At 63.3% G+C, this 54,671-nt stretch carries 56 protein-coding genes, 4 tRNA genes, 2 pseudogenes and 1 riboswitch (2 of these 63 running past the window's edge); of the genes and pseudogenes, 32 read left to right on the forward strand and 30 right to left on the reverse strand.

The window, feature by feature from the left end; genetic code table 11:
• Nucleotides 1–776: the 3' portion of a lytic transglycosylase domain-containing protein gene (locus P0D87_RS15130; RefSeq protein ID WP_053858633.1), read on the forward strand. The gene continues 439 nt to the left of window position 1, outside the view; the window shows 776 of its 1,215 coding nt (coding positions 440–1,215); its start codon lies off the left edge, out of view; its stop codon occupies nucleotides 774–776.
• Nucleotides 777–949: 173 nt separating this feature from the next.
• Here the strand turns inward: P0D87_RS15130 and P0D87_RS15135 are convergent.
• From P0D87_RS15135 to P0D87_RS15180, 10 genes and pseudogenes are all read right to left on the reverse strand, one after another.
• Nucleotides 950–2,146, reverse strand: a pseudogene (locus P0D87_RS15135) (pyridoxal phosphate-dependent aminotransferase).
• Nucleotides 2,147–2,298: 152 nt separating this feature from the next.
• Complete coding sequence (nusB, locus tag P0D87_RS15140) at nucleotides 2,299–2,733, reverse strand: transcription antitermination factor NusB (RefSeq protein ID WP_006050160.1); 435 nt, start codon at nucleotides 2,731–2,733, stop codon at nucleotides 2,299–2,301.
• Nucleotides 2,730–3,236: a 6,7-dimethyl-8-ribityllumazine synthase gene (ribH, locus tag P0D87_RS15145; RefSeq protein ID WP_006050161.1), complete on the reverse strand. Its 507-nt coding sequence runs from the start codon at nucleotides 3,234–3,236 to the stop codon at nucleotides 2,730–2,732. The genes nusB and ribH overlap by 4 nt, the downstream gene beginning before the upstream one ends.
• Before the next feature lie 48 nt (nucleotides 3,237–3,284).
• Nucleotides 3,285–4,421: a bifunctional 3,4-dihydroxy-2-butanone-4-phosphate synthase/GTP cyclohydrolase II gene (ribBA, locus tag P0D87_RS15150; protein WP_006050162.1), complete on the reverse strand. Its 1,137-nt coding sequence runs from the start codon at nucleotides 4,419–4,421 to the stop codon at nucleotides 3,285–3,287.
• Between the two features lie 190 nt (nucleotides 4,422–4,611).
• Nucleotides 4,612–4,926, reverse strand: coding sequence for a CcdB family protein (locus P0D87_RS15155; protein ID WP_006050163.1), 315 nt, complete (start codon nucleotides 4,924–4,926; stop codon nucleotides 4,612–4,614).
• Nucleotides 4,926–5,162, reverse strand: a complete 237-nt coding sequence (locus P0D87_RS15160) for a type II toxin-antitoxin system CcdA family antitoxin (RefSeq protein ID WP_149029194.1) — start codon at nucleotides 5,160–5,162, stop codon at nucleotides 4,926–4,928. Before P0D87_RS15160 ends, P0D87_RS15155 begins: the two co-directional genes overlap by 1 nt.
• A gap of 287 nt (nucleotides 5,163–5,449) precedes the next feature.
• A complete protein-coding gene (locus P0D87_RS15165; RefSeq protein ID WP_006050165.1) occupies nucleotides 5,450–6,064 on the reverse strand; it encodes a riboflavin synthase in 615 nt (204 codons plus the stop codon).
• A gap of 15 nt (nucleotides 6,065–6,079) precedes the next feature.
• On the reverse strand, nucleotides 6,080–7,237 hold the full coding sequence (ribD, locus tag P0D87_RS15170; protein WP_029967988.1) for a bifunctional diaminohydroxyphosphoribosylaminopyrimidine deaminase/5-amino-6-(5-phosphoribosylamino)uracil reductase RibD: 1,158 nt from the start codon (nucleotides 7,235–7,237) through the stop codon (nucleotides 6,080–6,082).
• A gap of 58 nt (nucleotides 7,238–7,295) precedes the next feature.
• A complete protein-coding gene (gene hemL / locus P0D87_RS15175; protein WP_006050167.1) occupies nucleotides 7,296–8,579 on the reverse strand; it encodes a glutamate-1-semialdehyde 2,1-aminomutase in 1,284 nt (427 codons plus the stop codon).
• Between the two features lie 166 nt (nucleotides 8,580–8,745).
• Nucleotides 8,746–9,334: pseudogene (locus P0D87_RS15180) on the reverse strand (hypothetical protein).
• Nucleotides 9,335–9,584: 250 nt separating this feature from the next.
• Here P0D87_RS15180 and P0D87_RS15185 point away from each other — a divergent pair.
• Entirely contained in the window at nucleotides 9,585–10,805 is a 1,221-nt protein-coding gene (locus tag P0D87_RS15185) for a Bcr/CflA family multidrug efflux MFS transporter (RefSeq protein WP_053858630.1), read from the forward strand.
• Between the two features lie 162 nt (nucleotides 10,806–10,967).
• Nucleotides 10,968–11,198, forward strand: coding sequence for a hypothetical protein (locus tag P0D87_RS15190; protein WP_006050170.1), 231 nt, complete (start codon nucleotides 10,968–10,970; stop codon nucleotides 11,196–11,198).
• 24 nt (nucleotides 11,199–11,222) lie between these two features.
• Here the strand turns inward: P0D87_RS15190 and P0D87_RS15195 are convergent, their stop codons facing one another.
• The 7 genes from P0D87_RS15195 to rph all read right to left on the reverse strand — a co-directional run bounded on the left by P0D87_RS15195 (nucleotide 11,223) and on the right by rph (nucleotide 15,979).
• On the reverse strand, nucleotides 11,223–11,654 hold the full coding sequence (locus P0D87_RS15195) for a hypothetical protein (protein ID WP_053858629.1): 432 nt from the start codon (nucleotides 11,652–11,654) through the stop codon (nucleotides 11,223–11,225).
• Nucleotides 11,655–11,694: 40 nt separating this feature from the next.
• Nucleotides 11,695–12,063, reverse strand: a complete 369-nt coding sequence (locus tag P0D87_RS15200) for a hypothetical protein (protein WP_053858628.1) — start codon at nucleotides 12,061–12,063, stop codon at nucleotides 11,695–11,697.
• Between the two features lie 12 nt (nucleotides 12,064–12,075).
• Nucleotides 12,076–12,891, reverse strand: a complete 816-nt coding sequence (locus P0D87_RS15205) for a hypothetical protein (RefSeq protein WP_082367027.1) — start codon at nucleotides 12,889–12,891, stop codon at nucleotides 12,076–12,078.
• A gap of 336 nt (nucleotides 12,892–13,227) precedes the next feature.
• A tRNA-Ser gene (locus P0D87_RS15210) sits at nucleotides 13,228–13,317 on the reverse strand.
• A 55-nt stretch (nucleotides 13,318–13,372) separates the two neighbouring features.
• Nucleotides 13,373–14,602 (reverse strand): radical SAM family heme chaperone HemW, encoded by a 1,230-nt coding sequence (hemW, locus tag P0D87_RS15215; protein ID WP_006050172.1) that lies wholly within the window; start codon nucleotides 14,600–14,602, stop codon nucleotides 13,373–13,375.
• On the reverse strand, nucleotides 14,599–15,246 hold the full coding sequence (gene rdgB, locus P0D87_RS15220; protein ID WP_006050173.1) for an RdgB/HAM1 family non-canonical purine NTP pyrophosphatase: 648 nt from the start codon (nucleotides 15,244–15,246) through the stop codon (nucleotides 14,599–14,601). The genes hemW and rdgB overlap by 4 nt, the downstream gene beginning before the upstream one ends.
• The gene (gene rph / locus P0D87_RS15225) at nucleotides 15,239–15,979 is read right to left on the reverse strand and encodes a ribonuclease PH (RefSeq protein ID WP_006050174.1); all 741 of its coding nucleotides are present in this window, start codon (nucleotides 15,977–15,979) and stop codon (nucleotides 15,239–15,241) included. The genes rdgB and rph overlap by 8 nt, the downstream gene beginning before the upstream one ends.
• 220 nt (nucleotides 15,980–16,199) lie before the next feature.
• Between rph and P0D87_RS15230 the strand changes: the two genes are divergently transcribed.
• The 5 genes from P0D87_RS15230 (at nucleotide 16,200) to P0D87_RS15250 (ending at nucleotide 21,165) form a co-directional block, all read left to right on the forward strand.
• Complete coding sequence (locus tag P0D87_RS15230; protein WP_006050175.1) at nucleotides 16,200–17,123, forward strand: YicC/YloC family endoribonuclease; 924 nt, start codon at nucleotides 16,200–16,202, stop codon at nucleotides 17,121–17,123.
• 17 nt (nucleotides 17,124–17,140) lie between these two features.
• On the forward strand, nucleotides 17,141–17,824 hold the full coding sequence (gene gmk / locus P0D87_RS15235; RefSeq protein WP_006050176.1) for a guanylate kinase: 684 nt from the start codon (nucleotides 17,141–17,143) through the stop codon (nucleotides 17,822–17,824).
• Nucleotides 17,825–17,884: 60 nt separating this feature from the next.
• A complete protein-coding gene (gene rpoZ / locus P0D87_RS15240) occupies nucleotides 17,885–18,088 on the forward strand; it encodes a DNA-directed RNA polymerase subunit omega (protein WP_006025620.1) in 204 nt (67 codons plus the stop codon).
• Between the two features lie 129 nt (nucleotides 18,089–18,217).
• Entirely contained in the window at nucleotides 18,218–20,581 is a 2,364-nt protein-coding gene (locus P0D87_RS15245; protein WP_006050177.1) for a RelA/SpoT family protein, read from the forward strand.
• 92 nt (nucleotides 20,582–20,673) lie between these two features.
• Complete coding sequence (locus P0D87_RS15250) at nucleotides 20,674–21,165, forward strand: phage protein NinX family protein (RefSeq protein WP_006050178.1); 492 nt, start codon at nucleotides 20,674–20,676, stop codon at nucleotides 21,163–21,165.
• Nucleotides 21,166–21,297: 132 nt separating this feature from the next.
• Here the strand turns inward: P0D87_RS15250 and P0D87_RS15255 are convergent.
• Both P0D87_RS15255 and P0D87_RS15260 read right to left on the reverse strand, forming a co-directional pair.
• Nucleotides 21,298–21,374, reverse strand: a tRNA-Arg gene (locus tag P0D87_RS15255).
• Nucleotides 21,375–21,443: 69 nt separating this feature from the next.
• Nucleotides 21,444–21,520: transfer RNA gene (locus P0D87_RS15260), tRNA-Arg, on the reverse strand.
• A 120-nt stretch (nucleotides 21,521–21,640) separates the two neighbouring features.
• Here P0D87_RS15260 and greB point away from each other — a divergent pair.
• Entirely contained in the window at nucleotides 21,641–22,210 is a 570-nt protein-coding gene (greB, locus tag P0D87_RS15265; protein ID WP_029967984.1) for a transcription elongation factor GreB, read from the forward strand.
• A gap of 126 nt (nucleotides 22,211–22,336) precedes the next feature.
• On the opposite strand, the gene P0D87_RS15270 is transcribed toward greB, so the two are convergent.
• Both P0D87_RS15270 and P0D87_RS15275 read right to left on the reverse strand, forming a co-directional pair.
• Complete coding sequence (locus P0D87_RS15270) at nucleotides 22,337–23,482, reverse strand: porin (protein WP_006050180.1); 1,146 nt, start codon at nucleotides 23,480–23,482, stop codon at nucleotides 22,337–22,339.
• A gap of 538 nt (nucleotides 23,483–24,020) precedes the next feature.
• Nucleotides 24,021–24,284, reverse strand: a complete 264-nt coding sequence (locus tag P0D87_RS15275; protein WP_006050181.1) for a hypothetical protein — start codon at nucleotides 24,282–24,284, stop codon at nucleotides 24,021–24,023.
• A gap of 428 nt (nucleotides 24,285–24,712) precedes the next feature.
• On the opposite strand from P0D87_RS15275, the gene P0D87_RS15280 reads away from it, so the two are divergent.
• Both P0D87_RS15280 and P0D87_RS15285 read left to right on the forward strand, forming a co-directional pair.
• A complete protein-coding gene (locus P0D87_RS15280) occupies nucleotides 24,713–24,916 on the forward strand; it encodes a cold-shock protein (protein ID WP_006050182.1) in 204 nt (67 codons plus the stop codon).
• 191 nt (nucleotides 24,917–25,107) lie between these two features.
• A complete protein-coding gene (locus P0D87_RS15285; protein WP_029967980.1) occupies nucleotides 25,108–26,262 on the forward strand; it encodes an exonuclease domain-containing protein in 1,155 nt (384 codons plus the stop codon).
• A gap of 91 nt (nucleotides 26,263–26,353) precedes the next feature.
• On the opposite strand, the gene P0D87_RS15290 is transcribed toward P0D87_RS15285, so the two are convergent.
• Entirely contained in the window at nucleotides 26,354–26,950 is a 597-nt protein-coding gene (locus P0D87_RS15290) for a chorismate mutase (RefSeq protein ID WP_006050184.1), read from the reverse strand.
• 277 nt (nucleotides 26,951–27,227) lie between these two features.
• The gene (locus P0D87_RS15295; protein WP_006050185.1) at nucleotides 27,228–27,377 is read right to left on the reverse strand and encodes a hypothetical protein; all 150 of its coding nucleotides are present in this window, start codon (nucleotides 27,375–27,377) and stop codon (nucleotides 27,228–27,230) included.
• Between the two features lie 675 nt (nucleotides 27,378–28,052).
• Here P0D87_RS15295 and P0D87_RS15300 point away from each other — a divergent pair.
• Nucleotides 28,053–28,253: a hypothetical protein gene (locus tag P0D87_RS15300; protein ID WP_171800576.1), complete on the forward strand. Its 201-nt coding sequence runs from the start codon at nucleotides 28,053–28,055 to the stop codon at nucleotides 28,251–28,253.
• Nucleotides 28,254–28,378: 125 nt separating this feature from the next.
• Here the strand turns inward: P0D87_RS15300 and P0D87_RS15305 are convergent.
• The 5 genes from P0D87_RS15305 to pepN all read right to left on the reverse strand — a co-directional run bounded on the left by P0D87_RS15305 (nucleotide 28,379) and on the right by pepN (nucleotide 33,347).
• A tRNA-Thr gene (locus tag P0D87_RS15305) sits at nucleotides 28,379–28,454 on the reverse strand.
• 54 nt (nucleotides 28,455–28,508) lie between these two features.
• Complete coding sequence (locus tag P0D87_RS15310; protein ID WP_006050187.1) at nucleotides 28,509–29,525, reverse strand: class 1 fructose-bisphosphatase; 1,017 nt, start codon at nucleotides 29,523–29,525, stop codon at nucleotides 28,509–28,511.
• A gap of 165 nt (nucleotides 29,526–29,690) precedes the next feature.
• Entirely contained in the window at nucleotides 29,691–30,146 is a 456-nt protein-coding gene (locus tag P0D87_RS15315) for a HigA family addiction module antitoxin (RefSeq protein ID WP_053858626.1), read from the reverse strand.
• Nucleotides 30,147–30,162: 16 nt separating this feature from the next.
• The gene (locus P0D87_RS15320) at nucleotides 30,163–30,444 is read right to left on the reverse strand and encodes a type II toxin-antitoxin system RelE/ParE family toxin (RefSeq protein ID WP_053859082.1); all 282 of its coding nucleotides are present in this window, start codon (nucleotides 30,442–30,444) and stop codon (nucleotides 30,163–30,165) included.
• Nucleotides 30,445–30,641: 197 nt separating this feature from the next.
• The gene (pepN, locus tag P0D87_RS15325) at nucleotides 30,642–33,347 is read right to left on the reverse strand and encodes an aminopeptidase N (RefSeq protein WP_053858625.1); all 2,706 of its coding nucleotides are present in this window, start codon (nucleotides 33,345–33,347) and stop codon (nucleotides 30,642–30,644) included.
• 260 nt (nucleotides 33,348–33,607) lie between these two features.
• Here pepN and P0D87_RS15330 point away from each other — a divergent pair, with 260 nt between their 5' ends.
• Nucleotides 33,608–34,303, forward strand: a complete 696-nt coding sequence (locus P0D87_RS15330) for a DUF4136 domain-containing protein (RefSeq protein WP_053858624.1) — start codon at nucleotides 33,608–33,610, stop codon at nucleotides 34,301–34,303.
• Between the two features lie 76 nt (nucleotides 34,304–34,379).
• Here P0D87_RS15330 and P0D87_RS15335 read toward each other — a convergent pair whose 3' ends face one another.
• The gene (locus P0D87_RS15335; protein WP_006050192.1) at nucleotides 34,380–34,952 is read right to left on the reverse strand and encodes a TMEM165/GDT1 family protein; all 573 of its coding nucleotides are present in this window, start codon (nucleotides 34,950–34,952) and stop codon (nucleotides 34,380–34,382) included.
• A 10-nt stretch (nucleotides 34,953–34,962) separates the two neighbouring features.
• A riboswitch (yybP-ykoY riboswitch) is annotated at nucleotides 34,963–35,181 on the reverse strand.
• 522 nt (nucleotides 35,182–35,703) lie between these two features.
• Here P0D87_RS15335 and P0D87_RS15340 point away from each other — a divergent pair.
• The 18 genes from P0D87_RS15340 (at nucleotide 35,704) to P0D87_RS15425 (ending at nucleotide 52,846) form a co-directional block, all read left to right on the forward strand.
• Nucleotides 35,704–36,408, forward strand: coding sequence for a beta-ketoacyl synthase chain length factor (locus tag P0D87_RS15340; protein ID WP_053859081.1), 705 nt, complete (start codon nucleotides 35,704–35,706; stop codon nucleotides 36,406–36,408).
• Nucleotides 36,392–37,186 (forward strand): lysophospholipid acyltransferase family protein, encoded by a 795-nt coding sequence (locus P0D87_RS15345; protein ID WP_006050194.1) that lies wholly within the window; start codon nucleotides 36,392–36,394, stop codon nucleotides 37,184–37,186. The genes P0D87_RS15340 and P0D87_RS15345 overlap by 17 nt, the downstream gene beginning before the upstream one ends.
• Nucleotides 37,161–37,460, forward strand: a complete 300-nt coding sequence (locus P0D87_RS15350; RefSeq protein WP_006050195.1) for a phosphopantetheine-binding protein — start codon at nucleotides 37,161–37,163, stop codon at nucleotides 37,458–37,460. The genes P0D87_RS15345 and P0D87_RS15350 overlap by 26 nt, the downstream gene beginning before the upstream one ends.
• Nucleotides 37,457–37,714: an acyl carrier protein gene (locus tag P0D87_RS15355; protein WP_006050196.1), complete on the forward strand. Its 258-nt coding sequence runs from the start codon at nucleotides 37,457–37,459 to the stop codon at nucleotides 37,712–37,714. Before P0D87_RS15350 ends, P0D87_RS15355 begins: the two co-directional genes overlap by 4 nt.
• Nucleotides 37,714–38,376: a COG4648 family protein gene (locus P0D87_RS15360; RefSeq protein ID WP_053858623.1), complete on the forward strand. Its 663-nt coding sequence runs from the start codon at nucleotides 37,714–37,716 to the stop codon at nucleotides 38,374–38,376. The genes P0D87_RS15355 and P0D87_RS15360 overlap by 1 nt, the downstream gene beginning before the upstream one ends.
• Complete coding sequence (locus P0D87_RS15365) at nucleotides 38,376–40,082, forward strand: ApeI family dehydratase (RefSeq protein ID WP_053858622.1); 1,707 nt, start codon at nucleotides 38,376–38,378, stop codon at nucleotides 40,080–40,082. The genes P0D87_RS15360 and P0D87_RS15365 overlap by 1 nt, the downstream gene beginning before the upstream one ends.
• Nucleotides 40,082–41,806: a glycosyltransferase family 2 protein gene (locus tag P0D87_RS15370; protein ID WP_053858621.1), complete on the forward strand. Its 1,725-nt coding sequence runs from the start codon at nucleotides 40,082–40,084 to the stop codon at nucleotides 41,804–41,806. The genes P0D87_RS15365 and P0D87_RS15370 overlap by 1 nt, the downstream gene beginning before the upstream one ends.
• Nucleotides 41,793–43,406 (forward strand): HAL/PAL/TAL family ammonia-lyase, encoded by a 1,614-nt coding sequence (locus P0D87_RS15375; protein WP_053858620.1) that lies wholly within the window; start codon nucleotides 41,793–41,795, stop codon nucleotides 43,404–43,406. Before P0D87_RS15370 ends, P0D87_RS15375 begins: the two co-directional genes overlap by 14 nt.
• Entirely contained in the window at nucleotides 43,403–43,834 is a 432-nt protein-coding gene (locus tag P0D87_RS15380; protein WP_053858619.1) for an acyl-CoA thioesterase, read from the forward strand. Before P0D87_RS15375 ends, P0D87_RS15380 begins: the two co-directional genes overlap by 4 nt.
• On the forward strand, nucleotides 43,822–44,502 hold the full coding sequence (locus P0D87_RS15385) for an outer membrane lipoprotein carrier protein LolA (RefSeq protein ID WP_053858618.1): 681 nt from the start codon (nucleotides 43,822–43,824) through the stop codon (nucleotides 44,500–44,502). The genes P0D87_RS15380 and P0D87_RS15385 overlap by 13 nt, the downstream gene beginning before the upstream one ends.
• Nucleotides 44,502–46,967, forward strand: coding sequence for an MMPL family transporter (locus P0D87_RS15390; protein WP_053858617.1), 2,466 nt, complete (start codon nucleotides 44,502–44,504; stop codon nucleotides 46,965–46,967). The genes P0D87_RS15385 and P0D87_RS15390 overlap by 1 nt, the downstream gene beginning before the upstream one ends.
• Nucleotides 46,964–48,160, forward strand: coding sequence for a beta-ketoacyl-[acyl-carrier-protein] synthase family protein (locus P0D87_RS15395; RefSeq protein ID WP_053858616.1), 1,197 nt, complete (start codon nucleotides 46,964–46,966; stop codon nucleotides 48,158–48,160). Before P0D87_RS15390 ends, P0D87_RS15395 begins: the two co-directional genes overlap by 4 nt.
• A gap of 5 nt (nucleotides 48,161–48,165) precedes the next feature.
• Nucleotides 48,166–48,651: a hotdog family protein gene (locus P0D87_RS15400; protein WP_053859080.1), complete on the forward strand. Its 486-nt coding sequence runs from the start codon at nucleotides 48,166–48,168 to the stop codon at nucleotides 48,649–48,651.
• On the forward strand, nucleotides 48,648–49,373 hold the full coding sequence (locus P0D87_RS15405) for a 3-ketoacyl-ACP reductase FabG2 (RefSeq protein ID WP_006050206.1): 726 nt from the start codon (nucleotides 48,648–48,650) through the stop codon (nucleotides 49,371–49,373). Before P0D87_RS15400 ends, P0D87_RS15405 begins: the two co-directional genes overlap by 4 nt.
• The gene (locus P0D87_RS15410; protein WP_053858615.1) at nucleotides 49,373–50,599 is read left to right on the forward strand and encodes a beta-ketoacyl-ACP synthase; all 1,227 of its coding nucleotides are present in this window, start codon (nucleotides 49,373–49,375) and stop codon (nucleotides 50,597–50,599) included. The genes P0D87_RS15405 and P0D87_RS15410 overlap by 1 nt, the downstream gene beginning before the upstream one ends.
• Complete coding sequence (locus tag P0D87_RS15415; RefSeq protein WP_053858614.1) at nucleotides 50,596–51,849, forward strand: beta-ketoacyl-[acyl-carrier-protein] synthase family protein; 1,254 nt, start codon at nucleotides 50,596–50,598, stop codon at nucleotides 51,847–51,849. Before P0D87_RS15410 ends, P0D87_RS15415 begins: the two co-directional genes overlap by 4 nt.
• Nucleotides 51,850–51,904: 55 nt before the next feature.
• The gene (locus P0D87_RS15420) at nucleotides 51,905–52,330 is read left to right on the forward strand and encodes a hypothetical protein (protein ID WP_044021313.1); all 426 of its coding nucleotides are present in this window, start codon (nucleotides 51,905–51,907) and stop codon (nucleotides 52,328–52,330) included.
• A 72-nt stretch (nucleotides 52,331–52,402) separates the two neighbouring features.
• Nucleotides 52,403–52,846, forward strand: coding sequence for an excinuclease ABC subunit A (locus P0D87_RS15425; protein ID WP_029967946.1), 444 nt, complete (start codon nucleotides 52,403–52,405; stop codon nucleotides 52,844–52,846).
• Between the two features lie 43 nt (nucleotides 52,847–52,889).
• Here the strand turns inward: P0D87_RS15425 and P0D87_RS15430 are convergent, their stop codons facing one another.
• Complete coding sequence (locus P0D87_RS15430) at nucleotides 52,890–53,618, reverse strand: class I SAM-dependent methyltransferase (RefSeq protein ID WP_053858613.1); 729 nt, start codon at nucleotides 53,616–53,618, stop codon at nucleotides 52,890–52,892.
• 120 nt (nucleotides 53,619–53,738) lie between these two features.
• On the opposite strand from P0D87_RS15430, the gene P0D87_RS15435 reads away from it, so the two are divergent.
• On the forward strand, nucleotides 53,739–54,671 hold the 5' portion of the coding sequence (locus P0D87_RS15435; protein ID WP_053859079.1) for an NAD(P)/FAD-dependent oxidoreductase. The gene runs 300 nt beyond the window's last position; 933 of the gene's 1,233 nt are visible here — the first part of the coding sequence; it begins with the start codon at nucleotides 53,739–53,741; its stop codon lies beyond the right edge, outside the window.

Genomic DNA, 54,671 nt, shown 5'->3' on the forward strand with positions numbered 1-54,671 from the left:
ATCCGCGCACGATGCAAAGCGTCACCGCGCTCGCCCGGCTGATTCCGGCGCAACGTGTCTCCGCCGACGCCCGTGACGACCGCGTGCTCGTCTCGTCGCGTGAACAGGCGCTCGTCGCGTCGTACCTTGCCCGGCGCTACCGTGTCGCTCAGGAGCCCGTCAGCGAGCTCGTGAAGGCCGCCTTCGACACCGGCCGCGAAGTCGGTCTCGACCCGCTGCTGCTGCTGTCGGTGATGGCGATCGAATCCGGCTTTAATCCTTACGCCGAGAGCGGCGTGGGCGCGCAGGGCCTGATGCAGGTCATGTCCAAGGTTCATTCGGACAAGTTCCAGTATTTCGGCGGCGAGAGCGCGGCGCTCGAACCGGTCGCGAACATCAAGGTCGGCGCGCTGGTCCTGAAGGACTGCATCGCGCGCGGTGGCTCGTTGCCGGGCGGCCTGCGTCTCTATGTCGGCTCGACCTCGCCGGACGACGGCGGCTACGGCGCCAAGGTGATGGCCGAGCGCGGGCGTCTGCGCGATGTCGCGCGTGGCCGCAAGGTGCCGATCAATGCGCCGCAGGCTCCGGTAATAACGGCGTCGAACAATGCGTCGGCTTCTTCGGCGCCGGCTGCTGCGAATAGCAACAATGGCAAGCGCGTGCAGGTGACGCTCGAAGGAAGCCATCCTTTGAGCGCTGCTACGCCGCCGGGCAAGACGCCGGGTTCGTCGGAGCAGGACGATGCCAGCGTGAACGCGCCTAAGCATGTGGCTTCGAACGCGGAGTTGGGTGCGTGAGGAGTTGACGGCTTAAATGGCCCTAGGCGAAAGCTGAGGGCAGAAAAAAGGACACTTGCGAGTGTCCTTTTTTGCGTTTGGGGGGCTGGTTGCGGGGGGTGGCGGTTAGATGGCTGCTGCCACTGGCCTCGCAACTACGCGACCGACGCGCCAGCATCAGCCGCCACACCTCGCTACTTCCGCCCAAAAAGCCCCGCAAGGCGCTCGACCGCTTCCTCGAGCTTCGGATACGCGGTGGCATACGACAGCCGGATATATTGCTTCGGCGCATGCGTGCCGAAGTCCATGCCCGGCACCAGCACGACGCCCGCGTCGTGCAGCATCGCCTTGGTGAGCGCCGAACTGTCGCCGGCGGCAGGGTGATTGACGGTCCCGCAGTCGGCGTACACGTAGAACGCGCCGTCGGGCATGACCGGCACCGTGAAGCCGAGCGATTGCAAGGCCGGCGCGATGAAATCGCGGCGTCGCTTGAACTCGAGACGGCGCGCTTCGTAAGTCGCGATGGTTTGCGGTTCGAAGCACGCGAGCGCCGCGTGCTGCGCCAACGCCGACGCGCAGATGAAGAGGTTCTGCGCCAACTTCTCGAACGCGCTCACCATGCCCGGCGGGACCACGAGCCAGCCGAGGCGTCAGCCGGTCATGTTGAAGTACTTCGAGAAGCTGTTGACGGTGATCACATCCTCGCCGTATGACAGCGCGGAGATGGGCTTCGCGTCGTAGCTCAAGCCCTGGTAGATTTCGTCGACGATCGTGAAGCCGCCGCGCGAGCGCACCGCCTTGACAATGCGCTCGAGTTCGGCCGGTTCGATCGAAGTGCCGGTCGGATTGGACGGCGACGCGAGCAGCACGCCGCGCGTGCGCTCGTTCCACAGCCGTTCGACGTCGGCGGCGGTCAACTGGAAGCGTTCGGCAGGGCCGCTTGGCACCATCACCGGCTTGCCTTCGGCGGCGATCACGAAATGGCGGTTGCACGGGTAGCAGGGGTCGGGCATCAGCACTTCGTCGTCGCGGTCGACCAGGGCCGCGCACGCCAGCAGCAACGCCGCCGACGCGCCCGCGGTCACCACGATTCGCGCAGGATCGACGTTGACGCCGTAGACCTCCGCGTAGTGCGCCGAAATCGCTTCACGCAGTGTGTGCAGGCCGAGCGCGCTGGTGTATTGCGTGACGCCGCGGCGCAGCGCGTTCGCGGCTGCCTCGATGACCGGTTCCGGCGCGGTGAAGTCCGGTTCGCCGATCCCCATGTGAATGATGTCGCGCCCCTCGCGCTCGAGAAGCGCGGCCTCTTTGGCCAGCTCCATCACGTAGAAAGGCTGAATGGAGTCGACGCGTGCGGCGAGCCGCATAAGAGGTTCGGTCACGGAGTTCATTCGATTAAATCCAGTTCAAAAGCAGAAACCGGACGGCGCCTCGCGCGTTGACACATGCGCACGGCGGTGTCCTTACAGCGATTCGTTCCAATCCGGCCGATGCGCGGCTGCGGCAGCGGCGTTGCGCACCTAAGCCCGCCGCATTCCGACGCCTAGCGCTTGCGAGCCGCTTCGATCTCCGCCGCGCGCAGCTTGGCAGCCAGCTTGTCCAGCACGCCGTTCACGTACTTGTAGCCGTCCACGCCGCCAAACGTCTTGGCGAGCTCGACGGCTTCATTGATCACCACGCGATAAGGAATGTCGACGTGATTCTTCAGCTCGAATGCGGCGACCAGCAGCACCGCGCGTTCGACCGGCGACAACTGCTCGATCGGACGGTCGAGACACGGAGCGATGTCGGCCGACAGCGCCTCCGAATCGCGGATCACGCCGTGCAGAATCGCGTCCAGATGCTCATGATCCGCTTTGTCGAAGCCCTGCGCGCCGCGCAGTTGCGCGTCGATCTCACCGCCGGGCGAACCCGACAGCAGCCACTGATAAAGCCCCTGCGTGGCCAGTTCGCGGGAGCGTCGGCGTGCGCTCTTCATGCCTCTTCCTCTTCTTCGTCTTCTTCTTCGTCGTCGCCGCCCAACTGTTCGAGCGCGACCGCCAGATTCGCCATTTCGACGGCGACGCGCGCCGCGTCACGGCCCTTTTCGGTCATGCGGGCGACCGCTTGCTCGTCGTTTTCCGTGGTCAGCACGGCATTGGCCACGGGGATGCCGAAGTCGAGGCCGATGCGCGTGATGCCCGCGCCGCTTTCGTTCGACACCAGTTCGAAGTGATACGTCTCGCCGCGAATGACCGCGCCGAGCGCGATCAGCGCGTCGAATTGCGCGCTTTCGGCGAGCTTCTGAAGCGCGAGCGGGATTTCGAGCGCGCCAGGCACCGTGACGAGCAGCACGTCTTCGCCCGTCACGCCGAGGCGTTCCAGTTCCTCGATGCACGAGTCCGCGAGGCCGTTGCAGACCGGTTCGTTAAAACGCGCCTGGACGATGCCGATGCGCAGTCCGTCGCCGTCGAGGTTCGGTTGGTATTGTCCGATTTCCATGTGAATTCCGTAGTGTTTGAGTGGGCGCGAGGCGCGTGAATGGCCGGATCAGCCTTGTTGCGGAGTCTCTGCGATACCGCCGGGCATGGGTACGAAACCGGTGACTTCGAGACCGTACCCCGACATGCTGCCCAGCTTGCGCGGGTTCGACAGCACCTGCATCTTGCCGACGCCGAGCTCGCGCAAAATCTGCGCGCCGATGCCGTATGTCTTGAAGTCGACTGGCCGCCGCTTGAGCGCGTCTGCTTTTTCCTTCGAATCGAACGCCTTGAACACGTCAATCAAATGCTCTTTCGAGTCGCCGCAATTGAGCAGCACGATCACGCCGAGTTCGCGCGAGGCGATCTCTTTCATGGCTGCGTCGAGCGTCCAGGAATGCGTGGATTCGCCGACTTCGAGCAGATCGAGCACCGAAAGCGGCTCATGCACTCGCACAGGCGTGTTCTGCTCGGGCGTCGGCGTGCCGCGCACGAGCGCGATGTGCGGCTGGCCGCTCGGCTGGTCCAGATACATGACCGCGCGAAACGCGCCGTGCGCCGTCTGCATGGTGCGCTCGCAAATGCGTTCGACGATCGACTCCGTGCGACTGCGATAGTGAATCAGATCCGCGATCGTGCCGACTTTCAGGTTGTGCTGTTTTGCGAACTCCATCAGGTCGGGCAGGCGCGCCATCGTGCCGTCGTCGTTAATGACTTCGCAGATCACCGCGGCCGGCGTGAGACCGGCCAGCGCGGTCAGGTCGCAGCCAGCTTCCGTGTGGCCGGCGCGCACGAGCACGCCGCCCGGCTGGGCCATGATCGGGAACACGTGGCCCGGCTGCACGATGTGCTCGGCCTTCGCGTCCGGCGCGACGGCGGCGGCGATGGTGCGGGCGCGGTCGGCGGCCGAAATGCCCGTCGTGACGCCTTCCGCCGCCTCGATGCTCACGGTGAACGCGGTGCCGTACTGCGTGCCGTTGCGATACGTCATGAGCGGCAGATTGAGCGACTTGCAGCGTTCCTGCGTGAGCGTCAGACAGATCAGGCCGCGGCCGTAGCGGGCCATGAAATTGATCGCTTCCGGCGTGACGAATTCAGCGGCGAGCACGAGGTCGCCCTCGTTTTCGCGGTCTTCTTCGTCGACGAGGATCACCATACGGCCGGCTTTGAGTTCGGCGATGATCTCTGGAGTGGAGGCGAGCGTCATGGTGGCGAGTTTTTCGGGAAAGCGCGTATTTTACGCCACGCGCGGTCCCAAGTCGCCTCCGCCGGATGGCATAGGCCGTTTGGCCGACTGGCGATGCGGCGTCGACAGTTGTTATGCTCGGCGAAACGATGGAAGACCGTCCTGGGGACCCTCTTTAGCGAGGCATACGTAGGTGCCAACGCTGAAAGGTTCACCATCCGCCAAATAATCGGTCTAGCGCCGACATGATTTCGTCTTGCCGATGTACGAGCGAGCTAACTGGCTTGGTCAGCGCGCTCCGTGGGACTGCAGCGAGTGTCGGCGTATCGAGCATGCACTCAATACCCTCGATGATGAACACGGGGATCAGATCCGGCGGAAGCGGTACCGGGGCAATCCGGTCCAAGCGGCGTAGCGGGACGACCACGCGGGTCGCCAATCCAGACAGATGATTTCCCTGGACCTCGACGACATATGGCGTACCCAAGTGTCCACTCGGGTTTGAGAAGACGTCGAAGCGGGCCATCAGAACGTCCGGTACTGCGCAAGCGGGAGGCCGTCGCGCTCGACCATGTCGTTATAAGCCTGAATAAAGTCCGCAAATTTGATCGCCCACTGGCGGTCCTTTTCGGCCTGTACCGCCTGCCGGATGGCTCGCTCGCATGTCTGCGAAAAGTTGATGCCCAGTTCCTTGGCGTCCTTGTAGACGTCCTCGGGGAGGCTGATGTTGGTGGCTCGGCGCGGGCTGGTGTCCGTTGTCATGTGTCGCATGTCGGTCCCTCTCATGTGGGAGTTTATGCGCATTGTAGCCCACACGAACGTGTTGTGCTCCCGGTGCTCATGCCGACTTGGCCAAGGTCCGCCGCGTAGCAACCAGCAGCCCTTCTTTCATCGCGACTTTGCACTGCACCAAAGTTAGTGGCCGAGCGGGTGAACAAAGGCTGGCGACGAACTTTTGAGCCTCGTGGGGCTAGAAAGCCGTATGGCTGCGCGAAGCCAACGTCGTGCTCGCCGGCCGTGCTCATCGTGATCCATGACGCCACTGCCACTTACTTCGGCGCGTTCAACATCCGCTCCACATACCGCGCAATCAGATCGATTTCCAGATTCACCGGCGTACCTTCACGCAGATGCTTGAGCGCGGTGACTTCCACCGTGTGGGGAATGAGATTGATCGAGAACTCGCAGCCATCGTCGCGATCTTTAACCGAGTTGACGGTCAGGCTCACGCCGTTGACAGTGATAGAACCCTTGTACGCCAGATAGCGGCCGATCTCGCGCGGCGCCAGCACGCGCAGTTCGTGAGATTCGCCGACCGGCGCGAAGTGGGTGACCGTGCCCAGGCCGTCCACGTGACCGGAGACGATGTGGCCGCCCAGCCGGTCATGCGCGCGCAGCGCCTTTTCCAGGTTCACTTCGCCGACTTCGCCGAGACCCGCCGTGCAGTTCAGGCTTTCGCGCGACACGTCCACTTCGAACGAATGGTCGGTTTTCGCGACCACCGTCATGCACGCGCCCTGAATGGTGATGCTGTCGCCGAGCTGCACGTCGGCGAGGTCCAGGCCGCCGGCTTCCACGCTCAGACGCACGCCCGCGTCGCCGTTCGTGCCGAGCGGCTTGACTGACTCGATGCGGCCCACTGCCGCGACGATTCCTGTGAACATCGTACTAATCCTCGATCAAAACGAAACGGGTGGGGACGCGGCGTCGGTGTCGCTTGCCGTGGCGCCGGCGGGCACGAGGCGCGCGAGAATCCGCAGGTCCTCGCCGATCCGCTCGACGTTGTGAAACGCCAGCTTGACGCGGCCTTCCAGGGTTTCGGGCGCGCCCAGATTGAACATGCTCATGGAGTCGATGCCGAGCAGGCTCGGCGCGAGATACACGAGCAGTTCGTCGACGCAGCCTTCGCGCAGCAGCGAGCCGTTCAGCTTGTAGCCTGCCTCGACGTGCAGTTCGTTCACCTGGCGCTCGCCAAGCACTTTCAGCATGCCGGGCAGATCGACCTTGCCGGCTGCGTTGGCCATCTGGACGATCTCCGCGCCGCGCTCGCGCAGCGCCTCTGCGCGTTCGCGATGCCGTTCATCCAGGTTGCCGCAGAAAATCAGCGTCGGCGCGCCGGCGAGAATCTGCGCGTGCGGCGACACCTCCAGCTGACTGTCGATCAGCACGCGTTGCGGCTGGCGGGGCGTGTCGACGGCGCGCACCGTCATGCGCGGATCGTCTTCCCTGACCGTGCCGATGCCCGTCAGAATCGCCGACGCACGCGCACGCCACGCATGGCCGTCGGCACGCGCTGCTTCGCCGGTGATCCACTGGCTGACGCCGGAAGGCAAGCCGGTGCGGCCGTCGAGCGAGGCCGCCACTTTCATGCGCACCCACGGCCGGCCGCGCGTCATGCGCGACACGAAGCCGATGTTCAACTCATGCGCTTCGTTGGCGAGCAGGCCGCAGCGCACCTCGATGCCCGCATCGCGCAAAATCGCGAGGCCGCGTCCCGACACCTGCGGATTCGGGTCTTCCATCGCGGCGACCACGCGCGCGACCTGCGCTTCGATTAGCGCGTTCGCGCAAGGCGGCGTGCGGCCAAAATGGCTGCACGGCTCGAGCGTGACGTAAGCGGTCGCGCCGCGCAGATCGTGACCGCGCGAACGCGCGTCTTTCATCGCGCGGATTTCAGCGTGGTCCTGGCCGGCCGGCTGCGTGAATCCTTCGCCGATGACTTCGCCGTTCTTGACGATCACGCAACCCACGCGCGGATTCGGGTCGGTCGTGTACATGCCGCGCCTGGCCAGCGCGAGCGCACGTTCCATGTGGACGAAGTCGGTTTGCGAGAACATCGGTGCCTGGTTGAGTGCGGGTGACGGGGCGGTGGCGTGTGCGGTCAGTACGTTCAGCTCAGGCAGTCAGCGACGCAAATGCGCCACGCGCTGCTTCGATCGTGGCGTCGACGATAGCGTCGTCGTGAGCAATCGAAACGAAGCCCGCCTCATATGCGGACGGCGCGAAGTAGACGCCCGCGTCGAGCATCTTGTGGAAGAACGCGTTAAAGCGCGGCACGTCGCTCTTCGTGACTTCGGCGAAGCTCGTCGGAATGGACTCGGTGAAGTAAAGCCCGAACATGCCGCCGAGCGAATCCGCCGCGAACGGCACATTGGCTTCGCGCGCGACTTTCGTCAGACCTTGCGCGAGACGGGCAGTGCGCGCGGCGAGCGTGTCGTAGAAGCCCGGCGCCTGGATCAGTTGCAGCGTTTTCAGGCCCGCGGCCACCGCGATCGGATTGCCCGACAAGGTGCCCGCCTGATAGACGCCGCCGAGCGGCGCGAGGTGAGCCATGATGTCGCGCCGTCCGCCGAAGGCCGCCGCCGGCATGCCGCCGCCGATCACTTTGCCGAGGCACGTCAGGTCCGGCGTGATGCCGTAGACCTGTTGCGCACCGCCGAGCGCGACACGAAAGCCGCACATCACTTCGTCGAAAATCAGCACCGAGCCGTACTCTGTGCACAGGCGCCGCAATGCTTGCAGGAACTCGGGCGTCGCGCGCACGAGGTTCATGTTGCCCGCGACCGGCTCGACGATCACCGAGGCAATCTCGTTGCCGAACGCCTTGAACGCTTCTTCGAGCGCCGCGACGTTGTTGTATTCGAGAACCGTGGTGTGCTTCGCGATGTCCACCGGCACGCCCGCCGACGTCGGATTGCCGAACGTCAAAAGGCCCGAGCCGGCTTTCACGAGCAGGCTGTCCGCGTGGCCGTGATAGCAGCCTTCGAATTTGACGATGCGGCTGCGATTCGTGAAGCCGCGCGCGAGACGCAGTGCGCTCATGGTTGCCTCGGTGCCGCTCGACACCATGCGCACCTGTTCGATCGACGGCACGAGCTTGCAGATTTCCTCGGCGATTTCGATTTCCGATTCGGTGGGCGCGCCGAACGAGAAGCCATTGGCCAGCACGCGCTGCACGGCTTCGAGCACTTCCGGGTGAACATGACCCAGGATCATCGGGCCCCAGGAGCCGATGTAGTCGATATAACGCTGGCCGTCGGCGTCCCAGAAGTAAGGCCCTTGCGCGCGTTCGATGAAGCGCGGCGTGCCGCCGACGGAGCGGAATGCCCGGACCGGCGAATTCACGCCGCCGGGAATGGTGCGTTGCGCGCGCTCGAAAAGGGTTTGATTTTTGGACATGGCGATGACTGGATTGGGTTGCGCGGCGGCGCGGTTTGCTTGCGGGCGAGTCGCGCGGCGCCGGAGTAGGTGAGGAAATTGTACCGGAGTCGGTGTCTGAAGGCTTTGGGCGGCTGTGCGGACTTTGCGCGGCTTTTGCGCGCGGGCGCGGCGTTCAGGCGCACTCTCAGCGCTGCGACGGGCGCTTACGGGCCGGCGCCCTGGCAGGCTCGCTGGCAGGCGGCGCGTTGGCGCCGGCTAGCTTCGCGTGCGCAGCATGCGCCGTTACCTTGCTCGAACGCACTGGACCGGATGGCGCGTCGACTGCAGGCGGCTTGCGCTTTCCCGTGAGTTCGGCCCAACGCTTCTCGAGCGCGCCTTCGGCAATCGGTTTGATCACTGTGCCGGAACTTTGCGCGTCCCACGTCTGCACTGAGAATGGATGTACGCGCAACATGTCGCGAGGAATCACCACGTTCTGATGCGCATCCACAAGCCAGTCATACACGAAGTCGATGCATAAACGATAGCCGCGCTTCGTCGCGGAATCGGGGACCTCGTAGGGCGCGCGCGTCACGTAGCCCGAGCCGAAAATGCCCTTCGGTTCCATCGCGACGCGATGCAGAAACACGCGATCGCCAGGCAGGATGCCGCGGGCAAATCCGCAGCCCCAGACGTCGGCGACCGCGATGCCCGCGGCGACGCGTTTCGCCACGTCGGGCAACTCCGGCCACGGCCATTTTTTTGGGGCTCCAGATCAACAGAAAGGCAGTCATTTCAGCGTTGCAGATCAGTCACGTTTTGAAGGCGTCGAGGGAATTTCGTACGACGCTCAAGGGTTCACGCGGCAGCTTAACCGATCGGCGGCACGCTTGCCGCGAGGCTTCGTCGAGTGCGAGTTGCTGCTCGCGTCGCGTGCCAGGCGCGGCACACGCGGTAAGCGTCGCGTACAATTCATCCGGTCAATGCCGGTCTTTCGTATCACCGCGCCGCCTCGTTAAGGACGCGCGCTTCACCTGGATTCCCATGTCTCATGTCACCGGACGCCGGCCAGATGGCCGGCTGATTCTGTTGCTCGGCGCGCTTGCCGCCTGCGGACCGATTTCGATCGACATGTATCTGCCGAGCTTGCCCACCATCGCGCAGGCATTTGCGATCGGCACGAGCGCGGCGCAGACCACGCTCACCAGTTTCATGTTCGGCTTTTCGATCGGCATGCTGCTTTATGGGCCGCTCTCGGATACCTATGGCCGCCGGCCCGTGCTGCTCGGCGGCATCATCATGTATGCGCTCGCGAGCATTGCGTGCACGCTGTCGTTCTCGATCGGCGCGCTGGTCATCTTTCGCTTCGTGCAGGCGCTGGGGGCAGGCGCGGCCTCCGTGCTCGCTCGCGCCATTGCGCGCGATGCGTACGGTCCGACCGACGCGGCTCGCGTGTTGTCGATGCTTGCCATCGTCACGTCGATCGGTCCGTTGCTCGCGCCGCTGATTGGCGGGCAATTGCTGCTGCTTGGCGGCTGGCGCGTCGTGTTTGTCGCGTTGACGCTGTTCGGCACCGTCTGCGCGATAACCGCGTTCCTCAAGGTGCCGGAAACCTGGCCGCGCGAGAAGCGCGCGCACTCGGTGCTCTTCAAGTCGTTTGCCGCGTACGGTCGATTGTTGCGCGATCCCGTCGCGTGGGGGCACATGTTGTGCGGGGGCATGGCGTTCGCGTCGATGTTCGCGTACATCACGGCGACGCCGTTTGTGTACATCGAATATTTTCACGTGTCGGCGCAGCACTATGGCTTTTTGTTTGCGCTGAACATCGTCGGCATCATGTTCGGCAACTTCATGAATACGCGGCTCGTCGGCCAACTCGGGTCATTGCCGATCATTTCGTTTGCCGCGACCGTGAGTTGCATCGCGTCGCTGTTCGTCTGCCTCGTCTCGTTGACGGGCTGGGGCGGGTTGTGGTCGATCGTAGCGGGGCTCTTCTTCGTGGTCGGCGTGGTGGGTTTGCTGTCGGCCAATTGCACGACCGATCTGATGCATCGCTATCCGGCCAACGCGGGCGCGGCGGCCGCGGTGTTCGGCGCGATGCAACTGGCGCTCGGCGCGCTGTCGAGTCTCGCGGTCGGCCTCTGGACCGATGTCTCGCCGAAGGGCATGGGCATTGTGGTCGGCGTGGCGGGGACGCTGTGTTATGTCGGCCGCATTCTGGTCGTCAGATGGCATGGAACGAAGGCGCCCGTGGCTGTCGTTTGAATGCAGCGTCATGGTGACGGCGTGTTATTGACTTTGGCTGTGTGTCGGCGGGGCCGGCGTGCAGCGTGCATCTAGCGGAAAACACCAGGTGTTGCGCGCACGCGACCTTGCGTTTGAATTTGCATTGCTATGATGAGGTCACTGTTCCTCGGAGCGGCAATCATGGCGATCAGAGATTTGATGAACGGCGAGCGGCAACATGCGGCATTCGCCGAAGCGCAGAAGCTGGCCGACAGCGGCGCCTATCACGATTACACGGACATCGAATACGTATTGCGCTTTGATTATGGCTTGACCGATGTATCGACGCTGCTCGACAGTCAGTTGATGCATCGCGATCTCAACCGGCGTTGTGCGGACGCGCGGGAGAGGGTCGAGGCGGTGAGTGTTTGATGGGGGCTGCTCGTGGGCGAGCGATCATCGCTTGAGCGAAACGGACTCGCACAAGACAGCTAGTTCTGCACCGCATGATGGTTCAAGAACGAACAGCGCCCGTCGGCCGGCTCGGAAATCGCTGATGTACTCTTCGCCTTTGTCTTCAGATATGGCGGGGGCCTTCGAGTCATCGCGACTGTTGATCCACTGAACCCACGTGCGAACCTCAGCCGACGTAAAGGCATATCTCGGCGAAATGAGAAGCCGTGACGCAACGTTCTGTCCGGCGAAATCAACCATGCGTTGGCCTATCACGCCCGAAAACCTGAGCACCTCCACTTCTCCGCCAACCCGTCGAAAGCGAAGCTCGAGCGAGCGCGTCTCAGGATCGTGCTCGATGCCGAACAGCTCGGCATCGTGAAAGCTCGGGAAGTCTGTAACGATTCGAAGCTCGGTGTATCTACCTGTATTCATACACGCTCCTTTAAAGCTCAGGGTAACAAACCGTCCACCCTTATCCGGCGATAGGTTCGACCGTCAGCGAATCGAACTCAATGAGCAACTCTGCGCCAAGCGTCGCGGTGATCGATGCAATGTTTTTCCTGGGCTTGTTTTGCCCCCACGGATACGATTTATCCAACGCATCCAACGCTCGCTTGTATTCCTCGGTTTCGAAATCCGTTAATACAGCCATCGAGTAAATGATGTTCTGTATTAGAAAGTCGTTTACGAGGCACCGCGACGCCCCGCTGAGAATCACACGGGCGTGATCCTTCTTGTTGTCGAACATCAAACGTAGCTCTATCTCGGCGGTGTCCCGATCGGCGGACATTCCGAGCAAATACCAGTCATGGAACGACTCATACTTTTTGATTGCTTCCATTGCATACGTCCTTTACGGATTCCAGGGGCTGAACGGCACTACGTTGTCACCACCGTCTCTAGCACTGCCAGTCCAGTTGTGGGCATGAGGTCGTAGACCATTGTGGACATGGTCGAAATCGAGGTCGACGACGGGATTGCCATCGTTGCCAAACAGTCGCATTTGTCGGCTGCCTGGATTGGTGTACCACGTCCCGGGCTCGCCGTCGTTTGGGGTCTTTGCCAGATCAAATACATCACCGTCCGGCATATCGGGCTGATAATCGAACGGCTGCGCATCGCCAAGCGGCGTAGCGGTTCCCGTGAGATCGCTCGCGGCGTGGGCCAGTGACGAAGGGGCCGCATTCGCATAGCGGGCTGCAACCGCATTAGCCCGGTCCACCATGTCGTTATAGCGGTCAATGTAAGCCGTCGCGGCATCGTAGGACATTCCGCAATCGTTCATTAACGAGCTGCGGAAGCTTGGGAGCCACTGGGGCTTCGGTGGCGGATTGCCGCCCGCGCCGCCTGTGCGCGATTGCTCGGCAATCAGAACAACACTCTCGCCGCGAATCATGGACTGCAATGTCTCTATGACCTCGAGGTCAGCGCCATTCTTTGCCAGCCGCTCGTGCCAATGGAAATTCGTCCCGAGAAAAGCACGGACTCTTCGAACGAGCGCGGTGTCCTTTGCCCATATATCGGCGTATGCGCGTTGGGAGAACTTCTTGCCTTCTTCAACCGCCTGTTTCTGCTCGGTGGAAAGAAAGATGCGCCCGCTCGCGTAGGCGTCTTTGCTGTACATCACCCAGCGTTGAAACGAATTTGTCTTTAGTTCGGTTCCACCCATCGCCAGCCCCGTCGCTTATGACGGCGTAACGCTAGCAGATTGCCGGAGACCTATGTTTTTGGGATATTCGCCGCTTTTTTTGCGGAGGGATCGGTCTGTCGGCACGCGCGCATCGGCGACAAACCCGACCGTCGTGGATCGGCCTTCGCGCTTGCGATATGGCAACTTCGATTGTCGCAATGGGTTCTAGCGAAGGGCTATGGACGCTCGCAGATCAAACCGACGGGTTATTGCAGAGCTGATCGCGAAGCGCTGCCCAAGGACGGGCAAAATGATGGACCAGTAAAAGCGGACCCCAACTAGCCACTTCAAGTTGTACGGGGCTTATCAGAATCCTGGCGGAGGCGGTGAGATTCGAACTCACGGAAGGATCACTCCTTCGCCGGTTTTCAAGACCGGTGCCTTAAACCACTCGGCCACACCTCCAAGCCGCAAATTGTAACCTGAAAAAACCTCGCTGCGGCGCTCGAGCCATCCGCATTCACTGCGGATCTTTCAGAAACAACGCCTGTAGATCGTTCAGAAACGCTTGCCCAAGCGGCGTCGGCGCAATCTTCTCGTGATCGCGCGTGATCAGCTTGCGGCGCTCCGCTTCCTGCAAAGCCGGCTCGATCGACGTCATCGGCAAACCCGTGCGTTCGATAAACCGATGCACCGGAAAACCTTCCACCAGCCGCAGCGCATTCAGCATGAATTCGAACGGCAGATCGCGCGGTCCGACTTCATGTTCTTCCTGCACCGCCGCGCCGGCTTTGGCCTGCTCGATAAACGTAGCCGGATGCTTATAACGCGCCTGGCGCAGCACGCGATTCGGAAACGACAGCTTCGTATGCGCGCCGGCGCCAATGCCCAGATAGTCGCCGAAACGCCAGTAGTTCAGATTGTGCTTGCTCTGCCGATGCGGCTTCGCATACGCGGACACTTCGTAGCGCTCATATCCCGCAGCCGACGTGCGTTCCTGAATCCAGTCCTGCATATCGGCGGATGCATCGTCGTCGGGCAGGGCGGGCGGAAACTTTGCGAACAGCGTGTTCGGTTCGAGCGTCAAGTGATAAAGCGAAAGATGCGGCGGCGCGAACGACAACGCGGTATCGATATCGGCCTGGCACTCGGCAAGCGTCTGCTGCGGAAGCGCGAACATCAGATCGAGATTGAAGTTATCGAACGTGGACGCGGCCACCTCGACGGCACGACGCGCTTGCGTCGAATCGTGAATGCGGCCGAGCGCTTTCAGATGGGCCTCATTGAAACTCTGTATCCCCACCGACAGCCGGTTCACACCGCTCGCGCGAAACTGAGCGAACTTCGCGGCCTCGAAGGTGCCGGGATTGGCTTCGAGCGTGATCTCGGCATCGGCGTCGAGCGGCAGCAGCGCGCGAATGTCCGACAGCATCCGGTCGAGTCCCGCCGCCGACAGCAAGCTCGGCGTACCTCCGCCGATAAACACCGTATGCACCTGCCGCCCCCACACAAGCGGCAGCGCCATCTCGAGATCGGCGCGCAACGCATCGAGATAATCGTTCTCGGGGAACGTGTCGCCCTTCCATTCGTGCGAGTTGAAATCGCAATACGGACACTTGCGCACGCACCACGGAAAGTGCACGTACAACGAAAGCGGCGGCAGCGACGTCAGCCGTATGCTGCCTGGCGACGTGAATGCCTTGATGACGCCATTGCCGACATCGGCGGGCGTCGGCTTGATCGGAATCACGCTTCCTCCGTCAGACGCGCGAGCAGTTGGCGCAACGCAATCGCGCGATGGCTGCTGGCGTTCTTCGCCGATGGCTCGAGCTCGGCGGCACTCGCGTTCAGCGACGGCAGGAAGAAGTACGGGTCGTAGCCGAAGCCATTCGAGCCGCGCGGCGCATCGAGAATCTCGCCGTGCCAGCGGCCTTCGGCGATCAGCGGCTCGGGGTCGTCCGCGTGACGCACGAGCGCGAGAACGCAGTAGTAATACGCGCGTCGATCGCTCTCGCCTTGCAATGCCGAAACCAGCCGCGCGTTATTCGCCGCGTCGCTTTTCTCGCCGCCGGCTAGCTGTGCGTAACGTGCCGAATAAACGCCCGGCGCACCGCGCAGCGCGCGCACGCAAAGACCGGAATCGTCGGCGAGGGCGGGCAGGCCGGTGAGCTTCGCGGCATGCCGCGCCTTGGTCAAAGCGTTTTCTACAAACGTGGGATGCGGCTCTTCCGCTTCCGGCACGCCCAACGCGCCTTGAGCAATCAACTCGATGCCGGCCGCGTCGAGCAGCGCTGCGAACTCGCGCAGCTTGCCCGCGTTATTCGACGCGAGCACGACCTTGTTCAACGACGAACTGGAACTAGCCGCGCCGTTGGCTTCACGAACTTCATTCACCTCGATACTCCAATGCTTCTTTCTGCTTCGCGATCAACGTGGCAATGCCGTCGCTCGCTAGATCGAGCAGCGCGTTCATTTCATCGCGCGAAAAAGGTACGCCTTCCGCGGTTCCCTGAATTTCCACGAAGCCGCCCGCGCCGGTCATGACGACGTTCATGTCGGTGTCGCATTGCGAGTCTTCGTCATAATCGAGATCGAGAACCGGCAGACCGTCGTACACTCCGACCGAAATGGCCGCGACGTAATCGCTGATCGGCGAGCTTTCGATGCGGCCCGCGGCCAGCAGTTTGCTCACCGCGTCGTGTGCGGCGACGAAAGCGCCGGTGATGCTCGCCGTGCGCGTGCCGCCGTCGGCCTGGATCACGTCGCAGTCGATATGCAGCGTGCGTGCGCCGAGTTTTTCCAGATCGAACACCGAGCGCAGCGCGCGGCCGATCAGACGCTGGATTTCCTGCGTGCGCCCGGTCTGTTTGCCGCGCGCGGCCTCGCGGTCGCTGCGCGTATGCGTGGCGCGCGGCAGCATGCCGTATTCGGCGGTGAGCCAGCCCTGGCCGCGATCGCGCAGAAACGAAGGCACGGTCTCGGCGATGCTCGCCGTGCAGATCACCTTGGTGTCGCCGAATTCGACCAGCACCGAGCCCTCCGCGTGCTTCGTGTAGTGGCGCGTGATGCGCACGTCGCGCAACTGATGGGCGAGGCGTCCGCTGGGGCGTTGAGTGGTGTCGGTCATGTGGATTGGGTCAGGAAGAAAGCGGGAGGGGAAAGCAGGATTTTACAGCCGATCGGGGCGCGCATGCGTCCGGCGGCTGGGCGCGTCGGCCGGGGCTCTACAAGGGGTCTCATCGACAAAAATGGGATAATGCCTGTTCACCGCCTCGCGTCTCGTACACGCCGGGCGATTCGACTCTTCGGCCATGCTTTTACGCAAGGCCACCATCGCGAGAAATACGATGATCTACAGCATGACTGGCTATGCGAGCGCGACACGCGAACTCGTCGCGGCTTCGGGCACGGGCGGCGTGAGCGTGTCGGTCGAACTGCGCACGGTGAATTCGCGCTTTCTCGACCTCAACTTCCGTATGCCGGAAGACGTGCGTGTGTGCGAACCCACGCTGCGCGAAATGCTGATGAACAAGCTGTCGCGCGGCAAGGTGGATATTCGCATCAATCTGCAGCGCAGCGAACAGACGGCGAACGCAGGCTCGATCAATCATGACGCACTGACGCAACTGGCGCTGCTCGAGCGCACCGTGCTCGCGACGTTTCCGGAAGCGGGCCGTCTGCGCAGCGGCGAAATTCTGCGCTGGCCGGGCGTGCTCGCCGAGACGGGCGTGGCACCGGACGTGTTGCGCGACGCCGTGCTCGCGTGCGGCAAGCAGGCGATTACCGATCTGATCGACGTGCGGGCCCGCGAAGGCGCGCAACTCGCGACGATGCTGCTCGCCAACGTCACGGAAATGGAAGCGATCGTCACGAAGATCACGCCGCTCGTGCCGGAGTTGATTACGAAGCATCAGCAGAAGATCGTCGAGCGCTTGCAGGAAGCGCTCGGCATTGCGGCGCCGGATACGGCCGCGACGATCGTGTCGCGCGAAGAGATCAACGAGCGGATTCGCCAGGAAGTGACGATGTACGGCATCCGTATCGACATCGCCGAAGAACTGTCGCGCCTCACGGCTCACCTGAACGAAACGCGTCACGTGATCCAGAAGGGCGGCAAGGTCGGCAAGCGGCTCGACTTCATGATGCAGGAGCTGAATCGCGAAGCGAACACGCTCGGCTCGAAGGCGGCGGCGAAAGAACTGGCGGATTCGTCGATGACGCTCAAGCTGCTCATCGAACAGATGCGCGAGCAGGTACAGAATCTGGAATAAGGCGGGAGCATCACAACATGACCGATCATCACACACGCGACAGCGGCGCGCCGCGCAACCCGTATGCCGGCGCATATCCCGGCAACCTGTTCATGGTCGTCGCGCCTTCGGGCGCCGGCAAGTCGACGCTCGTGAATGCGCTGCTCGCCCGCGACGAAGCGATCCGTCTGTCGATCTCGTACACGACGCGCCCGCCGCGTCCGAAGGAGCAGGACGGCGAGCACTATCACTTCACCACCGTCGACGATTTCATGCAGCGTCATGATGCCGGCGAGTTTCTCGAAAGCGCAGAAGTGCACGGCAACTACTACGGCACGTCGCGCGTGTGGATCGAGGAGCAGATGAAAAGCGGCCATGACGTGCTGCTCGAAATCGACTGGCAGGGCGCGCAGCAGGTGAAGAAGCAGTTTCATAACGCGGTCGAGATTTTCATCTTGCCGCCGTCGCTCGAAGCGCTCGAAGAGCGCCTGAAAAAGCGCGGCCAGGATGAGCCGAACGTCATCACGCGACGTCTGCTTGCGGCGGGCAGCGAGATGGCGCATGCGGCCGAAGCGGAGTACGTGGTGATCAACGAGAACTTCGATCGCGCGCTCAGCGAACTGCAGTGTCTCGTGGCCGCGACGCGTTCACGCTTCGCCTCGCAATACGCGCGTCATACGCAGCTTTTTGTGCAACTCGGCATTCACCTTCCGCACCCCTGAGCGCGGCGGCGATTCGAGCACATAAGGTAGAATAAGCAACATACTGAGAAGGAACCCAACATGGCCCGCATTACCGTCGAAGACTGTCTCAAACAGATCCCGAACCGTTTCGAACTCGCGCTTGCCGCGACCTATCGCGCGCGTCAGCTCGCTCAAGGTCACACGCCGAAGATCGAAAGCCGCGACAAGCCCACGGTCGTCGCGCTGCGCGAGATCGCTGCCGGCCAGGTCGGTGTCGAAATGCTGAAGAAGGTGCCGGTTTAAGGCGCGCTTTCCCCGCTTCTGATTATTGATTCGCCACATGTTTCTGGCGCGTTTTCCAGTCACACCTGCTTTACCTGATTGCATCAACGTGCAGACCGGCGTCCACTCCTAACCGCTACGGAGGCGAACATGAGCACCACCCCGCCCACCGCCACGGAAGCGGAGCACGACGCCGATTCACCTTCGTCCGCACGCAAGTACATCGACGCGGTCCTCGAACAGTCGTTTCGCCATCTGTTCGGCCCGACCGCCACGCCGGAGCAACCGCGCCGGCATGACGTCGTTTCCATTGCCAAGCTGACGTCCGCTTTGTCCGGCTATCTGCAGCCGGAGGAAATCAAGGACGTCAAGGCGGCCTTCCATTTCAGCGACGAAGCTCACCTCGGCCAGTATCGCCAGAGCGGCGAGCCTTACATCACGCATCCGGTTGCCGTCGCGGAAATCTGCGCCGGCTGGAATCTGGACGGCCAGGCCATCATGGCCGCGCTGCTGCATGACGTGATGGAAGACCAGGGCGTGACCAAGGCCGAGCTCGCCGAGCGTTTCGGCGCGAAGGTCGCTGAACTGGTCGACGGTTTGTCGAAACTCGACAAGATGGAGTTTCGCAATCGCGAGGAAGCGCAGGCGGAAAACTTCCGCAAGATGCTGCTCGCAATGGCGCGCGACGTCCGCGTGATTCTGGTCAAGCTCGCCGACCGGCTGCACAACATGCGCACGCTCGGCGCGGTGCCGCCGGAAAAGCGCCGCCGCGTGGCGCGCGAAACGCTCGATATTTACGCGCCGATTGCACACCGGCTCGGTCTGAACAATACGTATCGCGAGCTGCAAGACCTGAGCTTTGCGAACTTCAATCCGCATCGGTACGCCACGCTCGAAAAAGCCGTCAAGGCCGCGCGCGGCAACCGGCGCGAAGTGGTCGGGAAGATTCTGGAATCGGTGCAGCGCGCCATCGCCGACGCGAAGATCGACGCGGAAGTCACCGGCCGCGAGAAAACCATCTTCAGCATCTATAAGAAGATGCGCGACAAGCAGTTGTCGTTCTCGCAGGTGCTGGATGTGTACGGCTTTCGCGTGGTGGTCGACAGCGCGCTCGAGTGCTACACCTGCATCGGCGCGCTGCATGCGTTGTACAAGCCCGTGCCGGGCAAGTTCAAGGACTACATCGCCATTCCGAAGGTGAACGGCTATCAGTCGCTGCACACCACGCTCGTCGGCCCGTTCGGCGCGCCGATCGAGTTTCAGGTGCGCACGCGCAAGATGCACGAAATCGCCGAAGCCGGCGTGGCCGCGCACTGGCTGTACAAGAACGGCAGCGCCGATCTCAACGACGTGCAAAAGCGCGCGCACCAGTGGCTGAAGTCGCTGCTCGACATTCAGAGCGAAGCCGGCGATTCGAGCGAATTCCTCGAACACGTCAAGATCGATCTGTTTCCGGATGCGGTCTACGTGTTCACGCCGAAGTCGAAAATCATGGCGCTGCCGCGCGGCGCCACCGCGCTCGACTTCGCGTATTCGATCCACAGCGACCTGGGCAACCAGTGCGTCGCGGTCAAGATCAACAACGAATTGCTGCCGCTGCGCACGGAGTTGAAGAGCGGCGACATCGTCGAAGTCATTACGGCGCCGTATTCGAAGCCGAATCCCGCGTGGCTCGGTTTCGTGCGCACCGGCAAGGCGCGCTCGGCGATTCGCCATTATCTGAAGACGATGCGCCTGAACGAATCGGTGCAGCTTGGCGAGCGCCTCGTCGATCAGGCGCTGAAGGGCTACGGTCTCGCGCTGTCGGACGTGACGCCCGAGGCATGGGAAAAGCTCGTTCAGTGGACCGGCAACAAGAACGGCCAGGAAATCTTCGCGGACATCGGTCTCGGCCGGCGCGTGGCGGCGGTCATGGCCAAGCGAATCGAAGTGCTGATGAGCGGCCGCGACGCCGACGACGACTCGCGCTCCGATTCGGGCTCGGCGCCTCATGCGCCGCCAGTCGTGATCACCGGCACCGAGGGCATGTCGGTGCAACTGTCCGCGTGCTGCCGTCCGATTCCCGGCGACGACATCATGGGCTACATCGGCATCGGCCTCGGCATGGCGATCCACACCACCGACTGCCGGGTTGCCCAGCGCATTCACCGGCGCGATCCGGCGCGCTGGATCGACGTGGCCTGGGCGCCGCAGCCGGGGCGTCTGTTCGACGTCGCGGTGAAGGTGCTGGTCAAGAACACCAAGGGCGTGTTCGCCCGCGTGGCCGCGGACATTACGTCGGCGGACGCCAACATCGTGCACATCGCGATGGACGAAGATCTGTCGCAGGAATCCACGGTTCTGCGCTTCGTGATCCAGGTCAGCGACCGCGTCCATCTTGCCAACGTCATGCGCCGCGTGCGCACGAATCCCGACGTGATGCGCATTGCGCGCGAACGGCCGAGCGACGACGGGCATCATCGGCATGACGGCGGCAGCGGCATGCGGATCGAGCGCGAGCGGGCCGATTACTGATCCGGCGCGTGCTGGTGAAGCAAATGTCGTTTCTTCTGCAGGAACGCACCGGCGATAGGCGAGTCTGACCTGAAAACTCAGGGAGAACGCTGATGAAAGTAGCTGACCTAGAGGGCCTCGCACTCGACTATTGGGTGGCCCGCAGCCTGCACGACTTCGTGCGCGAAATCCAGTTCACCGACAGCGGCGAAACCGTCTCGATTCGCGGCAACGACCGCGGTCGTCCGTGGGACGGCCGCTTCACGCCGAGCAAGTCGTGGGATGCCGCGGCAGTGGTGCTGGAGCGCGCGCGTCGGATCGAAATGCGCGAACGCAGCGAAGAGGGGCCGGCACAGTGCGTCGCGGAATTCGAAGGCGGTCGCGGACCGGTGGAAGGGCGCGCGGACTCGGTGCGCGTGGCACTGCTGCGGGCGTTTGTCGAAAGCCGGTTTGGCGATAGCGTCGGCGACGTGCTGCATGAACCGCAGTTGCTGATGGGCGTTAGCGCGCGGCGCATTGCCGAGGCGACGGCGGGCGATACGTTCGAAGACGTTCCGAGCCCGGACGGGCATATCGGCGATATTCAGTCGCCGCCGCGGCCGTAAATAAGTGGGCTGCGGTGAATCGCGCCGCGGCCACGAGTGGCTGGTCGAATCGAATAATCGGAGTAAAACGGCGGCGTCGAAAAACGTCGTCGAAAAAACAAAGGGCCTTCCGATTGGAAGGCCCTTGAAAAGTGGTGCGGCTGGCAGGATTCGAACCCACGACCCCTTGGTTCGTAGCCAAGTACTCTATCCAACTGAGCTACAGCCGCACGCGAAACTGGGTGCAACAAAATTGGGTAAAACGTAAGGGCCTTCCCGGAGGAAGGCCCTCGAATAAGTGGTGCGGCTGGCAGGATTCGAACCCACGACCCCTTGGTTCGTAGCCAAGTACTCTATCCAACTGAGCTACAGCCGCACGCAGAAACGAGATTATAGCAAAGGTTTCAAAAAAGGGAAGCGTGTAACTGCGATTTGTCTCATTGCCATGATCGTGTACCCTAGTGAGGCAGTCGTTTGCTGCAGCTTATGGATCATCATGAACAAGGCCTTTGTCAAAGAGTCGAGCGAAGATAACGACGACGATCTCGACGTCGCCCAGCCGGACATCCCAGCGGGTACCAAGAACTACATCACGCCGGCGGGCTACCGCCGCATGCGCGACGAACTGCTGCATCTTATCGACGTCGAGCGGCCGGAAGTGGTCAAGCTCGTGTCGTGGGCGGCGTCGAATGGCGACCGCTCGGAGAACGGCGATTACATTTATGGCAAGCGCCGCCTGCGTGAGATTGATCGGCGCATTCGTTTTCTGACCAAGCGTCTCGACCTCGCGGAGATCGTGGACAGCAGCAAGCAGGAGAATGTCGATCAGGTCTTTTTCGGCGCCACGGTCGAATATGCGACGCAAGACGGCGACGAGCATACGGTGACGATCGTCGGTATCGACGAAGTCGATCTGGACATCGGGCACGTGAGCTGGATTTCGCCGATCGCGCGAGCGCTGCTGAAGGCGAAGGTCGGCGATACGGTGACTTTGTATACGCCTGCCGGACCGCAGCCGATCGACATACTCGACGTCAAATATCCGCCGCCCGATAACGGCGGCTAGTGTTCCATCCGGGCTGATTCCGCCGCGTCCGTCGCGTCGGTGGCCTTCGCGGCGTTCCAGGCAGGGCAGGCAATAAAAAAGGCGCCGCAAGCGGCGCCTTCCCTGTCGCGAGTCCTGTCTGCCGCTTTAGAAGCGGTGACGCAGGCCTGCCGTGACAGCGATCTGCTTGTTGTTGCTCGAAGCAGCCAGACCGTTGATGTCCGCATTAACAACCGCGTTCTCGTTGACTTGCTGGTATTCACCCTGCAGGTAGACGTCCGTGCGCTTGGACAGTGCGTATGCCGTTTGCAGGTTGAACTGGTTCCAGTGCGGACGGGTGCCGGCGAGGCTGGCGCGCGTGTACGTGTACGAACCGGCGATGCTGACAGCCGGCGTCAGAGCGTAGCGAGCGTTAGCTTCGAAGTTCTGGAAGTGCGCGCTGTCACCACCGAAGGCGACGCCGCCCGTCTGGCCCGACGCGCCTGCGCCGATGCCGGCGAGGCCCGACAGGTTCGTCTGCGAGTACACGAGGCCGACGGTCGCCGGACCGAACGCGTAGCTCGCGCCCGCGCCCCACGTCTGCTGACGGCTAGCGAAGAAGGTGTTGTCGCTCGACACTGCGCCGCCGGCGTTGAACGCCGCAGCCGCGCCCGTCGCGCCGTTGTTATTCAGTTGCAGGTACGCTGCGCCGACATTCAGGCCGCCCCAGTTGTACGATGCGCCGGCGCTGTAAGCGCGGTTGTTGGCGAAGCCGTCAGCCTGGTTCGAGAAGCCGTACAGGCCGCCGAACTTGAAGCCGCCGTAGTTCGCGCTCGTGTACTTGACCGAGTTGTTGATGCGGAACGAGTTGTTCAGGTTGTCGTTGTCGAACGGATGGGCGAACTGCGTGCCGCCGTACTGCGTGCCGGTCAATGCGAGCGGGCCGACGAAATCGACCATGCTGTCATATTGACGGCCGAGGGTCACGGCGCCGAACTGGTTGCTCGACAGACCGACGAATGCCTGACGGCCGAATTCGCGGCCGCCTTGCTTCAGCGAACCGTCATTGATGCCGAAGCCGTTTTCCAACGTGAAGATTGCCTTCAGGCCGCCGCCGAGGTCTTCAGCGCCGCGCAAGCCCCAACGGCTGCCGTTCACCGAGCCGCTGGTTTGCTGCCAGTTGCTGTGACCGTGCTGGTTGTTGGTGTACGTGATGCCGGCGTCGATCAAGCCGTACAGAGTGACGCTGCTTTGGGCGTGCGCCGCGGTGGCAAAAACGCCCGTCAGGGCTGCGACCATGAGAGTCTTTTTCATCTTGTTACTCCGAAAGCAAGAATTGGCGGTGAATGCTGCTTCGGAAAACCTTCACGCGGACGCTGCGAGAGGCGTATCCGCGAGAAGAGCGTCTGAATGCGGCGCTGTTTTCCGGTTACGCAAAGTGTAGAGAGACCGTCTAATCAATGGGCGTTTCTGTTTTCGCAATAGAGTATTACGCCGTTCGAAACGATATGTGGACGCGTTGAAAGCCCCGCCGGTTAAGGCTTTCGAGAGTACCAAGGGCTCATGCAAGGGGTGCGGAGGAATTGGCGTTGCTTATATACGACGCTTATCCGATGCGAAAAAACAACAAGAGCGGCTATGCGAAGTTATTGTTGTTGTTAATGCAATAGACGATTGTTATTTGTGTGAATAATCGGACTCGGAAATAAGCGCTATACTGAATTACCGCTTTCCGAAGCGGACTTTTTCGTTGTCGAAAAAGATCTCCAAACCTTTGTCAGCGCGACTTCCCAGTCGCGCTTTTTTTTGCGCGCTCAGAACTGCGAAGCCCGATTTGGCGCGTGACTTCCGCTCAATGCGCCGGTGCGGCGTAGTCGGTGTTCCACCGTTCGGTCGGCGTCGAGGAACTCCAGTCCTCCATGACGTAGCGCCGGGCGTCCATCGGCGACGACAGCAGGTTTTGCCAATGATCGCCGTGCCATACCGGGTCGAATTCGAGGGCCGACGAGTTCTGCCGGTCTGCTTCGGCACTGGAAGTGCGAGATGCTTGCGACGGTGATTGAGCGAAATGAGGAATGAGCCGGGCAAGAATGAGGCGGATGGTATGGAACTGCATGGCAATCTCCTGATGCGCATTACTGCAAATACATAGCTTCATGATGCGGTTCGTTCGGCGAGGCGAACAAGTCGGAGAAACACTTACCAAAGTCACAAATCGTTACAAACGTCGCGTGCATTTCGGGAAGTCTTTCTCTTTTCCTGTGCTCGCGTTAAAGGAGGAGTAAATTTGACGCGAGCGCGAGCACCCAAACGCCGGTTATTTCCGCCATTCGGCTAACTTTTCGCTTATCCAATGTCGTACTTAAGGACTATTAAAAATTCACTTGACGGTGATTCACCGCGCCCCGTATAACGGCAAAGCTGAATTCAGTAGCCGCTCCGAGTGCGCAATGCCTCCGGGATATTCCTTATGGATAAGATGGCAATGGATTGAGGCGTTGAGGGCATTGCCCGATTTGATAATTCGTTGAGGGAAACTGGAAAATGGAAACAGGTATCGTCAAATGGTTTAACGATGCTAAAGGTTTTGGCTTCATTACGTCCGATTCGGGTGGCGAAGATCTCTTTGCGCATTTCTCGGAAATTCGCAGCGAAGGCTTTAAATCGCTGAAGGAAAACCAGCGTGTATCTTTCGACGTCAAGGCCGGCCCCAAGGGCAAGCAGGCGGCGAATATCCAGCCGCTGTAAGCGGTAGTGCCGCTGCCCCGTAGCGTGCGGGGCGGGGTCCGCTGCTAAAGGCCCTCGCGATTCATCGCGGGGGCTTTTCTTTTTATTCGCTTCGGTCGGGCGTGTGGTCCCGCTGGCGCGATCTACGCACGGTCGGCGGCCGCCAACTAGTGCATACTTGGCGCAAAGTCACGCGTCCAAGCATTCTCTCCATGTCCGAACAGTTTTTGGCCGAACCGGCCTTCGCAGAGCCCATCGTCTTTGTCGATCTTGAAACCACCGGCGGCTCGACCAGCGAGCACCGCATTACCGAGGTCGGCGTCGTCGAAGTCGGGCCGGCCGGCGTCACGCGCTGGAGCAGCCTCGTCGATCCGCAGCAACCGATTCCGTCCTTCATTCAGCAGCTGACCGGCATCACGAATGCGATGGTGCGCGGCGCGCCGACATTCGACGCCATCGCGCCCGAACTCTTTGCCCGCCTGAACGGCAAACTGTTCGTCGCGCATAACGCGAGCTTCGACCGGGGTTTCTTGCGCGGCGAATTCCGGCGCGCCGGTATTTCATTCGACCCGGACGTGCTGTGCACCGTGCGCCTGTCGCGCGCGCTATTTCCGTCCGAAAAGCGTCACGGACTCGATGCGCTGGTCGAGCGTCATTCGCTCGTGCCGTCGGATCGCCACCGCGCGCTCGCCGACGCCGATCTGATCTGGCAGTTCTGGCAGCGCCTGCATGGCCTCGTGCCGCTCGACGTTTTACGGGCGCACATCGAGCGCACGACCCGGCGCTACCGGCTGGCCGGCAACATCACCGAAGATCTGCTCGACACGGCGCCTGCGGGCTGCGGCGTCTACGCGTTCTATGGAGACGACGACTTGCCGCTGTATGTCGGACGAAGCGTTCGCGTCCGTCAGCGGCTTCGCGCGCATCTGACAGGGGAGCGCCGTTCGTCGAAGGATATACGGCTTGCGCAGCAGGTTCGGCGTGTCGAATGGCGCGCGACGGGCGGCGAGCTGGGCGCAATGCTGACAGAGGCACAGTGGATTGCGGCGCTGCGGCCGGGGCACAATCGCGCGCCGCGCGTCGCCAAGAGCGATCCCATCGACGCGCCGTGGCCGTTTGTCGGGCCTGTCGTTTTCGAGGAGCGGGAACAAGCGTCAGAGGCGTGCGCTTTTCATGTTGTCGACCGCTGGTGTTATATCGGCCATGCGCCGTCGCTGGAGCAGGCGACCGAGTTGCACACGTCGCGTCTGGATAGCAGCGGCTTTGAGCTTTCGACGTATCGGATTTTGCAAAGCCATCTCGCACGCGGTTTGCGGATGACGCCGCTGACGGTCGTGAACGCGGAGCCTGTCGTGGGCGTTGCCTGACCGCTTCGCCTGCACATTCACCCGCTCGTTCCGCCCGATCGTGCAAGCCCCGCAGCGCGATCAGTCCACGCCTTCCTCCTGGCGTCCGCCGTCAGCCCGTCGCGCCGACGCCGCCGCTTTCGCACACGTGTCCAAGCGCATGAGTTAGCGCATTCGACCGGGTCGAGTCATAGCGGGTCAGCGACTTCCAGTTAGCGAGCGCTTGCGCGACGCGCGACGGACAGTCCGGCGCCGCGCGCAGCGGTTGCACGCGGGCGAGGCCGGCGACGAGCGCCTGCGTCAAGCGGTCCAACTGAGGGCGCGTGCTCGTCGCGAGGTCCGGCGCCGGTTCTTGTGGCGGCTGAGTCGCGCGCCAGTTCGCGAACAGCGCGTTTTGCACCTCTTTGCTGGCGTCTATCTGATCCTGGAAGAAAGCGCGCGCGAACGCCGGATCCACGTTGGCCGCCGCGGCTCGCTTTTCCACATCGGCGAGCAGCGCCTGTTCGCGCGGCGTGTCGGTGATCGCTTGATGGTTGGCCCACTTCCAGCGCGCCACCGGCTCGGCGAGCGCAAGGCGTTGCCACGCAAGCGCGATCACGTTGGTTAGCGCGGTATCGTCGCCATCGGCAAAGGCGGGGGCTGGCGCGAACGCGGCACAGGCGAAGAGCGCCAGCGCGCACGGCGCAGCGAAGCGAAACAATCGATTCATGGGATCAACGGTCGGCCGGGTGGCCCAGAAGGAAAAACCAGAAGAATAGACGATCTACGATCGCACAGGCGCGCTCCCGGGCGGAGCCGCTGCTGGAAGCAGAGCACAACCGATGCTCGCGCAGCGGAAGCGCGCAAGCGCAACGACAGGCGCCGGCACTACGCGGCGGCAGTCCGTCTATTGGTAGCGTCCAAACGAAAGCGATCGGGGAGCGCGCGAGCCACCAGACCTCATGCACGAGACACGAAGACCGCTGCTGCGTTGCGCCACTGCACAGTTACTTTGCGTCGCACGACTTACGTTGTTCGTCGAAAAAGGCGCGCACGTGCTCCGGCAGTTCCGCACCCAAAAATTCGACGCCGACAGGTTCCGGATCCGGGCTGAAAACTTTGTCCGGGGTCGGAATCTTCGGTGGTTTGGCATCCATGATCTTTCTCCTTTACAAACTCATTATTCCCTCGGGCCCCGATTAGCACCAGTGCCCGATTAACATCACGCGTTCTTTGTTGCTTTAACGGCACAGCGCACCATTTCAGCAGAGTCTTCTGATTAAATTTATAGGTTCGCAGCTTGTGTTGTTCTGTGGGCTTGCGTACGTTCAGCGCATCAATTCATCGGTAGATTCCCTGGCGCCTTGTCAGGCGGGCCGCCCAAGCACTGCCGCCTCTCGGTCTCGCGAGTCCGCTCCTGTTCATTCCGGGTATTCCCCGATTCAAAGCTTCTTGTGCGCCGCCGCATCGGAATCGTTTTCCGCACTAAAAGGCGAACGTTCGTTTATTACCGAGCCGGACCTTATATCGCGAGAAAGCTTTACCTCTTTGTAAACGAGCGACGTGTCGCGCCGTTGACGATCTACGGCCTCTTTTTTCAAACGCGACTTAAGACTTTTTAGGAGTTTCACTGAATGGTTCAAGCATTCGGCCGGCGTTGCATTCCAGCTCGCGCATTTCGCGACAAAACATCATCGCTCGATGACAACGCCGGCAGCCGCGATCCTGGCTTCTATGATGTGAAGACGTATCGTCAACCGAGAGTGCGTTGGGCAACGGACGCGCGTCTGCCGATGCGGAAGATGGTCGTCTTCGCCTTCAGAGAGTGGGTCATGGAAAACGCTGTGTACTGGAAGGGACGTCAGGTTGGCATCGAATGCGACGGCCGCATCTCGTGGTTTCCGTCGGCGCCGCAGGAAGCGGTCGCTGCGTATTGCGGCGACGAACGCAGCAACGTCGAGCAGGGCGTCGCGACAAACGATTCCGTCGTCGCGCGCAACCTCGTCACGATCGCGCGCTTGCACGGCGACTGAGCGGACTTTTGCGGATAGCCAAAGCCAACTAGTAACCGCAGACGCGTGTTGTCCCAACCTCGATAAACGCATCGCCAAAACAAAAAGCCCAGTCGCGAGGACTGGGCTTTTTGCTTGAATCTTGATGGTGCCGGAAAGAGGAATCGAACCCCCGACCTTCGCATTACGAATGCGCTGCTCTACCGTCTGAGCTATTCCGGCATCAGGAGAAGCGAGATTATAGGGACTTCTTTATTGGCTTGGCAAGCCCCTCGGTCAATTTTTTGTTTCGAGATGGTAGCGGGTCACGCGGTCCACTTCGTTCTTCGAGCCGAGGAACACCGCGACGCGCTCATGCAGGCTCTTCGGCTGAATATCGAGAATGCGTTTCTCGCCATTGGTCGCGGCGCCGCCTGCCTGTTCGACGATAAACGCCATCGGGTTCGCTTCGTACATCAGACGCAGCTTGCCCGGCTTGTCCGGCGTGCGCTTGTCGGCCGGGTACATGAAGATGCCGCCGCGGTTCAGGATACGATGCACGTCCGCGACCATCGACGCGATCCAGCGCATATTGAAGTCGCTTTGACGCGGACCTTCCTTGCCTTGCTTCAATTCGCCGATGTACTGCTCGACGGGCGGATACCAGTGCCGCTCGTTCGACGCGTTAATCGCATATTCGCGCGTCTCGACCGGAATGCGCATGTCGCTTTGCGTAAGCACCCATGAACCGAGCTCGCGGTCGAGCGTGAAGCAGTTCACACCGTTGCCGGTGGTCAGTACCAGCACCGTTTGCGGCCCATACACCGCGTAACCCGCGGCGACCTGCTGCGTGCCCGGCTGCAGGAACGACTGCTCGGTAGGCTGCTGGCCGTCCGGGCAGCGCAGCACTGAAAAGATGGTGCCGATCGACACGTTCACGTCGATGTTCGACGAGCCGTCGAGCGGATCGAACACGAGGAGATATTCGCCCTTCGGATAGTTCGCGGGAATAGGGAAGAACTGCTCCATTTCCTCCGATGCCATGCCTGCCAGGTTGCCGCCCCATTCATTCGCTTCGAGCAGGATCTCGTTTGACAGAATATCGAGCTTCTTCTGTACTTCGCCCTGCACGTTCTCGCTGCCCGCGGTGCCGAGCGCATCGCCCAACGCGCCCTTGCTGACGTGATAGCTGATCGCCTTGCATGCCCGCGCGACAACTTCGATCAAAAGGCGCAGATCGGCCGGCAGGTTATTGGTTTCCCGCTGCTGCTCGATCAGGTACTTCGTGAGAGTGGTACGACGTTGCAAGGACATTGCTGTACTCCAGGAGGCTTGAGGAATATCCGGATTTTAACCGCTCGGTGTGTCTGCCCCGTGCTTTTGCTGTGGGCGGAGAGATGAAAAACGCGCGCGACGCGGCCAGTGAGCAGCAACGAGCATAACCGGCGGCCAAAGCACAACCCAAACCACAACCGGCGGTCAGCCTTTGCGCCGGACCTTGCCCGCCGTGGCGCTGCCGCTCACGCTCGCTGCGAGCGCCGCGGCGCGCGCATGTTCCGCGGAAACCTTGGGGAGCTTCGGGCGATCGGCCTTCGGCATGGGTTCGATCTCGCGTTCGATCTGCGCGCCCGCCGCAGCCGTGGCGACGCGCAGGTCGTAGGCGATTTGCAGATTGAGCCAGAACTGCGCGCTCGCGCCGAAGTAGCGCTCGAGCCGCAGCGCGGTGTCAGCCGAGATCGCGCGCTTGCCACGCACCACGTCGTTGATGCGCGGTGCCGGTACGCGCAACGCAAGCGCGAGCGCATTGACGGACATGCCGAGCGGTTCGAGGAATTCGCTGCGCAAAATCTCCCCCGGATGGATTTCCTCGATGCTGTCTCCGGTGTCGATGCCGGAGAAATCGGTACTGTCCAGATCGGAGCGTTTGATGACCATGTCGGTCTCCCAATAATCAGTGATAGTCGACAATCTCAACATTCAGCGCCTCGCCCTCGATAAAGTGAAAACAGATGCGCCATTGCGCATTGATCCGGATGCTCCACTGCCCGCTGCGCTGCCCCTGCAATGCTTCGAGCCGGTTGCCGGGCGGCGCATGCAAACTATGGACGGTGTCCGCGGCGTCGATCATCAGGAGCTTGCGATACGCGAGCGCCTGGATATGACGCGGCAGCGCATGCACGAACCTGCCCTGAAAAATTCTTGCCGTAGCCTTGTCGCCAAATGTTGTGATCATGGGAATGATATAACGCATCGCGTTAAACGTAAACCGTTAATTGAATGCGTTTACTTTCCCTCAATGCGGCGCTTAAGAACAGTCGGCCAAATGGCTAACGTCGACGTGAACCTGCCACCGGGTCGTCGCAACCCAAGGGCGAAAAAAAGCCGGCAACGCGTGCCGGCTTTCGGGGTTGAGAACCGCTCAAACGCGCATCATGCGAGCGCCTTCTCGACGATTTCGCGCACGTCGCGCGACTTCACTTGCGACGCCACTTTCTCCAGCGCCGCACGCATGCCTTCGCGCAGCGTCGGCGTGAAGCGGCGCCACAATTCGAGCGAGCGTGCGAGGCGGGCGGCCACTTGCGGATTGATTGCGTCGAGCGCGATCACCTGGTCGGCCCAGAACGCGTAGCCCGAGCCGTCTTGCGCATGGAACTGCGCGGGGTTGGCCGCGCAGAAGCTGAAGATCAGCGAGCGCGCGCGGTTCGGGTTTTTCAGATTGAAGGCGGGATGCGTCATCAGCTTGCGCACGATTTCGATCACGGGCCGCTGCGCACTGCCGCGCTGCGTGGCCTGCAACGCAAACCACTTGTCGATCACGAGCGGCTCTTTCTCGAAACGCCGGTAGAAGTCGTCGAGCGCATGTTGAGCCTCGGCGCTGCCGCCATTGGCCGCTGCGGCGTTGAGCAGCGCGGACAAGGCCGCGGCGCGGTCGGTCATGTTGTTCGCGGCCTCGTATTGCGCCGACGCGAGCCGCACGGCTTCCGCCGGATCGTCGAGCTCGGTCAGATACGAGAGCGCGAGATTCTTCAGAGCGCGATGTCCGGCCGCGGCCGGCGTGGCTTCGTACGGACCCGCCGTGCGATGCTTCTCGTAAATGCTCAGCCATTCGCCCTTGAGCGCATTCGCGAGACGCTTGCGCACGAACTGCCGCGCCGCATGCACGGCCGCCGGATTCGACTCCGTCATCTGCTCGGCCAGATAGGCCTCCGACGGCAGCATCAGCGCGAGTTCGCGGAACGCCGGCGACAGCGATTCGTCCGTGAGCACGCGTGCGAACGCGGCGACCACCGAGTCGTCGAGTTGCAGTTGCGCGCCGTTCGCCGCCTGTCCGGCGAGCGTCAGCAACTCGCGCGTGGCAAGGCGTTGGCCGGCTTCCCAGCGGTTGAACGGATCGCTGTCGTGCGCGAGCAGGAACGCGAGCTGTTCGGCCGGATAATCGTATTCGACGATCACCGGCGCCGAGAAATTACGCAGCAGCGACGGCAACGGCTCGTCTTCGACATTGACGAACGTGAACGTCTGCTCGGTCTGCGTCAATTCGAGCACGCGCGTGGTCGAGTCGGAAGCGCGCGCTTCGCCTTCGAGTTGCAGCGGCAGATCGTTGCCGTCCTTGCCGATCAGGCCGATGGCGAACGGAATCAGCAGTGGTCCCTTCTGCGTTTCGCGCGCGGCCGGCGCGGCGTCGCCATAACCCTGCGTGAGCGTCACGCTGTAGCGCCGCGCCGCCGCGTCGTAACGGGTGCGCACCGACACGCGCGGCGTGCCCGCCTGGCTGTACCAGCGCTCGAACTGCGCGAGGTCGCGGCCGTTAGCGTCGGCGAGCGCATGACGGAAATCGTCGCACGTCACGGCCTGGCCGTCGTGACGCTTGAAGTACAGGTCCATGCCCTTGCGAAAACCGTCGCGGCCGAACAGCGTCTGATACATCCGCACGACTTCCGAGCCTTTTTCGTAGACGGTCATCGTGTAGAAGTTGTTGATCTCGACGTAGCTTTCCGGGCGCACCGGGTGAGCCATCGGGCCGGCGTCTTCGGCGAACTGCATCTGGCGCAGCACGCGCACGTCTTCAATGCGCTTGGTGGCGCGCGCCGCTTCGTCGCCGCTGCTAGTCAGTCCGGCGGCCATGTCGGCGGAGAATTCCTGATCGCGGAACACGGTCAGCCCTTCCTTCAGGCTCAACTGGAACCAGTCGCGGCAGGTTACGCGGTTGCCGGTCCAGTTATGGAAATACTCGTGGCCGACCACCGCCTCGATGTTCGCGAAGTCCGTGTCGGTCGCCGTTTCGGGGTTCGCCAGCACGTACTTCGTGTTGAAAATGTTGAGCCCCTTGTTTTCCATCGCGCCCATGTTGAAGTCGCTCACCGCGACGATCATGAAGCGGTCGAGATCGAGTTCGAGGCCGAAGCGCTGTTCGTCCCAGCGGATCGAATTGATCAGCGAATCCATCGCGTGACGGGTCTTGTCGAGATCGTGCGGCTCGACCCACACCTGCAGCAGCTTTTCCTTGCCCGAGCCGGTTTTCACACGCTCTTCGAGCGCAACGAGCTTGCCGGCGACAAGCGCGAACAGATAGCTCGGCTTCCTGAACGGATCTTCCCAGCGCGCGAAATGACGGCCGTCCGGCAGATCGCCTTCCTCGAGCAGATTGCCGTTCGACAGCAGCACCGGATAATCGGCCTTGCTGGCTCGCAGCGTGACCGTGTAGGTCGACATCACGTCCGGCCGGTCGAGGAAATAGGTGATGCGCCGAAAGCCCTCGGCCTCGCACTGCGTAAAGAAGTTTCCGCTCGACACATACAGGCCCGAGAGCGTCGTATTCGCCGCCGGATTGCAGATGCTGGTGAGCGTGAGCTCGAAGCTGTCGGGCACGTTGTCGAGCACCAGCCCGTGCTCGTGCGGATGCGCGTTGGCGAACGGCTGACCGTCGAGCGTCGCGCCGACGAACTCCAGTTGTTCGCCCATCAGTTCGAGATGCGGCGCGCGCGCGGCGTCCGGGTTGCGGCGCACGCGCATCGTGTTCTTCACGACCGTGCGTTCGGGCAGCAGATCGAACTCGAGCGCGACGGTGTCGATCAGAAAAGCGGGCGGCGCATAATCGGCGCGGCGGATCACATTGGGCGTTGCGGTATCGGCCATGGCGTTCTGTAGTGATGGGACTCGAGCGGCCGGCGCACGAAGACACGCGAGCCGGGCTTGTCGAGCCATTGTACAAAGCCTCGGGCAATCGTGCGGCGCGCGCTTTTCAGATAGCCGTTCGGCCGATGCGCGCTCGGACGCGCGCACCGCTCTTGCTCACGCTCAAGCTCCTACGGCGTGGGAGCGGAACGGCGCGGCGCGATCGACGGTCATACGTACAATGAAAGACGAACGAACAGAAACGCTTCACGAGGTAGACCATGACAACGAATATCTGGACGCGCCGCGCCATGTTGCTGCTCGCGGCACTGAGCGTGCTGCTGTCCGGCTGCACGACCTACGTGACCACGCAGGTCACCGCGTTCTCCGACTGGAGCGGCAGCGACGCGGCCCGCACCTACGCGTTCACACGCGAGCCCGACCAGCGGAACAATCTCGAGCTGACCACGTATGAGCGCATCGTCGCCAACGAACTCGCCACGCATGCGTTCCGCCAGGTTGACGGCAACGACGCGCGCTATCTCGTCGGGCTCTCGTATGGAATCCGCTCGGACATGGTGACGGTGGCCGAGCCGGTCTACTACAACCCGTGGCCGGCGCCTTACTGGGGCTGGGGCCGTCCGTACGATCCGTGGGGGCCGTGGGGTCCGTTTCCCGCAGGCTACGTGAACCAGAGCTATCCGATCTTCACGCATCTGCTCGGCGTGCGGATCACCGAGCGCGCGACGGGCAAGGAGGTCTACAACGTGACCGCGCGCAACTCGGGCGGCGAGTCGTCGCTGGTGAGAGCCATGCCGTATCTGGCGCGCAGTGCGCTTGCCGACTTCCCGCTTGGCAACGGCGTCGTGCGCACGGTCAAGATTCCGCTCGGCAACAGCGCGGGTGCTTCCAACGAAACGCCGGTGCCGGCTGCAGCGTCGCCGGCTGCCGCGTCGGGCGCGAAAGCCGTGCAATGACCGCGACGCGACCGCAAGCGCGATAAAAGCGTGACAAGAGCGCGATGCCGGCAAATGCCGGCATCGCGCACCTTCGTCAGAGCCCGCCGCCGAACAGCGCCATCGTTCCGAGAACCACGAACAGCACGGCGGCGATGCCGTGCACGATGCCGGTCGGCAGACGGTGCGCGAAGCGGTCGCCGAGCAGGATCGCCGGGACGTTGGCGATCATCATGCCGAGCGTGGTGCCCGCCACCACGCCGAAGAAGTCGTGAAAGCGCGCGGCGAGCGCAACCGTCGCGATCTGCGTCTTGTCGCCCATTTCCGCGAGGAAGAAGGCCACGACAGTCGCGCCGAACACGCCAAGATGCGTGCGGTTCGTGTTGGCTTCTTCGTCGTCGAGCTTGTCGGGCACGAGAATCCACAAACCCATGCCGATGAATGAAATGGCCAGCGCCCAGCGCATGATGGCCGGCGTGAGCAGCGAGCCGAGCCACGCGCCGAGCGCGCCCGCGCCCGCGTGATTGACGAGCGTCGCGACCAGCACGCCGAGGATGATCGGCATCGGCTTGCGATAACGCGCGGCGAGCACGAGCGACAGCAACTGCGTCTTGTCGCCGATTTCGGCGAGCGCGACCGCTCCGGTGGAAATGAGGAAAGCGTGGAACACGTGGGTTGGAATCCGCGGGCCGGGAAATGAACGAGCGACGACCCACGACACGCCGGGCCCAATTGCGGCGGGGTGTGGGTCATCGGTCTCGCCAGGCCAGAGGCTGCGGCTGCCATGGCCATGACGGCCAAGTCTGTTGACAGGCGCCCCCGCGAGCGCACGTTGTTGCGAGCCCGGCTAGATGCCGGGCGAACGTGGCGCGGGGCGGCTACTCCCCAATGAGGGACGGATTATAGCAGGCGTCGCCGCGCGGCCGTTCTGCCGGGAGCAGAATTCGCGTGAAATCGGATCGCATGTATTCGACTGCAACAGTCGTCGCAGAAAGTTAATTGAAAGCATTCGCGGGATTCTCTTTGCGAACGCGACCGTCTGACAGTCGAATTCCCAAAAACCTACAGATGTAGGGATATTCCCAGGCCCAGATGGGAAATTTCTGCAAATCGCCATAGCACTCAAATTAGCGTCGTAAACGCGAGACGGATACAGATGGATACGTCTTTTGTGGCTGATTTAATTCAGAATATTCAGTATGATTCCGGCGACTAAGGAAGCCTGAGCCAAACTACACGGCCAATCGTCAATGGCCTAAATAATCGGGCCAAAGTGCCGTTAATTCGCTGAACCCTACAAAAGAAGTCTGGATTGTCCCCCGGCTGGAAATTGCCGGTCCGCGCGGCGCGCATACGCTGTGACGGCTGCGTATTCCGTCAGGCGCTTCAGCCTCTCCTTGCTTCAACGCGCGAACACCGATATGCCCGATCCGCACTGGACCATTCCGGTCGCTCGCTGGTCTAGCTGGCCTGCTGCCACCACCGCCGCACCCGACATCGGTTTTATCGAACCGATCGTGCGGCGGCGTCTCAGCACGCTCTCGAAAGCCGCGCTGAAGGTGGCGCACGATTGCGTCGGGGCCGACGAGGCGCGCGTCGTCTTCGCGTCGCGGCACGGCGAACTGCGCCGCACCACGGAGATTCTGCGCGCCATCAGTTCCGGCGAGCCGGTGTCGCCGACGGCCTTTAGCCTCTCGGTGCTCAATGCGATGACGGGCGTGTTCGGCATCGCGCGCGGCGACCGCTCGGCGGCGAGCGCCATTTCGGCGGGCCCGGAAACGCTCGGTTATGCGCTGCTCGAGGCGTATGCGCAACACGCAACGCAATTGGCGTCACCGGTCCTGCTGGTCTACGCCGACGAACCGGCCGACTCCGCCTACGGAACGATCGACGATGAAGTGCAGGGCGGGGCAGTCGCGCTGCTCTTGAGTAACGAAACGGCGCTCGGCCATCTGGTCTGTACACGGTCCGCGTCGCCGCGCCTGTACGACCAGGAGGAGCCCGCAGCAACCCGCTTCGCCACGCAAAGCCAGGCGCTGCTGCATTGTCTTGAAACCGGCGAGCCCGCGGCCTGGCAGGGCGCCGGCGTCCTTTGGCAGTGGGAGTGGCATGACCGCGCGGCTTGACTACACGTGGCGATTCTTCGCCACGGGCATGGCTTTCGTCGTGTTCGGCATCTGCGGCGTGCTGTTTTCGGTGCTGGTGTTTCCGCTCGCGTGGCTGTGGCCGCATCGCGCGTCGCGGCAGTTCGCGGTGACGAGCATCATCCACTGGTTTTTCCGCGCGCTCGTCGGCGCGTTGCAACTGATCGGCGTGATGAAGCTCGAAGTGTCGGGCGGCGAGGCGCTGCGTGCGCGCGGTCCGTCGATCGTGGTGGCCAACCACCCGACCTACCTCGACGTGATGGTGCTGCTTTCGCTCACGCCGCACGCATGCTGCGTCGTGAAAAACGCGCATTGGAGCAACCCGTGTTTCTGGGGCATCGTGCGTTCGGCGGAATACGTGAGCAACGCCGATCCGGCGGAGCTCGTCGAAGCAGGCGCAAGGCAGCTCGCGGCAGGCTATACGATGATCATTTTTCCCGAAGGCACGCGCAGTCCCGCGCGCAACCGGCTGCATGCGTTTTCGCGCGGCTTCGCGCACATGGCGCTGAAGGTGGACGCGCCGATCGTGCCGGTGCTGATGGATTGCGATCCGCCCGCGTTCACGAAACAGATGCGCTGGTACGACGTGCCGGCGCGAGCGTTCCGCATGCGCGTGAACGTGCTGGAGCCGCTCGGCGTCGAGCGGCTCGCGGCAGACGACACAACACCGGCTCTCGCTGCGCGCAGCGTGACGAGCGCCGTCGAAGCACACATTACCCGGCACCTGTTCGATTATGGATTCTTTAAAACTGGAAATTAAGCAGCTTCTGATCGAGGCACTCGATCTGGAAGACCTGAGCCCCGCCGATATCGACGACGATGCACCGTTGTTCGATACCGACGGTATCGGTCTCGATTCGATCGACGCACTGGAAATCGGCATCGTGCTGCGCAAACAATATCAATTGACCATTGCGGCAAACGACGACCGCACGCGCGAGCACTTTCGCTCCATCAGCACGCTGGCCGCGCTGGTGGCAAGTCAGCGCGAAGCGGCGCACGCCGCGAACGAAACCAACAGCAAAGGGGAATGACCGTGTCCGAGGCAGAGATTCTTGAACGCATCCGCGCCATCTTTAAAGAGAACTTCGCAATCGAGCCCGAGCGCGTGACGCCCGACGCGCATCTGTTCGAAGACCTCGATCTGGACAGCATCGACGCGGTCGATCTCGCGATCAAGCTCCAGGAAATGACCGGGCGCCGCATCAAGCCGGAAGAGTTCAAATCGGTGCGCACGGTCGGCGACGTGATCGGCGCGGTCGAATCGCTGCTGGCGGCTCAAGGCTGATGCCGGCAGTGCGTTCGCGCACACGGGCGGCCGATCAGCCCGCCGCAAGCGCTTCGTCCGCGGCTGAACGCCATTGGCTGAAGGCGGTCGTGCAAGTGCTGGTGAAGCTCGCGTATCCCGCGTTGATTCTGTGCGCGTGGCGTTGGGACACGCCGCGTTACGTCGGCTGCATGCTGTTTGCGATTCTGTGGCTGCAGCGCTGGGCAGGCAGCGGTCCGGTCGCGACTTCGCTGCGGCGTCTTTCCGCCATCGACTGGACCGTGGTCGGCTTGCTGAGCTGCGCGTCGGCGGCCATCGTGCTCACCAACAGCGAGCTGCTGTTGCGCCTCTATCCGTCGCTCGTCAATCTCGGGCTCCTAATCGCGTTCGGCGCGACGCTCGTGCGCGGTCCGTCGATGATCGAAAAATTCGCGCGCCTCGGCAAACCGGATTTGCCGCCGGGCGCAGTGCGCCACACGCGGCGCGTCACTCAGGTGTGGTGTGTGTTCTTTCTACTGAACGGTGCTTTTTCCGCGTATACCGCGCTCTACTGGAGCCGCGCAAGCTGGTCGCTGTATAACGGCGCGATTGCTTATCTGCTGATCGGTGTGCTGCTGATCGCCGAGGTCGTGTGGCGCTATCTCGTCGTGCTGCCGCGAGCCGCGCGTTCGGAGGCGGCGTGATGATCGCGTTGCACGACCTGTTGTCCGTTCCGCTCGATGCCGCCGCTTCACGCGTTGCCGTTTGCCGCGATCGCACGGCGCTACTCGATCGCGCCGCGTTTCGCGCGCGCGTCGCGGCGCTCGTTGCGCTGATGCAATCGCAAGCGGCGCAACGCTATGCACTGTGTATCGACGATCCGTTCGATTTCGCGTGCGCGTTGTTCGCGCTCTTCGCGTGCGGCAAGGAGCCGGTGATTCCGGCGAACGCGACGCCCGGCTATCTTGCCGATCTCGCCGACGCGTACGACGTCGTGCTGACCGACGCGACGCTGCAGTTGCATGTGCAAGCCGATGCGCAAGCCGAGGCAGCCGCGTCCGCGCTCGACAAAAACATCGACCCCCAAGCGCCGCTCACGCTCTACACCTCGGGCAGCAGCGGCCGTCCGAAGCCGATCCGCAAAACGCTCGCGCAGTTCAACGCCGAAGTGCACACGCTCGAGAAGCAGTGGGGCGCGCTCGTCGGCGACGCAACCATGCTCGCGAGCGTGCCGCATCACCATATCTACGGTCTGCTGTTTCGCGTGATGTGGCCGCTTGCCGCCGGCCGCGCATTCGATCGCGAGATCAGCATCGAACCGCTGCATCTGCAAACGCAGATCGCGCAATGCGGCGCAGCCGTGATCGTATCGACGCCCGCGCAGTTGTCGCGCTGGCCCGCGCTGCCAGGCTTCGCCGCATTGACGCCCGCGCCGCGCGCGGTTTTTTCGTCGGGCGGTCCGCTCGCGCTCGAAGCCGCGCAGCAATATGCGGCGGCTTACGGCGCCGCGCCGCTCGAAATCTACGGCAGCACGGAAACGGGCGGCATTGCATGGCGTCGTCAGGACCAGACCGATGCATGGCAAGCGACGACCGGCATCGAAGTGCGTTGCGACGAAGACGGTGCGCTCAACGTGCGCTCGCCGCATCTCGACCATGGCGGCTGGCATCGCACCGACGACAAGATCGCGTTCGACGCGCAAGGCCGTTTCCGTTTGCAGGGCCGTCTCGATCGCGTGCTGAAGCTCGACGGCAAGCGTGTGTCGCTGCCGGAACTCGAAGCGCGTCTCACGCTGCATCCGTATGTGATGCAAGCGGCAATCGCGCCGCTCGAAGGCGGCGCGCGTGAGCGCGTCGGCGCGGTCGTCGCGTTAACCGAAGCGGGCAACGACGCTTTGCGCGACGAAGGCCGCGTGGTCCTCGCACAAAACCTGCGTCGCCATCTCGCCGATTACTTCGACGCGGTCGTGTTGCCGCGCCATTGGCGCTTTCGTCTCGCGTTGCCGTTCGACGCGCGCGGCAAGCTGCCGGTGTCCGCGGTTGCGGCGGCGTTCGAGCCGCGCGCCGAAGGTTTCGAGCTGCTCGCCGAAGCGCGCGCAGGCGACACGCTGCACTACGAACTGCGCGTGCCGCCCACGCTGTTTCATTTCGCCGGCCATTTTCCCGGGCTGCCGATTCTGCCGGGCGTCGTGCAAGTCGATTGGGCGGTGCGTCTGGCCGCCGAACAACTGCCGTGCGCGCACAGCGTCGCATCGGTCGACCGGTTGAAGTTCATGGCGCCGGTGTCGCCCGGCGCGGTGTTGAAGCTCACGCTCGCGCACGATAGCGCGCGTCAGCGCGTGCAGTTTGCGTACCGCGTGAACGAGCGCGATTGCGCATCGGGCGTGATCGTTTATCGGGAGAGCGCGTGATGAATTTCGCTCCCTGCATCGTGATCCCGATCTACAACCACAAGGACGCGATCGGCGCGACCGTCGCGCATCTCGCGGTGCACGGCTTGCCGATTTTCATCGTCGACGACGGCAGCGACGAAGCCACCCAACAGGTGCTCGCCGAGCTTGCACAGCAATACGTGCAGCAAGTCTCGCTGCTGCGTCTGCCGGTCAACGGCGGCAAAGGCGCGGCGGTGATGGCGGGCCTGCGCGCCGCGCGCAACGCGAAGTACACGCACGCATTGCAGATCGACGCGGACGGCCAGCACGACGCCAATGACGTGCCGCGTTTCGTCGAAGCCGCGCGCGCCGAACCCGGCGCGGTCATTCTGGGCCGTCCGGTGTATGACGAGAGCGTGCCGAAAGCGCGACTCTACGGCCGTTATCTGACGCACGTGTGGGTGTGGATCGAAACGCTGTCGCTCACCATCCGCGATTCGATGTGCGGCTTTCGCCTCTATCCGCTTGGGCTCGCGTGCGAGCTAATCGACAGCGTGCAGTTACCCACACGCATGGACTTCGACATCGAGATTCTGGTGCGCCTGTATTGGCGGCGCGCCGCGTTTCGCGCGATTCCCACGCGCGTCACGTATGCGAGCGACGGCGTCTCGCATTTCGACGTGCTGTGGGACAACGTGCGCATCAGCCGCAGTCATACGCGGCTCGTGTGCGGCATGCTGCTGCGTCTGCCGATGCTCGTCGCGCACAAGTTCATGCCGCGCCGCGCCGCGCTCGCGGACGTGCAAAGCGAGGCGAACGCGCAGGACTGGTGGCGTATCGCGGAGCGCGGCAGTCACCTCGGCATGTCGTTGCTCGCGCTTAGTTGCAAACTGTTCGGCCGACGTTTCACCGCGCTATGGCTGCATCCGATCGTCGCGTATTTTCTGCTGACGGGACGTGCCGCGCGCGAGGCCTCGGCCAATTACTTCACGCGTTTGCGCGAGGCCGCGCCGCATGGCGAGACGCCGCGACCCGGCTGGCTGTCCGCGTATCGACACATGCTGGCGTTCGCGCAATCGGGCTTCGACAAGCTCGCCGCGTGGTCCGGCCGCGTCAACAATGCCGACGTCAAGTTCGAAGATCCTTCGGCGTTCGAAGCATTGGTCGCGAGCGGCAAGGGCGCGCTGGTGATCGGCGCGCATCTCGGCAATCTGGAGATGACGCGTGCGCTCGCCGCGCAGGGCGCCTACGCGAAAGTCACGGCTGTCGTCTATACGGAACATGCGCGGCGCTTCAATAGCGTGCTCGCGTCGGCGAACAGCGAGTTCGCGCGGCATCTGCTCGAAGTCGCGGACTTCGGGCCTGAAACGGCGATGCTGATGCAGCAGCGTGTCGACGCCGGCGAACTGCTCGTGATTGTCGGCGACCGCGTGCCCGCGCACGAAGCGGGCCGCACCACCCAGGCGCGCTTTCTCGGCGCCGACGCGCCTTTCGCGCAGGGACCATACGTGCTCGCGCATGCGCTCGGCTGTCCGGTGTATTTGTTCTTCTGCCTGAAAGAGCAGGGCGGTTATCGTCTTTACTTCGAGCCGTTCGCGGAGCGCATCGAGTTGCCGCGGCGCGAACGCACGCAGCATCTCGCGGCGTGGGCGCAGCGTTATGCCGCGCGTCTCGAACACTATTGCCGCAAGGCACCTTATCAATGGTTCAACTTCTTCGATTTCTGGGCCAGCCCCAAGCGAGGCGCGAATGGCCGAACATGATCTGATCGACGCGCCGGATGCCGGCGTGCAAGCGGTTTCAAATCGCGGCGGCAACGCGGCTCCGGTGGTGATCGGCGCACGCAAGCTGACTATTGAGGACGTCGTCGCGATCGCGCAGCATCGCGCGCCGGTCGCATTGAATACGGACCCCGAGTGGCGCGCGCGCATTCAACGCGGCGCGGATTTCCTGCGCCGCCATCTCGCGGCGGGCGCGACGGTCTACGGCGTCAACACCGGTTACGGCGACGCCTGCGTGGTCGACGTGCCGATGGAACTCGTCGAAGCCTTGCCGCTGCAACTCACGCGTTACCACGGTTGCGGCATGGGCCGCTATCTGGACGACGGCGAGACGCTTGCCGTCATCGCCGCGCGTCTGAACTCGCTCGCGTATGGTTTTTCGGGCGTGCGCCCCGTGCTGCTCGAACGTCTCGCGGACCTCGTCAATCATCGCGTGTTGCCGCGCATTCCGGCCGAAGGCTCGGTCGGCGCGAGCGGCGATCTCACGCCGCTTTCGTATGTCGCCGCCGCACTCGCGGGCGAACGCGAAGTCATGTTCGAAGGACGCCTGCGCGACGTGCGCGAAGTGTGGAGCGAACTCGGACACACGCCGCTCACGCTCGCGCCCAAGGAAGGCCTCGCGCTGATGAACGGCACGGCAGTCATGACCGGACTCGCGTGTCTCGCGTTCGCGCGCGCGGATCATCTGACGCGGCTCGCCGCGCGCCTGACCGCGCTGTGCACCGTCGCGCTCGACGGCCGCGCCGCGCATTTCGACGCGACGCTCTTCGAAGTGAAACCGCATGCGGGCCAGGCCGAAGCCGCCGCCTGGATTCGCGCCGATCTCGAAGGACGCGACGATACGCCGGGTCATCGCTTGCAGGACCGCTATTCGATTCGCTGCGCGCCGCACGTGATCGGCGTCGCGCGCGATGCGCTGAGCTGGGTGCGCCGCGACATCGAAAACGAATTGAACAGCGCGAACGACAACCCGCTGATCGACCCCGACAACGAACGTGTTTTGCATGGCGGAAACTTTTACGGCGGCCATATTGCGTTCGCGATGGACTCGCTGAAAGTGGCGGTCGCCAATCTCGCCGATCTGATGGACCGGCAACTGGCGCTGCTCGTCGATGTGAACTTCAACAACGGTTTGCCGCGCAACCTGAGCGGCGCCGCGCCCGCGCGTGCGGCCATCAATCACGGCTTCAAGGCCGTGCAGATTTCGTCGTCCGCGTGGACGGCGGAGGCGCTGAAGAACACGATGCCCGCCAGCGTGTTTTCGCGTTCGACCGAAGCTCACAATCAGGACAAGGTCAGCATGGGCACGATCGCCGCGCGCGACTGCCTGCGTGTGCTCGAATTGACCGAGCAGGTCGCGGCCGCGCATACGCTTGCCACCGTGCAGGCGGCGCGTTTGCGCCTGCGAATCGACAGTGCGACGCCGGTGCCCGCGCCGTTGCAAACGTTCGTGGAAAACGTCGGCGCACAATCGCCTTTCGTCGACGATGACCGCGCGCTCGAATCCGATCTGCGCGCACTGACCGCGCGCATCGCCGCATGCGAGTTGCTGCACGACTATCGCGGAGGCTCAGAAGCATGAGCGCCGCCCGCAAGGTATTGAGCGCGAGCGCGACGGTCGAAGTGCCGTTTCACGACGTCGATGCAATGAACGTGTGCTGGCACGGCCATTATCTGAAGTACTTCGAGATCGGCCGCGCGGCGCTGTTGCGCGCGTTCGACTACGACTACCGCGAAATGCAGGCGTCGGGTTATCTGTGGCCGATTGTCGAAGCGCACTTGAAGTACGTGCGTCCGGCAACCTACGGCCAGAAACTCGACGTGCGCACGCAACTGCTCGAACACGAAAACCGCCTGAAAATAGGCTATGAAATCGTCGATTGCGCGTCGGGCACGCGGCTCACGAAGGGCTACACGATTCAGGTGGCTGTCGATGCCGCGACGCAGGAATTGCAATTCGTGTCGCCGCCCGTCGTGTTCGAGAAACTGGAGCGCGTATGGGCAGCATGAATTGCTACGGGCGACTAAGCAAAGCGCTATGCAACGCGCTATGCGCTCTCGCGCTTTCGGGCGCGTTGAGCGTGGCCGCATCGCCGGCTTCGGCGGCATCCACTGACGGCAACCCCGCACTCGTCTCGCAGATCGCATCGCACCTTGCCGCGGCCAAGGGCGTGCGCGCGCAGTTCACGCAGACGCAGACACTCGCCGCGATGAAGCAGCCGCTCGTCAGCACCGGCTCGCTGCTGTTCGTGCGCGAGCGCGGCGTGATCTGGCAAATCGCGACGCCGTACAAAGCCACGTATGTGATTACCGATGCAGGCGTCGCCGAAGTCAACGCCAACGGTCAGCGTGTCACGGCGCACAGCGCGCACGGCACGCGCGGCGTCGCGCAAGTCTCGAAGATGATGCGCGCGATGCTCGGCGGCGATCTGTCCGCGCTGTATTCGCAATTCGACGTAGAGGCCGAAGGCAGCCCCACGCACTGGCGCATGCAGCTCACGCCGAACCAGCCGCAAATCGCGCAGTCCATCAAAGGCTTGCAGATGAGCGGCGGCGATTATCTGCAGAACCTGCGCATTGCGCTTGCCAACGGCGATACGACGCAACTGGAGTTCAGTAAAAGCGAGGCGGTGAGCGAACTCGCGCCGGCCGAACGCAGCCTGTTCGGGACGCCGTAATGGATTTGCTGCGACACAGATCCGCGAGACAGACATGGGGCGTGCGCGCCGCGTGGCTCGCGCTCGCGCTCGTCGCAGCGCTGTATTGCGGCTGGCGTTTCGCGGGACCGTCACCGTTGCAGACCAATTTGCTCGCGCTGTTGCCCGCGACCGAAGCGGACCCCGTCGCGGAAAAAGCCGTCGATATGCTCGCGAGCGCGCTCGGCGACCGCACCGTTTTTCTCGTCACGAGTCACGACGACGCGCACGCGAAAGCGGCGGCGAAACAGCTCGGCGCATCGCTGCGGACAAGCGGCGCATTCGCTTCGGTGACGGCGGAATTGCCGCCGTTCGATCTGTCGCAAATCGCGGCGTTGTACATGCCGTATCGCTTCGGCTTGCTGACGCCTGCCGATCGTGCGGCAATCGCCGGCGCGAACGCAGCGGATTCGACGCTGCGCGATGCGCTGGCTCAGCGCATCTACAGTCCGCTGCGCGGCGGCCTCACCACGTCGCTATCGGACGATCCGTTCGGCTGGCTCGAACATTGGCTCGGCAATCTGCCGCTTGCCACGTCGAATCTCGAACTCGAGGACGGGCTGCTCGTCTCGCATCGAGACAATGCGACAAGCGTGCTGATCGTCGCGACGCTGCCCGGCTCGGCCTATGAAACGAAGACGCAGCACGCGGTGCTCGGCGCGTTGGCGCAAGGCGAAAGCGCGCTGAAGCACGCGTTCCCCGACGTGTCGGTGGCGCGCACCGGCGCCGTGTTCTACGCCGAATCGGCGCGCAGCGCATCGGAGCGCGAAGTGCACGCGATCGGCATTGCGTCGCTCGTCGGCATTGCGTTGCTGATGATGTGGGTCTTCCGCTCGCCGCGCCTGCTGCTGCTCGGTTTCGTCTCGACCGCGCTCGGCATTGTCTGCGCGCTTGCGGTCACGTTGCTCGTATTCGGCAAGCTGCATCTGCTGACGCTCGTGTTCGGCGCGAGCCTGATTGGCGAAGCCGTCGATTATTCGATTCAGTATTTCGTCGTCTATCTCGGCGCGGGGCGCGACTGGGATGCGCGGCGCGGCGCACGCGCGGTGCGTCCCGCGTTGAGCGTCGCGCTGGCCACAAGCCTGCTCGGCTACGCGATCCTGACATGGGTGCCGTTTCCCGCGCTCAAGCAGATCGCGTGCTTTGCAATGGCGGGCATCGTGACGGCGTTCGCTTCGGTGATGTGGCTGTTGCCGGCGTTGCTGCCGCACGCGCCGAAGCGCAGCCCGCGGCGTCTGTTCGAGCGCGCCGCGCGCCTGCTCGGCGTGTGGCATCGCATGATCGGCGGCAAGCGCGCGTGGTTCGTCGCCGCGCTGCTGCTGATTGCCGCGATTCCTGGCTGGCTGCGCCTCACGAGCGACGACGACATCCATCTGCTGATCCAGCGCGATGCGTCGCTCGTCGCGCAGGAAGACAAGGTGCGCGAGGCGGTCGGCGTGGATAACAGCGCGCAATTTTTCGTCGTGCGCGGCGAGACGGCGGACGTCGTCTTGCAGCGGGCCGAAGCGCTCGGCGCGAAACTCGACGCGTTGAACGGCACGGCGGACAAGACGGGCGGTTATCAGTCGGTTGCGCAATTCGTGCCGTCCGCGCGTCGGCAGAATGAAGACCGTGCGTTGCTCGCGCAACATCTGTTTAACGACCCGGCCGCGTTGCGCGCGACGCTGCTGCAAGCAGGCTTCAAAGACGAAGTCGCCGATGCGTGGATCGCCGCTCAAGCGAAGCCGCAAGCGCTGTTGAGTATCGACTCATGGCTCGCCGCGCCGTGGTCGCAACCGTATCGGCATTTGTGGCTCGGCCAGGTCGACGCGGCGAGCCACGCGTATGCGGCTGTCGTGATTCCGCAAGGCGTGACGCCGCGCAACGAGTCCGCGTTGATCGCCATCGCGCAGGCGCTGCCGGGTGTCGCGTTCGTCGACAAAGCCGCGAGCGTGTCGAAGCTGTTCGGCGCGTATCGCGTGGATAGCGGCTGGTGGCTCGGCGGCGCGCTGACGCTCGTTCTGGTTCTGTTGATCGTGCGTTACGCTGCGCGGCGCGCTGTGTCACCGAATGCAGGCGGCGCAGTCTCTCTGCTTGAGCGCGTGCGCGGCGGCGTCGCGGTGACGTTGCCGGTGCTGCTCGCTGTCGGCGTCACGCTCGCCGCATTCGGTTATGCGCGGGTGCCGCTCAATCTGTTCAACTGGCTTGCGCTGATGCTCGTGCTCGGCGTGGGCGCAAACTACGCGGTGTTTCTGCGCGAAGGATGCCTGCGCGCGGACGCCGATCTCGGCGCGGTGTGGACCGGCGTGCTGTTGTCGGCGGCGACCACGCTGCTGTCGTTCGGCATGCTCGGCATGAGCGCGATGCCTGCGTTGAAGAGCTTCGGCGCGACGCTCGCGCTCGGCATCGCGGTATCGGTGCTGCTTGCACCGATCGGCATGCCATCGGAAACAAGGAGGGCCGCATGAAAGCGCCATCAGTTTATTTGCACGCGCTCGGCATGATCAACGCGCTCGGCGGCGACCTTGACAGCATCGTGCCGGCGCTCGCGGCGGGCGACGCGCGCGGCATGGCAAGCATGCACACCGGTATCGGCGACGCATTTGTCGGCAGCGTCGTGACGCCGCTCGAACTCGCGCCGTCCGCGGATCTCGCGCGCTACGACTGCCGTAATAACCGCTTGCTGCTCGCGGCGCTCGCGCAGATCGCGCCTGCCGTCGATGCAGCGCGCGAGCGCTATGGCGCGCATCGAATCGGCGTCGTGCTCGGCACGAGCACGTCCGGCATCGAAGCGGCGGAAGCCGCGTTCGTCTATCAGGCACAAGCGGGCGCGCTGCCGTCGAGCTTCAATTACCGGCAGATGGAGATCGGCACGGCCGCGCCGTTCGCGGCCGCGGCGCTCGGCGTGAAAGGACCGGCGTATACGATCTCGACCGCCTGCACGTCGAGCGCGAAGGCGTTCGCATCGGCGCGGCGCTTGTTGCAGTTGCAACTGTGCGACGCGGTCGTGGTGGGCGGCGTCGATTCGTTATGCGAGCTCACGGTGCAAGGCTTTGCGTCGCTCGAATCGACGAGCAGCGCGCGCAGCAATCCGATGAGCCGCAATCGCTGCGGCATCAATGTCGGCGAAGGCGCAGCCGTGTTCCTGATGAGCCGCGACGAAGCGGCGGTGCGTCTTGCGGGCGTCGGCGAATCGAGCGACGCGCATCACATTTCGTCGCCCGATCCGCAAGGCGTGGGCGGCGAACTCGCGTTGCGCGAGGCGCTGGCCGATGCGGGCATTGCGCCGTCGTCTATCGGCTATGTGAATCTGCACGCCACGGCGACGCGCAAGAACGACGAGATGGAAGCGAGCCTGATGTCGCGCGTCTTTCCCGAAGGTGTCGCGACGAGCGGCACAAAGCCGCTGACCGGTCATCAACTGGGCGCCGCGGGCGCGACGGAGCTTGGCTTCGTGTGGCTCACGCTCGCGCGTCAGGACGTTGCGCTGCCGCGCCATCTGTGGGACGGCGAGGCCGACCCGGCCCTGCCCGCGCTCGACCTCGTGGAAACCGAACGTTTCTTGCCGCGCGAGGCGGCCACGCAGGGAGCCACCCGATACGCGATGAGCAACTCGTTTGCATTCGGCGGCAGCAACGTCAGCCTGATTCTTGCAGGATGAGCGCGATGAACGACACGCTAACTATCGACGAACTGCTGCAGCAACCGATCGAAGCGATCATCCCGCATCGCGGCACCATGCTGCTGATCAACGGGGTCAACACGTTCAGCGAAGAGACGCTGACCGCGCGCGCGACCGTTCACGCCGACGCGTGGTACGCCGACGCGCAAGGCGCGATGCCCGCGTGGATCGGCATCGAACTGATGGCGCAGACCATTGCCGCGCATGTCGCGCTGCTGGCCATGCGAGGCGGCGGCCGTGCGCGGCCCGGCGTGCTGCTCGGTTCACGCAGCTACAAGGCGTTGCAGCCGAGCTTCGCAGGCGGCGCGCAACTGCTGGTTCACGCAACGGAACTTTTGCGCAGCGAGGAAGGCCACGGTGCGTACGAATGCACGATTCACGACGGCGACGTGTGCTGCGCCGAAGCCGTGATCAAGGTGTTTCAGCCAGCCGATTTTCAGTCATTCATTGAGGGGAGTTTCAGTTCATGAGCCGGCGTGTTCTCGTTACCGGCGCAAGCCGCGGCATTGGCCGCGCGATTGCGTACCAGTTGGCCGCGGACGGCTTCGCGGTGTCCGTGCATTGCCGGACCGGACGCACCGAAGCGGAAGCGGTCGCGACGGGCATCGCCGCGCAGGGCGGCACCGCGCGCGTGCTGCAGTTCGACGTGCGCGAGCGCGCGGTGTGCCGCGAAGTGCTCGAAGCCGATGTCGCGGCGCATGGCCCGTACTACGGCATCGTATGCAGCGCGGGCGTCACGCGCGACGCCGCGTTTCCCGCGCTCAGCGACGAAGACTGGGACATCGTGATCGAAACCGGCCTCGACTCGTTCTACAACGTCGTGCATCCGTTGACGATGCCGATGGTCCGCGCGCGCAAGGGCGGGCGCATCGTGACGATCGCGTCGGTGTCGGGCGTGATGGGCAATCGCGGCCAGGTGAACTACAGCGCGGCGAAGGCGGGTCTGATCGGCGCGACCAAGGCGCTCGCGGTCGAACTGGCGACGCGCAACATCACCGTCAATTGCGTGGCGCCCGGTCTGATCGAGACCGGCATGCTCGAAGAGATGCAGCTCGAACACGCGCTGAAGACGGTGCCGATGAACCGCGTCGGGCAGCCTGCGGAAGTGGCGTCGGTGGTCAGCTTCCTGATGTCGGATGCGGCCTCGTATGTCACGCGCCAGGTGATCGGCGTCAACGGCGGGATGATCTGATGAAGCGAGTCGTCATTACCGGCATGGGCGGCGTCACCGCGCTCGGCGATAGTTGGGACGCCATCGAAGCGCGCCTGAAAAGCGGCGTGAATGCCGTGCGGCGCATGCCCGAGTGGGATTACTTCGAATCGCTGCATACGCGGCTCGCGTGTCCGTTGCCGGGCTTCGTCGCGCCCGCGCATTATCCGCGCAAGAAAACGCGTTCGATGGGCCCTGTGTCGCTGTATTCGGTGCGCGCAAGCGAACTCGCGCTCGCCGATGCGGGCCTCGCCGACGACGCCAGCATCAAGGACGGCCGCATGGGCGTCGCCTACGGTTCGTCGTCGGGTTCGGTGCAGCCGATCCGCGCGTTCGGCACGATGCTTGAAACCGGCTCGATGAGCGACGTCACATCGAACAGCTACGTGCAGATGATGCCGCACACCACGGCCGTCAACGTGAGCCTGTTCTGGGACCTCAAGGGGCGCATCATTCCGACGTCATGCGCGTGCGCGTCGGGCAGCCAGGCGATCGGCTACGCGTATGAAGCGATTCAGACGGGCAAGCAGACGCTGATGCTCGCAGGCGGCGCCGAAGAATTGTCGGGGCCCGCCGTCGCCGTGTTCGACACCTTGTATGCGACGAGCACGCGCAACGACGAGCCGCATTTCACGCCGCGTCCTTTCGATGCCGCACGCGACGGCCTCGTGGTCGGCGAAGGCGCGGCCACGCTCGTGCTGGAGGAATACGAACACGCGGTGGCGCGCGGCGCGCGGATTCACGCCGAGATTGTCGGCTTCGGCTGCAATTCGGACGGCGCACACATGACGCAGCCGACCGCGGAAACGATGGCGCTCGCAATGCAGCTCGCGCTGAACGACGCGCAGCTTCCGCCCGACGCAATCGGGTATGTGAACGCGCACGGCACGTCGACGGATCGCGGCGATGTCGCCGAAAGCCACGCGACCCTTCAGACCTTCGGCGAGCGCATGCCGATCAGTTCGCTCAAGAGCTATGTCGGGCATACGCTCGGCGCGTGCGGCGCGCTCGAGGCGTGGTGGACCATCGAGATGATGAAGCGCAACTGGTACGCGCCCACGCTGAACCTGAACAATGTCGATCCGGCTTGCGCGCCGCTCGACTACATCGTTGGCACGGGCCGCGAGATCGACGCCGAACTCGTGATGAGCAACAACTTCGCGTTCGGCGGCATCAATACGTCGCTGATCTTCAGGCGCGTTCGATGAGCGTGAAGCTGCAACGCGTCGTGGTCACGGGCATGGGCATCGTGTCGTGCCTCGGCAATACGCTCGACGAAGTGTCGGCCGCGTTGCGTGCAGGCACGTCGCGCATCGAGCGGATCGACGCATGGCGCGAGCGTGGTTTCGGCTCGCAGGTCGCGGGCGTCGCATCGGTCGATAGCGAGCCGCCGTTCGAGCGCAAGCTCGAGCGCTTCATGGGGGATACCGCGCGTTTCGCGTGTCACGCCGCGAAGAAAGCGATTCACGATGCCGGCCTAGACGCCGCGATGTTGCGCTCGCCGCATGCGGGCACGGTGATCGGCTCGGGCGTCGGCACCATGTCGAGTTACGACGCGGCGATGGCCGTTGCGAACACGCGCGGCGTCGAAAAAGTGCCGCCGTATACGGTGCCGCATGCAATGAGCAGCACGGCGTCGGCGAATGTCGCACAGGTGTTCGGGCTCGAAGGCGTCAGCTATTCGCCGTCGTCGGCGTGCACGACGTCCGCGCTCGCGATCGGCCAGGCAATGCAACTGATCCAGACCGGCCGCCAGCAGATCGTGCTCGCGGGCGGCAGCGAGTCGTTGCACGACAACATGACGCTGATGTTCGACGCGATGGGCGCGCTGTCGCGCCGCTTCAACGATACGCCGCAGCGTGCGTCGCGTCCTTACGACAGCGAGCGCGACGGCTTCGTGATCGCGTCGGGCGGCGGCGTGCTCGTGCTGGAGGCGCTGGATCACGCGTTGGCGCGCGGCGCACGCATCTACGCGGAGCTAACGGGATTCGGCGATTGCACCGACGCCGGCATGGTCACGCCGCGCGCGGCGGGCATCGCGAGGGCGATGCGCGGCGCGCTGAACGAAGCGGGCAAGGCACCGGATTACATCAACACGCACGCGCCTTCCACGCCGCTTGGCGACGTCGAGGAACTGCGTGCGTTGACCCAGGTGTTCGGCGCGGCTTTGGAGCGAGGCATACCCGCGTTTTCATCGACGAAGGGCATGACCGGGCATCCGCTTGGCGCTTGCGGCGCACACGAGGCGATCTACACGCTGCTGATGATGCGCGACGGTTTCATCGCGGGAACACCGGGGATTGAAAGCGCGGGGATTGAAAGCGCGGAGCCGGCAATCGACGGCATGCCGCTCGTGCGCGAGACGCGCGACGCGCGCATCGATACGGCGATGTCGGTCTCGTTCGGGTTTGGCGGCAGTTGCGCGAGCTTGATGTTCGAGGCGTGGCGGGGCGGCTGAAACGGCCGCGATTTTAAAAACGAGGGGAATAAGAATGACAAAAGCAACGAAGAGAATGGTGAAAGCAGCGCTCATGCTGGGCACATTGACGATGGCAGCCGCAGCGCTGACGGGCTGCGCGACGCAAGTCAAATCGCTGCCGCTCGCGGCTGCGGGCGGCGAATCGCGCGGCGCCGTGCCGGTGTATTTCGGCGAGCAGAACCATCCCGCGGTGAAGCGCGATCTCGGCGACGTGTCGTACTCGGTGCGCATCGCGCGCAAGGTCGCCGATGCCGACGACGCATGCCGCGACGCGCTTACCGAAGCCATCGGCAAGCTGCGCGCGGCGGCACGCGAACGCAGCGCGAATGCGGTGATCGACATCAAGACGCGCTTTCACAGCAGCGAGAGCAATTCGTCGCGCGAGTTCACCTGCGGCGTAAGTCAGAGCGCCGCGGCGATTGCAGTGAGCGGCAGGCTCGTCGTGCTCGAGGCGAACTAAGGCGCGCTCGCTCGTGAGGCAATAGTAGATACGTCAATCGTAAAACTGATAACAACCAGCAAAGGAGTATCAATGAAACGCCATCTGATGTCTGTCACACTCGCCGCTTCGTTCGCCATGCTGAGCGCTGCACCGGCTTTCGCACGCGACACGGTGGAAAACTATCCGATCGAACCGGCGTTGCACAGCGAGCCGGGCAAGGTCAGCGACGACATCGCATTGTATTTCGCGGGCCAGCGGCATCCGGCCGTCGCGAAGAAGATCGGCGAGTTCGCCACCAACAAGAAGACCAACGCGTTCGGCAAGAGCGATACCGACGCGTGCCAGCATGTGTTCCTGTCGGCGGTGATCGAATTGCAGGACCGCGCGCGCAAGGAAGGCGGCAACGCGGTCATCAACATCAAGAGCAACTACAAGAACGAAGTGCGCGAGAGCGCAACCGAGTTCACCTGCGGCGCGGGCGCCGTGATTGCCGGCGTCGCGCTGAAGGGCGATGTCGTCACGCTGCGTAAATAAGCAGAGTAAGTAAGCTAAGTAAGCGGGCTGCGGAGCACCTGATTCAATCGGCCTTGACCGCCGCGACATTGACGAGCGTCTCGCGGCGATTGCCGGGTTGCGGACGGTAAAGGCCGAGCCGTTCCAGCAGACCGAAGTCTTTGGCGCGGCTCCACCAGAGGTAGGGCAGCGAGACGTTGCGTTCGGTAAAGCTGAAGCCGCCGCGACGGATCATGTCGAGATAGCCATCCGCGCTTTTTTGCACGTGCATAGGATGGCGAAACAATAGCCGGATCACCCACGATCTGATGTACGCGTCGGTGGATTCGGCGAACAGCAGTACGCCGCCGGGCTTCAGCACGCGGCGGAACTCGGCGAGCGCGCGGTCCTGCTCGACGAGATGATGGAAGGTCTGATGGCAGAACACGATGTCGGCGCTTGCATCGGGCAGCGGCAATTCGGCGCAGTTGCCGTGCAGCAGCTCGATGTCGGCGACTTTATCGCGGCAGGCTTGAGCCGCATTCGCGGCGAGCGCGAGAGACGGCTCGTGATAGTCGATGCCGACAATGCGGCGCGGCTTGAACGCATCCGCGAGCAGACGAAACGAAATGCCTTGTCCGCAGCCCACGTCGACGATGACGGGCGCCGCGGGCAACGGTGTGTCGATCAGACGCTTGAGGTCGTCGATCGCGACACGCAGCACGTGGTGTTCCCACGTATGCGTGCGCAGGAACCAGATTCCGAATGCGGTTTCCGGCACGAAGGGCACGGTGGATGGATGAGACGGCGGCACGCTGGGCTCCCCGGAAAAACGGTTCTTTCTGTTAGAGATGCAATGTAACAAGGCGTAAGGATGCAGCGTAATGCTGCGTCGAGCAAGCAAACGATTGAGGCAAACTTGAGTACACATGTCATGAAGCATACGGCGGCCGATGTCGTCATCATCGGCGCGGGGCCGGCCGGGGCAGTTGCCGCGGCGTTGCTGCGCAAGGCGGGCCGCTCGGTGCTCGTGCTGGAGCGTCAGCACTTCCCGCGCTTTTCGATTGGAGAGAGCCTGTTGCCGCAAAGCATGGCTTATCTCGAGGAAGCAGGGATGCTGCAAGCGGTGGTCGAGGCGGGATTCCAGTACAAGAACGGCGCGCAGTTCGTGTATCGCGACCGGTCGTCGTCGTTCGATTTCCGCGACAAGCATTCGGTGGGATGGGGCACGACGTATCAGGTCGAGCGCGCGGCGTTCGACGACATCCTGATTCGCTGCGCGGCCGCGCAGGGCGCCGACGTGCGCTTCGGCCACACGGTGCAGGCGGTTCATACGGACAGCGTTGCGCCGCGCGTCGACGTGACCGACGAGGCCGGTCATGCGTATCAGATCGAAGCGCGCTTCGTGTTCGACGCGAGCGGCTTCGGCCGCGTGCTGCCGCGTCTGCTGAATCTCGAAGCGCCCACGCGCATGCCGACGCGCGCGGCGCTGTTCTCGCATGTGTACGACGGTCTGCCGGCCGGCGCGCATGATCGCAACAAGATCTGCGTGGCCACGCACCCCGAGCGTCGCGACGTGTGGTTCTGGATGATTCCGCTCGCGGGCGGACGGTCGTCGGTGGGCTGCGTCGCCGAGTCGAGTTTTCTCGATGTGCCGGAAAGCGAACGCGAGGCGATGCTGCGCGCGCTGATCCAGAAGGAGCCGACGTTCAACCGGCTGATCGGCGATGCGCCGTTCCTGATGCCGGTGCGTCACATCGGCGGGTACTCGGCGAATGTCGAGCGCTTGCATGGGCCCGGCTATGCGCTGCTCGGCAACGCGGGCGAGTTTCTCGATCCGGTGTTTTCATCCGGCGTGACGATCGCG

Source organism: Paraburkholderia sp. RL17-368-BIF-A (assembly GCF_046054045.1).
In the GTDB taxonomy this organism is placed as follows: Bacteria; Pseudomonadota; Gammaproteobacteria; order Burkholderiales; family Burkholderiaceae; genus Paraburkholderia; species Paraburkholderia graminis.

Bases quoted from the DNA above. Each gene is read 5' to 3' on its own strand.
- nusB (WP_006050160.1), bottom strand. From the start codon at position 2,733: ATGAAGAGCGCACGCCGACGCTCCCGCGAACTGGCCACGCAGGGGCTT.
- ribH (WP_006050161.1), bottom strand. From the start codon at position 3,236: ATGGAAATCGGACAATACCAACCGAACCTCGACGGCGACGGACTGCGC.
- ribBA (WP_006050162.1), bottom strand. From the start codon at position 4,421: ATGACGCTCGCCTCCACTCCAGAGATCATCGCCGAACTCAAAGCCGGC.
- P0D87_RS15155 (WP_006050163.1), bottom strand. From the start codon at position 4,926: ATGGCCCGCTTCGACGTCTTCTCAAACCCGAGTGGACACTTGGGTACG.
- P0D87_RS15160 (WP_149029194.1), bottom strand. From the start codon at position 5,162: ATGACAACGGACACCAGCCCGCGCCGAGCCACCAACATCAGCCTCCCC.
- P0D87_RS15165 (WP_006050165.1), bottom strand. From the start codon at position 6,064: ATGTTCACAGGAATCGTCGCGGCAGTGGGCCGCATCGAGTCAGTCAAG.
- ribD (WP_029967988.1), bottom strand. From the start codon at position 7,237: ATGTTCTCGCAAACCGACTTCGTCCACATGGAACGTGCGCTCGCGCTG.
- hemL (WP_006050167.1), bottom strand. From the start codon at position 8,579: ATGTCCAAAAATCAAACCCTTTTCGAGCGCGCGCAACGCACCATTCCC.
- P0D87_RS15185 (WP_053858630.1), top strand. From the start codon at position 9,585: ATGTCTCATGTCACCGGACGCCGGCCAGATGGCCGGCTGATTCTGTTG.
- P0D87_RS15190 (WP_006050170.1), top strand. From the start codon at position 10,968: ATGGCGATCAGAGATTTGATGAACGGCGAGCGGCAACATGCGGCATTC.
- P0D87_RS15195 (WP_053858629.1), bottom strand. From the start codon at position 11,654: ATGAATACAGGTAGATACACCGAGCTTCGAATCGTTACAGACTTCCCG.
- P0D87_RS15200 (WP_053858628.1), bottom strand. From the start codon at position 12,063: ATGGAAGCAATCAAAAAGTATGAGTCGTTCCATGACTGGTATTTGCTC.
- P0D87_RS15205 (WP_082367027.1), bottom strand. From the start codon at position 12,891: ATGGGTGGAACCGAACTAAAGACAAATTCGTTTCAACGCTGGGTGATG.
- rph (WP_006050174.1), bottom strand. From the start codon at position 15,979: ATGACCGACACCACTCAACGCCCCAGCGGACGCCTCGCCCATCAGTTG.
- P0D87_RS15230 (WP_006050175.1), top strand. From the start codon at position 16,200: ATGATCTACAGCATGACTGGCTATGCGAGCGCGACACGCGAACTCGTC.
- gmk (WP_006050176.1), top strand. From the start codon at position 17,141: ATGACCGATCATCACACACGCGACAGCGGCGCGCCGCGCAACCCGTAT.
- rpoZ (WP_006025620.1), top strand. From the start codon at position 17,885: ATGGCCCGCATTACCGTCGAAGACTGTCTCAAACAGATCCCGAACCGT.
- P0D87_RS15245 (WP_006050177.1), top strand. From the start codon at position 18,218: ATGAGCACCACCCCGCCCACCGCCACGGAAGCGGAGCACGACGCCGAT.
- P0D87_RS15250 (WP_006050178.1), top strand. From the start codon at position 20,674: ATGAAAGTAGCTGACCTAGAGGGCCTCGCACTCGACTATTGGGTGGCC.
- greB (WP_029967984.1), top strand. From the start codon at position 21,641: ATGAACAAGGCCTTTGTCAAAGAGTCGAGCGAAGATAACGACGACGAT.
- P0D87_RS15270 (WP_006050180.1), bottom strand. From the start codon at position 23,482: ATGAAAAAGACTCTCATGGTCGCAGCCCTGACGGGCGTTTTTGCCACC.
- P0D87_RS15275 (WP_006050181.1), bottom strand. From the start codon at position 24,284: ATGCAGTTCCATACCATCCGCCTCATTCTTGCCCGGCTCATTCCTCAT.
- P0D87_RS15280 (WP_006050182.1), top strand. From the start codon at position 24,713: ATGGAAACAGGTATCGTCAAATGGTTTAACGATGCTAAAGGTTTTGGC.
- P0D87_RS15285 (WP_029967980.1), top strand. From the start codon at position 25,108: ATGTCCGAACAGTTTTTGGCCGAACCGGCCTTCGCAGAGCCCATCGTC.
- P0D87_RS15290 (WP_006050184.1), bottom strand. From the start codon at position 26,950: ATGAATCGATTGTTTCGCTTCGCTGCGCCGTGCGCGCTGGCGCTCTTC.
- P0D87_RS15295 (WP_006050185.1), bottom strand. From the start codon at position 27,377: ATGGATGCCAAACCACCGAAGATTCCGACCCCGGACAAAGTTTTCAGC.
- P0D87_RS15300 (WP_171800576.1), top strand. From the start codon at position 28,053: ATGGAAAACGCTGTGTACTGGAAGGGACGTCAGGTTGGCATCGAATGC.
- P0D87_RS15310 (WP_006050187.1), bottom strand. From the start codon at position 29,525: ATGTCCTTGCAACGTCGTACCACTCTCACGAAGTACCTGATCGAGCAG.
- P0D87_RS15315 (WP_053858626.1), bottom strand. From the start codon at position 30,146: ATGGTCATCAAACGCTCCGATCTGGACAGTACCGATTTCTCCGGCATC.
- P0D87_RS15320 (WP_053859082.1), bottom strand. From the start codon at position 30,444: ATGATCACAACATTTGGCGACAAGGCTACGGCAAGAATTTTTCAGGGC.
- pepN (WP_053858625.1), bottom strand. From the start codon at position 33,347: ATGGCCGATACCGCAACGCCCAATGTGATCCGCCGCGCCGATTATGCG.
- P0D87_RS15330 (WP_053858624.1), top strand. From the start codon at position 33,608: ATGACAACGAATATCTGGACGCGCCGCGCCATGTTGCTGCTCGCGGCA.
- P0D87_RS15340 (WP_053859081.1), top strand. From the start codon at position 35,704: ATGCCCGATCCGCACTGGACCATTCCGGTCGCTCGCTGGTCTAGCTGG.
- P0D87_RS15345 (WP_006050194.1), top strand. From the start codon at position 36,392: ATGACCGCGCGGCTTGACTACACGTGGCGATTCTTCGCCACGGGCATG.
- P0D87_RS15350 (WP_006050195.1), top strand. From the start codon at position 37,161: ATGGATTCTTTAAAACTGGAAATTAAGCAGCTTCTGATCGAGGCACTC.
- P0D87_RS15355 (WP_006050196.1), top strand. From the start codon at position 37,457: ATGACCGTGTCCGAGGCAGAGATTCTTGAACGCATCCGCGCCATCTTT.
- P0D87_RS15360 (WP_053858623.1), top strand. From the start codon at position 37,714: ATGCCGGCAGTGCGTTCGCGCACACGGGCGGCCGATCAGCCCGCCGCA.
- P0D87_RS15365 (WP_053858622.1), top strand. From the start codon at position 38,376: ATGATCGCGTTGCACGACCTGTTGTCCGTTCCGCTCGATGCCGCCGCT.
- P0D87_RS15370 (WP_053858621.1), top strand. From the start codon at position 40,082: ATGAATTTCGCTCCCTGCATCGTGATCCCGATCTACAACCACAAGGAC.
- P0D87_RS15375 (WP_053858620.1), top strand. From the start codon at position 41,793: ATGGCCGAACATGATCTGATCGACGCGCCGGATGCCGGCGTGCAAGCG.
- P0D87_RS15380 (WP_053858619.1), top strand. From the start codon at position 43,403: ATGAGCGCCGCCCGCAAGGTATTGAGCGCGAGCGCGACGGTCGAAGTG.
- P0D87_RS15385 (WP_053858618.1), top strand. From the start codon at position 43,822: ATGGGCAGCATGAATTGCTACGGGCGACTAAGCAAAGCGCTATGCAAC.
- P0D87_RS15390 (WP_053858617.1), top strand. From the start codon at position 44,502: ATGGATTTGCTGCGACACAGATCCGCGAGACAGACATGGGGCGTGCGC.
- P0D87_RS15395 (WP_053858616.1), top strand. From the start codon at position 46,964: ATGAAAGCGCCATCAGTTTATTTGCACGCGCTCGGCATGATCAACGCG.
- P0D87_RS15400 (WP_053859080.1), top strand. From the start codon at position 48,166: ATGAACGACACGCTAACTATCGACGAACTGCTGCAGCAACCGATCGAA.
- P0D87_RS15405 (WP_006050206.1), top strand. From the start codon at position 48,648: ATGAGCCGGCGTGTTCTCGTTACCGGCGCAAGCCGCGGCATTGGCCGC.
- P0D87_RS15410 (WP_053858615.1), top strand. From the start codon at position 49,373: ATGAAGCGAGTCGTCATTACCGGCATGGGCGGCGTCACCGCGCTCGGC.
- P0D87_RS15415 (WP_053858614.1), top strand. From the start codon at position 50,596: ATGAGCGTGAAGCTGCAACGCGTCGTGGTCACGGGCATGGGCATCGTG.
- P0D87_RS15420 (WP_044021313.1), top strand. From the start codon at position 51,905: ATGGTGAAAGCAGCGCTCATGCTGGGCACATTGACGATGGCAGCCGCA.
- P0D87_RS15425 (WP_029967946.1), top strand. From the start codon at position 52,403: ATGAAACGCCATCTGATGTCTGTCACACTCGCCGCTTCGTTCGCCATG.